The organism is Burkholderia aenigmatica, assembly GCF_902499175.1.
In the GTDB taxonomy this organism is placed as follows: Bacteria; Pseudomonadota; Gammaproteobacteria; order Burkholderiales; family Burkholderiaceae; genus Burkholderia; species Burkholderia aenigmatica.
In genome coordinates, this window is sequence record NZ_CABVQC010000003.1 from 1 (window position 1) to 56880 (window position 56880).

At 66.3% G+C, this 56880-nt stretch carries 51 protein-coding genes and 2 pseudogenes (1 of these 53 only partly in view); 29 read left to right on the forward strand and 24 right to left on the reverse strand.

The genetic code is table 11. The features are described 5' to 3' along the window. Positions 1 to 331 precede the first annotated feature (331 nt). The 4 genes from BDO18943_RS02955 to BDO18943_RS02970 form a co-directional block, all read right to left on the reverse strand. Positions 332 to 2239, reverse strand: coding sequence for a sigma-70 family RNA polymerase sigma factor (locus BDO18943_RS02955; RefSeq protein ID WP_175021159.1), 1908 nt, complete (start codon positions 2237 to 2239; stop codon positions 332 to 334). Then, positions 2223 to 2537 (reverse strand): high-potential iron-sulfur protein, encoded by a 315-nt coding sequence (locus BDO18943_RS02960; RefSeq protein WP_175021160.1) that lies wholly within the window; start codon positions 2535 to 2537, stop codon positions 2223 to 2225. The genes BDO18943_RS02955 and BDO18943_RS02960 overlap by 17 nt, the downstream gene beginning before the upstream one ends. Before the next feature lie 98 nt (positions 2538 to 2635). Next, complete coding sequence (locus tag BDO18943_RS02965) at positions 2636 to 3844, reverse strand: c-type cytochrome (protein ID WP_175021161.1); 1209 nt, start codon at positions 3842 to 3844, stop codon at positions 2636 to 2638. 80 nt (positions 3845 to 3924) lie between these two features. After that, the gene (locus BDO18943_RS02970) at positions 3925 to 5646 is read right to left on the reverse strand and encodes a methanol/ethanol family PQQ-dependent dehydrogenase (protein ID WP_175021162.1); all 1722 of its coding nucleotides are present in this window, start codon (positions 5644 to 5646) and stop codon (positions 3925 to 3927) included. A gap of 414 nt (positions 5647 to 6060) precedes the next feature. Here BDO18943_RS02970 and BDO18943_RS02975 point away from each other — a divergent pair, with 414 nt between their 5' ends. Further along, the gene (locus tag BDO18943_RS02975; RefSeq protein ID WP_175021163.1) at positions 6061 to 8406 is read left to right on the forward strand and encodes a TonB-dependent receptor; all 2346 of its coding nucleotides are present in this window, start codon (positions 6061 to 6063) and stop codon (positions 8404 to 8406) included. 71 nt (positions 8407 to 8477) lie between these two features. Here the strand turns inward: BDO18943_RS02975 and BDO18943_RS02980 are convergent, their stop codons facing one another. Further along, positions 8478 to 9494 carry an alpha/beta fold hydrolase gene (locus BDO18943_RS02980; RefSeq protein ID WP_175021164.1) on the reverse strand — a complete coding sequence of 339 codons (1017 nt, stop codon included), beginning with the start codon at positions 9492 to 9494 and terminating at the stop codon, positions 8478 to 8480. 314 nt (positions 9495 to 9808) lie between these two features. Between BDO18943_RS02980 and BDO18943_RS02985 the strand changes: the two genes are divergently transcribed. The 6 genes from BDO18943_RS02985 (at position 9809) to pqqE (ending at position 15354) form a co-directional block, all read left to right on the forward strand. Beyond that, positions 9809 to 11836 (forward strand): sigma-54-dependent Fis family transcriptional regulator, encoded by a 2028-nt coding sequence (locus BDO18943_RS02985; protein WP_175021165.1) that lies wholly within the window; start codon positions 9809 to 9811, stop codon positions 11834 to 11836. A 321-nt stretch (positions 11837 to 12157) separates the two neighbouring features. After that, a complete protein-coding gene (gene pqqA / locus BDO18943_RS02990) occupies positions 12158 to 12232 on the forward strand; it encodes a pyrroloquinoline quinone precursor peptide PqqA (protein WP_175021319.1) in 75 nt (24 codons plus the stop codon). 60 nt (positions 12233 to 12292) lie between these two features. Continuing rightward, positions 12293 to 13216 carry a pyrroloquinoline quinone biosynthesis protein PqqB gene (pqqB, locus tag BDO18943_RS02995; protein ID WP_175021166.1) on the forward strand — a complete coding sequence of 308 codons (924 nt, stop codon included), beginning with the start codon at positions 12293 to 12295 and terminating at the stop codon, positions 13214 to 13216. Positions 13217 to 13218: 2 nt separating this feature from the next. Beyond that, the gene (pqqC, locus tag BDO18943_RS03000) at positions 13219 to 13938 is read left to right on the forward strand and encodes a pyrroloquinoline-quinone synthase PqqC (RefSeq protein ID WP_175021167.1); all 720 of its coding nucleotides are present in this window, start codon (positions 13219 to 13221) and stop codon (positions 13936 to 13938) included. After that, a complete protein-coding gene (gene pqqD / locus BDO18943_RS03005; protein WP_039369440.1) occupies positions 13935 to 14216 on the forward strand; it encodes a pyrroloquinoline quinone biosynthesis peptide chaperone PqqD in 282 nt (93 codons plus the stop codon). Before pqqC ends, pqqD begins: the two co-directional genes overlap by 4 nt. Before the next feature lies 1 nt (position 14217). After that, positions 14218 to 15354, forward strand: coding sequence for a pyrroloquinoline quinone biosynthesis protein PqqE (gene pqqE, locus BDO18943_RS03010; protein WP_175021168.1), 1137 nt, complete (start codon positions 14218 to 14220; stop codon positions 15352 to 15354). Between the two features lie 863 nt (positions 15355 to 16217). Here the strand turns inward: pqqE and BDO18943_RS03015 are convergent. Beyond that, positions 16218 to 17432, reverse strand: coding sequence for an MFS transporter (locus BDO18943_RS03015; protein WP_175021169.1), 1215 nt, complete (start codon positions 17430 to 17432; stop codon positions 16218 to 16220). 289 nt (positions 17433 to 17721) lie between these two features. Between BDO18943_RS03015 and BDO18943_RS03020 the strand changes: the two genes are divergently transcribed. Together BDO18943_RS03020 and BDO18943_RS03025 are read left to right on the forward strand one after the other, a co-directional pair. Beyond that, on the forward strand, positions 17722 to 18411 hold the full coding sequence (locus BDO18943_RS03020; protein ID WP_175021170.1) for an alpha/beta fold hydrolase: 690 nt from the start codon (positions 17722 to 17724) through the stop codon (positions 18409 to 18411). Between the two features lie 126 nt (positions 18412 to 18537). Continuing rightward, the gene (locus tag BDO18943_RS03025; RefSeq protein WP_175021171.1) at positions 18538 to 19347 is read left to right on the forward strand and encodes a hypothetical protein; all 810 of its coding nucleotides are present in this window, start codon (positions 18538 to 18540) and stop codon (positions 19345 to 19347) included. Between the two features lie 239 nt (positions 19348 to 19586). On the opposite strand, the gene BDO18943_RS03030 is transcribed toward BDO18943_RS03025, so the two are convergent. Continuing rightward, a complete protein-coding gene (locus BDO18943_RS03030; RefSeq protein WP_043180557.1) occupies positions 19587 to 19925 on the reverse strand; it encodes a helix-turn-helix domain-containing protein in 339 nt (112 codons plus the stop codon). Between the two features lie 78 nt (positions 19926 to 20003). Between BDO18943_RS03030 and BDO18943_RS03035 the strand changes: the two genes are divergently transcribed. Then, entirely contained in the window at positions 20004 to 20903 is a 900-nt protein-coding gene (locus tag BDO18943_RS03035; protein WP_043180554.1) for a hypothetical protein, read from the forward strand. Between the two features lie 207 nt (positions 20904 to 21110). After that, positions 21111 to 21344 carry a hypothetical protein gene (locus BDO18943_RS03040; RefSeq protein WP_175021172.1) on the forward strand — a complete coding sequence of 78 codons (234 nt, stop codon included), beginning with the start codon at positions 21111 to 21113 and terminating at the stop codon, positions 21342 to 21344. A gap of 97 nt (positions 21345 to 21441) precedes the next feature. Here BDO18943_RS03040 and BDO18943_RS03045 read toward each other — a convergent pair. The 7 genes and pseudogenes from BDO18943_RS03045 to BDO18943_RS03075 all read right to left on the reverse strand — a co-directional run bounded on the left by BDO18943_RS03045 (position 21442) and on the right by BDO18943_RS03075 (position 27131). Then, positions 21442 to 22449, reverse strand: a pseudogene (locus BDO18943_RS03045) (aldo/keto reductase). A 55-nt stretch (positions 22450 to 22504) separates the two neighbouring features. Then, positions 22505 to 22831 (reverse strand): carboxymuconolactone decarboxylase family protein, encoded by a 327-nt coding sequence (locus BDO18943_RS03050; RefSeq protein WP_175021173.1) that lies wholly within the window; start codon positions 22829 to 22831, stop codon positions 22505 to 22507. Between the two features lie 132 nt (positions 22832 to 22963). After that, positions 22964 to 23857, reverse strand: coding sequence for a LysR family transcriptional regulator (locus BDO18943_RS03055; RefSeq protein ID WP_175021174.1), 894 nt, complete (start codon positions 23855 to 23857; stop codon positions 22964 to 22966). Positions 23858 to 23931: 74 nt separating this feature from the next. Then, positions 23932 to 24810, reverse strand: coding sequence for an alpha/beta hydrolase (locus BDO18943_RS03060; RefSeq protein ID WP_175021175.1), 879 nt, complete (start codon positions 24808 to 24810; stop codon positions 23932 to 23934). A 109-nt stretch (positions 24811 to 24919) separates the two neighbouring features. Next, complete coding sequence (locus BDO18943_RS03065; protein ID WP_175021176.1) at positions 24920 to 25660, reverse strand: alpha/beta fold hydrolase; 741 nt, start codon at positions 25658 to 25660, stop codon at positions 24920 to 24922. Continuing rightward, entirely contained in the window at positions 25657 to 26463 is an 807-nt protein-coding gene (locus BDO18943_RS03070) for a DinB family protein (RefSeq protein WP_175021177.1), read from the reverse strand. Before BDO18943_RS03070 ends, BDO18943_RS03065 begins: the two co-directional genes overlap by 4 nt. A gap of 236 nt (positions 26464 to 26699) precedes the next feature. Next, positions 26700 to 27131 (reverse strand): YciI family protein, encoded by a 432-nt coding sequence (locus BDO18943_RS03075; RefSeq protein ID WP_175021178.1) that lies wholly within the window; start codon positions 27129 to 27131, stop codon positions 26700 to 26702. A gap of 283 nt (positions 27132 to 27414) precedes the next feature. Here BDO18943_RS03075 and BDO18943_RS03080 point away from each other — a divergent pair, with 283 nt between their 5' ends. The 5 genes from BDO18943_RS03080 to BDO18943_RS03100 all read left to right on the forward strand — a co-directional run bounded on the left by BDO18943_RS03080 (position 27415) and on the right by BDO18943_RS03100 (position 33216). Beyond that, complete coding sequence (locus BDO18943_RS03080) at positions 27415 to 28578, forward strand: aromatic ring-hydroxylating oxygenase subunit alpha (RefSeq protein WP_175021179.1); 1164 nt, start codon at positions 27415 to 27417, stop codon at positions 28576 to 28578. A 107-nt stretch (positions 28579 to 28685) separates the two neighbouring features. Then, positions 28686 to 30371 (forward strand): choline dehydrogenase, encoded by a 1686-nt coding sequence (locus BDO18943_RS03085; RefSeq protein ID WP_175021180.1) that lies wholly within the window; start codon positions 28686 to 28688, stop codon positions 30369 to 30371. Positions 30372 to 30376: 5 nt separating this feature from the next. Beyond that, on the forward strand, positions 30377 to 31360 hold the full coding sequence (locus tag BDO18943_RS03090; protein ID WP_175021181.1) for a PDR/VanB family oxidoreductase: 984 nt from the start codon (positions 30377 to 30379) through the stop codon (positions 31358 to 31360). A gap of 30 nt (positions 31361 to 31390) precedes the next feature. Then, positions 31391 to 32335, forward strand: coding sequence for a choline ABC transporter substrate-binding protein (locus tag BDO18943_RS03095; protein WP_175021182.1), 945 nt, complete (start codon positions 31391 to 31393; stop codon positions 32333 to 32335). A gap of 107 nt (positions 32336 to 32442) precedes the next feature. Next, positions 32443 to 33216 (forward strand): SDR family oxidoreductase, encoded by a 774-nt coding sequence (locus BDO18943_RS03100; RefSeq protein WP_175021183.1) that lies wholly within the window; start codon positions 32443 to 32445, stop codon positions 33214 to 33216. A gap of 122 nt (positions 33217 to 33338) precedes the next feature. Here BDO18943_RS03100 and BDO18943_RS03105 read toward each other — a convergent pair whose 3' ends face one another. Both BDO18943_RS03105 and BDO18943_RS03110 read right to left on the reverse strand, forming a co-directional pair. Further along, positions 33339 to 34088 (reverse strand): class II aldolase and adducin N-terminal domain-containing protein, encoded by a 750-nt coding sequence (locus BDO18943_RS03105; RefSeq protein ID WP_175021184.1) that lies wholly within the window; start codon positions 34086 to 34088, stop codon positions 33339 to 33341. A 24-nt stretch (positions 34089 to 34112) separates the two neighbouring features. Further along, a complete protein-coding gene (locus BDO18943_RS03110) occupies positions 34113 to 35576 on the reverse strand; it encodes an aldehyde dehydrogenase family protein (protein WP_175021185.1) in 1464 nt (487 codons plus the stop codon). Between the two features lie 306 nt (positions 35577 to 35882). Between BDO18943_RS03110 and BDO18943_RS03115 the strand changes: the two genes are divergently transcribed. Together BDO18943_RS03115 and BDO18943_RS03120 are read left to right on the forward strand one after the other, a co-directional pair. After that, complete coding sequence (locus BDO18943_RS03115; protein ID WP_235995779.1) at positions 35883 to 36902, forward strand: GlxA family transcriptional regulator; 1020 nt, start codon at positions 35883 to 35885, stop codon at positions 36900 to 36902. Positions 36903 to 37021: 119 nt separating this feature from the next. Continuing rightward, positions 37022 to 37252 (forward strand): hypothetical protein, encoded by a 231-nt coding sequence (locus tag BDO18943_RS03120; protein WP_041493471.1) that lies wholly within the window; start codon positions 37022 to 37024, stop codon positions 37250 to 37252. Positions 37253 to 37651: 399 nt separating this feature from the next. Here the strand turns inward: BDO18943_RS03120 and BDO18943_RS43120 are convergent. The 4 genes and pseudogenes from BDO18943_RS43120 to BDO18943_RS03140 form a co-directional block, all read right to left on the reverse strand. Continuing rightward, positions 37652 to 38098, reverse strand: a pseudogene (locus BDO18943_RS43120) (MBL fold metallo-hydrolase); the annotation flags it as partial. Positions 38099 to 38304: 206 nt separating this feature from the next. Beyond that, a complete protein-coding gene (locus BDO18943_RS03130) occupies positions 38305 to 39723 on the reverse strand; it encodes an MFS transporter (protein ID WP_175021186.1) in 1419 nt (472 codons plus the stop codon). A 150-nt stretch (positions 39724 to 39873) separates the two neighbouring features. Beyond that, a complete protein-coding gene (locus BDO18943_RS03135) occupies positions 39874 to 40635 on the reverse strand; it encodes an ABC transporter permease (RefSeq protein ID WP_011354149.1) in 762 nt (253 codons plus the stop codon). A gap of 3 nt (positions 40636 to 40638) precedes the next feature. Beyond that, complete coding sequence (locus BDO18943_RS03140; protein ID WP_175021187.1) at positions 40639 to 41586, reverse strand: ABC transporter ATP-binding protein; 948 nt, start codon at positions 41584 to 41586, stop codon at positions 40639 to 40641. Positions 41587 to 42009: 423 nt separating this feature from the next. Here BDO18943_RS03140 and BDO18943_RS03145 point away from each other — a divergent pair, with 423 nt between their 5' ends. The 7 genes from BDO18943_RS03145 to BDO18943_RS03175 all read left to right on the forward strand — a co-directional run bounded on the left by BDO18943_RS03145 (position 42010) and on the right by BDO18943_RS03175 (position 49395). Then, the gene (locus BDO18943_RS03145) at positions 42010 to 42306 is read left to right on the forward strand and encodes a cupin domain-containing protein (protein WP_011354152.1); all 297 of its coding nucleotides are present in this window, start codon (positions 42010 to 42012) and stop codon (positions 42304 to 42306) included. Between the two features lie 617 nt (positions 42307 to 42923). Further along, positions 42924 to 44537 (forward strand): DUF2957 domain-containing protein, encoded by a 1614-nt coding sequence (locus BDO18943_RS03150; RefSeq protein ID WP_175021188.1) that lies wholly within the window; start codon positions 42924 to 42926, stop codon positions 44535 to 44537. 71 nt (positions 44538 to 44608) lie between these two features. After that, the gene (locus BDO18943_RS03155; RefSeq protein WP_175021189.1) at positions 44609 to 45862 is read left to right on the forward strand and encodes a DUF2957 domain-containing protein; all 1254 of its coding nucleotides are present in this window, start codon (positions 44609 to 44611) and stop codon (positions 45860 to 45862) included. A gap of 73 nt (positions 45863 to 45935) precedes the next feature. Next, on the forward strand, positions 45936 to 46760 hold the full coding sequence (locus tag BDO18943_RS03160; RefSeq protein ID WP_043180517.1) for an OmpW/AlkL family protein: 825 nt from the start codon (positions 45936 to 45938) through the stop codon (positions 46758 to 46760). A gap of 121 nt (positions 46761 to 46881) precedes the next feature. Next, entirely contained in the window at positions 46882 to 47385 is a 504-nt protein-coding gene (locus BDO18943_RS03165; RefSeq protein ID WP_043180516.1) for a hypothetical protein, read from the forward strand. 181 nt (positions 47386 to 47566) lie between these two features. Next, positions 47567 to 48070: an activator protein gene (locus BDO18943_RS03170; RefSeq protein WP_175021190.1), complete on the forward strand. Its 504-nt coding sequence runs from the start codon at positions 47567 to 47569 to the stop codon at positions 48068 to 48070. A 233-nt stretch (positions 48071 to 48303) separates the two neighbouring features. Then, on the forward strand, positions 48304 to 49395 hold the full coding sequence (locus BDO18943_RS03175) for a hypothetical protein (RefSeq protein ID WP_175021191.1): 1092 nt from the start codon (positions 48304 to 48306) through the stop codon (positions 49393 to 49395). Between the two features lie 159 nt (positions 49396 to 49554). On the opposite strand, the gene BDO18943_RS03180 is transcribed toward BDO18943_RS03175, so the two are convergent. Then, the gene (locus tag BDO18943_RS03180; RefSeq protein ID WP_175021192.1) at positions 49555 to 49791 is read right to left on the reverse strand and encodes a hypothetical protein; all 237 of its coding nucleotides are present in this window, start codon (positions 49789 to 49791) and stop codon (positions 49555 to 49557) included. Between the two features lie 16 nt (positions 49792 to 49807). Between BDO18943_RS03180 and BDO18943_RS03185 the strand changes: the two genes are divergently transcribed. From BDO18943_RS03185 to BDO18943_RS03195, 3 genes are read left to right on the forward strand one after another with little or no spacing between them, the layout of a single operon-like run. Next, positions 49808 to 50950, forward strand: coding sequence for an MGDG synthase family glycosyltransferase (locus BDO18943_RS03185; RefSeq protein WP_043180510.1), 1143 nt, complete (start codon positions 49808 to 49810; stop codon positions 50948 to 50950). Further along, positions 50947 to 51441 (forward strand): hypothetical protein, encoded by a 495-nt coding sequence (locus BDO18943_RS03190; RefSeq protein ID WP_175021193.1) that lies wholly within the window; start codon positions 50947 to 50949, stop codon positions 51439 to 51441. Before BDO18943_RS03185 ends, BDO18943_RS03190 begins: the two co-directional genes overlap by 4 nt. A 6-nt stretch (positions 51442 to 51447) precedes the next feature. Then, positions 51448 to 52032: a dual specificity protein phosphatase family protein gene (locus tag BDO18943_RS03195; RefSeq protein ID WP_175021194.1), complete on the forward strand. Its 585-nt coding sequence runs from the start codon at positions 51448 to 51450 to the stop codon at positions 52030 to 52032. An 84-nt stretch (positions 52033 to 52116) separates the two neighbouring features. On the opposite strand, the gene betA is transcribed toward BDO18943_RS03195, so the two are convergent. From betA to betI, 3 genes are read right to left on the reverse strand one after another with little or no spacing between them, the layout of a single operon-like run. Further along, on the reverse strand, positions 52117 to 53817 hold the full coding sequence (gene betA, locus BDO18943_RS03200) for a choline dehydrogenase (protein ID WP_043180503.1): 1701 nt from the start codon (positions 53815 to 53817) through the stop codon (positions 52117 to 52119). Positions 53818 to 53842: 25 nt separating this feature from the next. Next, entirely contained in the window at positions 53843 to 55312 is a 1470-nt protein-coding gene (gene betB, locus BDO18943_RS03205; protein ID WP_175021195.1) for a betaine-aldehyde dehydrogenase, read from the reverse strand. 32 nt (positions 55313 to 55344) lie between these two features. Further along, positions 55345 to 55929, reverse strand: coding sequence for a transcriptional regulator BetI (betI, locus tag BDO18943_RS03210; protein WP_043180498.1), 585 nt, complete (start codon positions 55927 to 55929; stop codon positions 55345 to 55347). Between the two features lie 720 nt (positions 55930 to 56649). Between betI and BDO18943_RS03215 the strand changes: the two genes are divergently transcribed. Continuing rightward, positions 56650 to 56880, forward strand: the 5' portion of a protein-coding gene (locus BDO18943_RS03215; protein ID WP_175021196.1) for an alpha/beta fold hydrolase. 672 nt of this gene lie beyond the right edge of the window; the window shows 231 of its 903 coding nt (coding positions 1–231); its start codon is at positions 56650 to 56652; the stop codon falls past the right edge of the window.

Consider the following 56880-nt stretch of genomic DNA (forward strand, 5'->3'; position numbering starts at 1 on the left):
GCCGGAAATGGTCGCCGCCTGCTCGAGCGCCGCGGGCGGCGCAAACTGGCGGGTTTCGTGAAGAACCGATTCAATCGTGGACAAACGTGTCTCCTTGCGTTCTTGTGGTGCCTGACGGCGTTCGGGAAAATGCAACATGCATGCCAGTATTGATGTTCGATGCACGCATGTGGCGACAGCCTCGGCAGCCGGGCGCGTGCCGATCGATCCGTTCGAACGGGCGACGTCCCGGACGGTAGCGCGAGGCGGCGGGGCGTTCAGAAATGCAGCACGGTGTGTTGCAGTCCTGAGCAGATGGCGTTCGGCTCGACAGGCGGCTGAGGCGGTCGCGTCAGGTGAGCAGCGATCGCAGTGCCGGTGCGTGCCTGAATTGCCGGATTCGTTCGAGCGCCGACACCTCTATCTGACGAACGCGTTCGGCCGACAGGTTCAGTTGCCGGCCGATCTCACGCAGCGAATACTCGCTTTCGACATCGATGCCGTACCTCAGACGAAGAATCCACGCTTCGCGTGCGGGCAGGCTGTCGATCAGCGTCGCCACCGCGGTACGAAGCTGGCCGGCGCTCGCGGATTCTTCCGGGGTTGGCGCATCGGGGTCGATCGTGACGTCGCATAACGTGAGGTCGTGATCGGGCGAAATGGGTGAGTCCGCGGAGACGGGCTCGCGCACGATGCTCATCAGTTCGCGTATCTTGTCGACGGGCAGCTGCATCTGTGTGGAGAGTGCGGGCGCATCGGCGACATCGCCGGTTCGTTGCCGGTGCGTTCGCGCGAGCCGCGAGAGCTTGTTGAGCGAGTCGACCGTATGCGCGGGCACGCGTATCGTGCGGCCCTGATCGGCGAGCGCATGCGTGATGGCCTGTCGGACCCACCAGGTCGCATAGGTCGAGAACTTGAAGCCGCGCCGGTGATCGTAGCGATCGACGGCCTTCAACAAGCCGATATTGCCCTCCTGGATCAGATCGAGGAATGGCAGGCCGCGATCGGGATACCGTTTGGCGACCGATACGACGAGCCGAAGATTGCTCCGGAACAGCTTCGTTCTCGCGGGTTGCATCGCGCGGTCGATCCGCGACAGCCGTGCATCGAGCGCGACCGCGATGTCGAGCGGCAGGGGCGACTGGCCGGCGAGACGGGCGAGTGCGAGACGGGCGTCGATCAGTGCCGGCGCGTGGCGGGCGAGGGCAGCGGCGCATTCCGGATGCGCGGCGATGCATTCGTGCAGCCATGCGCGCGCGTCGTCGCACGGTGCGAAGAGGTCGCGGCACGTGGATCCGGTAAGCATGCCCGACTCGACCAGGGTATCGACTAGCCGTGTTTCGATCTGGCGTGCCTGGGTGGCGCGTTCGCCGATCGCATGACCGATACGCTCGATTGCGCGGGAGGTAAAGCGGATCCTGCCGGTCAACGCGGCAGCCTCGCGAATCAGCGCGCGATAACCGGCCGAGGCGAACCCGTCGACGTTCAATGCGAGTCGCATCGCCGGTGCGAGCGAACCGGCGCGCGCGAGCGATTCGGCGACCGCATCGCGCCACGCCGGACTGTCCGGGGCGAGGCCCGTGCTGCCTTCCGGCGCCGGCGACGCCATGGTCGGATCGGGCGCCGCGTCGTTCCCGGGCGAATCGTGGGGCAGCATCGCCGGCGCTTGGGCGAGCGATTCCGCATCGTCGGCGAACCCCGTCACGTAGACCGATGCCGCGACCTTGCCGGCGCGGACGTCGTCCGCCATCGCCGCGATGCCGGCGAGCGCAGTCGGATCCCGGCTCAACGCGTCGATGCACGCCGCCCGCCCGCGCTCCAGATGGAGCGCGAGCGCGATCTCGTCGTCGCGTTCGAGCAGCGGCGTCGCGCTCATGTCCCGCAGATAGAGCCGGACCGGATCGTTGGTTCGGCCCAGGAGCAGATCGTCGGCCGCGAGCGGCGTCGATGCGTCGGCGAGCGGTAACGTGACATCCGGCGCCTGCGCAAAATGACGGTCGAGTGTCCACGCGGTACGCGAGCCGGCATGCTCGCGTACCTCGATACCGAGCTCGCGGAGCATCGACGCGGCCGCATTCACATCCGCGTCTTCGGCGGCATCGTCGGGCAACGCGTCGGCGATTTCGCCGTGCGTCACGTATCCGCGATCGATGCTCAGCGCGATCAGCGCATGCAGATGCGCCGCGCGTTCGGTGTCCGTGCCGCGGCGCGGTGCGCTGTCGCGTCCGCGCGCGGGGCCGGGATCAAGCAAGCTTTGCATAGACGTTGCACCAGCCTTCGGCGGCAACCGCCTTGCCCGCGAACATCGGACACGTGCCGGAGGATTCGCCTGCGGCGGCCTTGTAGAACCGGCAGTTCGAACAGGTCTGGCCAGCCTGGTACTTCGGGAACTTGCCCGCGTCGACGGTTGTGGCCTTTGCGCGGTAGCCGAGCGTCTTCGCGGCCGCGTCGTTTTCGTCGACGGGCGGTGCGGCCGCGAATGCGCGGGTGCCGGCCGCGAGTGTGGCGCACAGGCTGGCCGCGTGGACGAGGAAGGTTCTGCGATTGGGGGAGGTCATGGCGTTATCCGGCGTGAAATGAAAAGATGAAGTCCGGCCCCCGCGCCGGGCATGCTTCCCGGTGCGGGGGGCGGTCGAAACGAAAGCGGGCGGGAAAGTTACTTGCGCGGTCCGGCGATGAGCGGCGCCTTCGACGCAGTGGCGATATCGGCGGTCAGCTTGTGCTTGGACGCATCGTAGCCATTCGAGTAAAGCAGGAATGCCATCACATCCTCGTATTCCTGTGCCGTCATCTTGCCGGGGCGATCGGCCGGCATGTTGTTCGACAGGTACTGGAAGATGCCACCGACCGTGATGTGCGACTTGCCCTCCGGGGCGAAGGCTTCTCCGCTCAAGGCGGGGGCGGTATTGCCTTCGAGCTGGTCGCCGTGACATTTCGCGCAGGCGTCGGCATAGAGCTTCTTGCCATGCTGTACCTGTGCCTCGTCGAACGACGGTATCTCTTCGCCTTCGCTGGCTGAAACCTTGACGAAGCCGCTCTTTGCCGGGCGCTGTTGCGCGGATGCGACCGCGCCGTCGAGAAACCGGCCGGTTGCACGCGCAGCGGTGGCCTGCGTGACGGTGTCCGGAAGCGCCCACGCGCGCGTGAGCGAGGCGAGGCGGCCATCGCCGTTCATTCGAGACAACGTTGCGTCGATGCGCTTTTGCAATGCGTCCTTGCCCGGGCCGAATGCGAACGACAGTTGCCAATTGGAGTACGGCGACGAAGTCGCCGCAACCTGGAACCGTTGGTGCGGGTGCGCATGCTCGTATGCGACGACGCTCGGATACCAGACGATTGCGCGCTGGGCACGGCCTGCGGCGACCGCACCGATCGTTTTCTCGCTCGTATTTTCGAGGTCGAAGCGGGCGTTCGGCTGCTGTGCGGCGATCAGCTGCGACGGGCTGCCGTACGTGGCCGCGATCGTTTCCTTTGCACCTGACGAGGCCTGCGCGTCGCGCAACGACACGCTGACGTATCCGGAGCGCAGATAACCCTGCGAGAACGTCATTCTGGATCCCGACGCATCGGCGATTTCCGAGCGCGGAAAACCCGCGATCACATCGCAGTCGCGTTCGAGCGATTTCTTCAGCTCGCTGGCGGAGATGCCGTCGTCGCCGCCATCGTCGTCGACGCCACGCCTGTTGAACGTTGCGGCGATGCCTGCGGTGCGGAAGACTTCGCGCGCAACGGATCGGTCGAGCGCCGTGGTCGGGCTGCCGGGCAGCGTGCAAATGCGCACGCCGGCCGACGCGGCTGCCGGTGTCAGCGCCACGCCCACGGCGAGCAGACTGGCAACGGTAACGGAAGTGAGGCGAGTATTCATGGTCGTGTGTCCGGTTGAAGCGGGTAGGGCGTCGCGCCCACATCGGGCGCATGCGGGCGCGACTCGGGCCTGATGCCTGTTCAGTCGAGCGCGAACACGTAGAGCGTGCCGCCGCGCGGAACGTCCTTGGCGATGTCGGCCATCGGGCCACCCCAGATCGGGTTCGCGCCGCCATAGCCGGCGAGCACGGCGACATATTCCTTGCCGTCGACCTCATACACCGACGGCTGGGAAATGATGCCGCTCGCGAGTTGCGGGCTCTCCCAGAGCACCTTGCCGGTTGCGGTGTCGAACGCATACAGGTGGCCGTCGAGCGAGCCGCTGAACGCGAGACCGCTCGCGGTGGTCGCGACGCCGCCGTTCCAGGGCTTCTTCGACCAGTGGCTCCACAGCTTCTTGCCGGTGTTGACGTCGATTGCCGTCAGTTCGCCGTAGCCCTCGCTGCCCGGTTCGGGCTTGATCTCGAAGCCTTCGCCGAGATACGGCAGGCCTTCCATGTAGCTGACCGACTTGCCGGTAAGGCTCATGCACGCATGCAGCGCTGGCACGACCGCGATGTTGCGTTCCTGGTCGTACGAGATCGACCACCAGTTCTTGCCGCCGAGGAAGCTCGGGCACGTTTCAATCGTCGTGCCGGCCTTCGGGAACTTCGATTCGTCCTGGATCGGCTTGCCGTCGGCCGTGTAACCGGTGACTGACAGCGCCTTCACGAACGGCGTCGCATAAATCAATTTGCCGGTCGTGCGGTCGATCGCGTGGAAGAAGCCGTTTCGATCCGCGTGGATGATCGCGTCGTAGTCTTTGCCTTTGTACTTGATGTCCGCGAGGACAGCCGCGTTCACGCCGTCGTAGTCCCACGTATCGTTGTTCGTGTACTGGTAGTGCCACTTCAGATTGCCGTTCTTCGCATCGAGCGCGAGCAGCGAGTCGGAATACAGGTTGTCGCCGGGGCGCAGGGCCGCGAGCCACGGGCCCGGGTTGCCGACACCCCAGTAAAGCGTGCGGGACGCGGCGTCGTACGTGCCGGTGAGCCAGGCCGCGCCACCGCCGTGGCTCTGCATGCCGTCGGGCCAGGTTTCCGCGCCCTTTTCTCCGGAAGCGGGGATCGTGTAGCGTTTCCAGACTTCGGAGCCGTTCTCCGGATTCAGCGCGGCGATGTAGCCGCGAATACCGTATTCGCCGCCGGACGTGCCGACGACGATCGCACCATCGATCGCGAGCGGTGCAAGCGAGAACGCGTAGCCGAGGCCCGGCTCGAACATCTGCTTCTTCCACACGAGATTGCCGGTCTGCGCGTCGAGCGCGGCGACTTCGCCACTCAGCATTGCGACATAGACGTTCTTGCCGTACAGCGCGACGCCGCGATTCACGACGTCGCAGCACGCGGTCTTGAACGACGCGGCGCCGAGCTTCGGCTCGTATTTCCACAGCTGCTTGCCCGTCTTGGCATCGAATGCGTAGACGTTGTCCTTCGGCGTCGTCACGAACAGATAGTCGCCGTTGACGATCGGCGTGGCCTCGAAGCCCTGCTTCAGGTCGGCGGGGAACTTGTAGGCCCACACCTGCTTGAGATCCTTCGCGTTCGACGTGTCGATCTGCTTGAGCGGCGAATGCGAGCGGCCGTCATAGGTGCGGTAGTAGGTCAGCCAGCCCGGATCGGTGTGCGCATCGGTCAGCCGCTGGTAGGTCACGGCCGGGTAGTCCGCGGCCGCTTCCACGAGGCCGGGGTTCAGCGCGACGGCGGCCGCCACCGCGATTCCGATCGTCGCCAGCCGGCTCGCTGAAGCCGAGAGTTTCTTCATGGTTGTCTCCTGAGTCATTGTGATCGCACCGCCGCGAACGGTTCGTCGCGCCGGCACGGTTGGGATTCCGGGCCGAGTGCACTGCCGGTTACGCAAGTCGCATGCCATCGCGGCGCGAAGCCGGCGCGGCGCGGCACACCGGCGTACTGCGCGTGATGCGCTGTCGGACGCGTCGCGCCATGGCATCCACGAAGGTGTTGCATTCAGGTACACCGCCGCACATGAAGTGTTGCCAAACATGACAGGTGGTGCAGTACGCGGGACAGGCGGGCCGTCGCGCGCTTCCGCGCCGCCGGGAATCGGGGCGCGGCGCAGGCAGCGCTGGCACAGTTCTCGCGCGTGCGCTTCTCGACACCACATCGCCGTGCGGTGCATTGCATGAGCCGGCGGAATACAAGCGCGGAGACAAAGGAAATGATCAGGAGGCCATATGCATCCGGGTGGCGCTGTGCGATGCGAGGCGGCCGGCGTGTACGACGCGTCGGCACGGCTCTCGGCACGCTCGCGCTGGTCGGCTTGCCGCCCGGTGGCGCGCATGCGCAGCAGCAGGCGGACGGCGCCGTGCCACCGGCCGCGGTCATCGTGCCGCAAACGTCGGCTGTCATGTTGCCGGCCATCGTCGTCGTCGGTACGACGCCGCTGCTCGGAATCGGCACGCCGCTGTCGGAGGTGCCGGGGAACGTGCAGACGGTGCGTGGCGCGGAACTCGACCGACAGCATCGTGCGACGCTGACCGACTACTTTGCCGCGAACCTGCAGAGCGTGACGATCTCGGAGGCGCAGGGCAACCCGTACCAGACGGACGTCAACTATCGTGGTTTCACGGCGTCGCCGCTGCTGGGCACGCCGCAGGGGATGTCGGTGTTCGTCGACGGCGTGCGCGTGAACGAGCCGTTCGGCGACGTCGTGAACTGGGACATCCTGCCCGAGCAGGCGATCGATCGGGTGCAACTGATTCCGGGATCCAATCCTGTCTACGGGCGCAATACGCTCGGCGGCGCACTCGCGATCACGACGAAGAATGGCAGGTCGAGCCCGGGCGGAGAGGCGGAGGTGTCGGGCGGCTCGTGGGGGCGCAAGACCGTCGGCATCGAGCAGGGCGGGACGGTCGGCTCGAACCTCGACTACTATGCAACCGCTAACGTCGCAAACGACGGCGGCTGGGCAGACCATAACGCGAGCCGCGTGCGGCAGGCGTTCGGCAAGCTGCGTTACGTCGATGCGGACACGACGCTGTCGATCGCCGGCGGCGGCGCGGACAACACGCTATACGGCACCCAGACGATTCCGCGCTCATTCCTCGGTAATCCGAAGCAGGCATACACGTATCCGGATCTGAACCGCAACAGCGCCGGGTACCTGACGCTGTCGGGCGACCGGTTTTTCGGTGAAAACGTCGAGTTGAGCGGCAACGCGTACTACCGGCACCTGAGAAACGCCAATACGAGCAGCAACAACAATACGGACTATGGATCTGCCGGCGAGGATGGTGTAGTCGACACGGTACAAGGCAGCAATGCGCAATCGACGATCGTCACCGACAGCTATGGCGGCAGCGTGCAGCTCACGCTGCTCGGCAAGCTCGGCGGGATGGCCAACCGTCTGATCGCGGGCGGCGCGGTCGATATCGCGAACTCGAGCTACGTCGCGTCGTCGCAGGACGCGTACTTCACCGACACCCGCGCGGCGGTCGGCGTCGGCGATTTCGTCCAGCAGACCCGCGCGAAGACGCGCAACGCGAACCTCGGCGTATACCTGAGCGACGCGTTGTCGCTGACGCCGCACTGGACGCTGACGCTGTCGGGCCGCTATGACTGGTCGAAAGCGCAGATCGGCGACGAGAGCGGCGTGCAGCCGCTGCTCGACGGCAGCCATACGTTCTCGCGCTTCAACCCTGCGGTCGGGCTCAACTGGAACCCGGTCGCGGGCTTCACCGCGTATGCGGCGTACAACGAAGGGATGCGCTCTCCGACCGCGATCGAGCTGGCCTGCGCGGACCCATCCGCCCCGTGTTCGCTGCCGAACGACTTCATCGCTGATCCGGCACTCAGGCCGGTGATCTCGAAGACGTTCGAAGCCGGCTTGCGCGGCCGCGTCGGCGCGGCGACGACCTGGAGCGCCGCGGCCTACCGCACGACACTGGCCGACGACATCCAGTTCATCAGCAGTCCGGCAAGCGCGCAGGGCTATTTCCGCAATGTCGGCGATACGCGGCGGCAGGGTCTCGAACTTGCGGGTCGCACGCGGCTTGGCCCGCTCGCTGTCGGCTTGTCGTACAGCTATGTCGATGCGACCTACCGTTCGTCGTGGACCGAACACAGCCCGGCGAATTCGGCGGCCGACGCGGACGGCAACGTGAAGGTCAAGCCGGGCGACCGCATTCCCGGCATTCCCGCGCACACGGTGAAGCTGAGGCTCGACTACGCGGCGACGCACGCATGGGATATCGGCGCGAACGTCACGTGGCGCAGCGGCGTGTACGCGCGCGGCGACGAGAACAACCAGGACGTGAACGGCAGGATCGCGGGCTACGTGCTCGTCGATCTCGACATGCGCTACCGGATCACGAAACGGTTCGAGGTGTTCGCGAGCGTGACGAACCTGTTCGATAAACGCTACGCGAGCTTCGGCGCGCTCGGCCAGAACTTCTTCAACGGACCGAACCACACGTTCGACGGCACCAGTCCGGTGAACGAACAGTTCGTCGGGCCGGGTGCGCCGCGCGGTGCGTGGGCCGGTGTGCGCTATGCATGGGATTGAGCGTGACGCGGTCGCGCCTGTTGTCGCGTCATGACGTGAGCAGGCGCCGGATTGCGCCCGGCATGAGCAGGTCACGTACACGGGACAGTAGCGAACATCGCGGCCGCGGCGCGTGCGACGCTGCGTGCCAACGCCGGGTCGCCTGCCAGATGTCCGGCCTGCACGCGTTCGATCTTCACCTCGGGCACCGCACGCGCGAGGCGGGCGGCGTTGCCGGCCGGGCAAACGGGATCGTGTATCCCGTGCACGGCGAACAGCGGCACACCGGCCTGTGCCGCCCGGCGCGCGAGCGCTAATACGCTGCGCTCGCCGAGCCAGCAACCGTGCTGCAGGTAATGCGCCTGGATCCGGTATTTGTCGATCAGTCTGCCGACCGTTTTCTCCGAGCGGATCGCCCGCGCGGGCGAGCGGCGCGTCTGCACCGATGCGAGGACGGCGTCTTCGTACGCGTGCCACGCGAGCGCCACTGCGCGCTGCCGGGCTGCGCTCGCGCCGCGGCGCAGCCGCCGCGCGCAGCACGACAGCAGTCGCTCCGGCTGGCCGCCGCCGGCTGCTGAATGCATGCGCCGCCATTCGCGCGGCGCGCGCGTGCGCGACGTGATGAACAGCCGGCGGACTTCGCGCGGCGACGTCAGGAACAGGCCGCGCAGTACGACGCCGGTCACCCGCTCGGGATGCGTGCCCGCATAGGCGAGAGCGAGCGCGGCGCCCCACGATCCACCGACGACGCCCCAGCGCGCAATGCCGAGTTGATGGCGCACTGCCTCCAGATCGCCGATCAGCCGCGCGGTGCTGTTGTGACGCGTACCGCCGCGCGGTGCAGATGCCCCCGCGCCGCGCTGATCGATCAGCACGACGCGCACGCGCGTCAGGTCGAACAGTCGCAGGATGCCGGCCTGGCTGCCGCTGCCGGGCCCGCCGTGCAGCACGACGACCGGGTGGCCGTGCGCGGCGCCGGCCACGGCGAACGCGATCGATTGCCCATCGCGCCGCAGGCGGTGGGCAGCGGGCGCGGCCGGCGACGCCGGCGGGTCGGGCAAGATCCGCGTCGCGGGCGGCGGCGTGGATCGAATCGGGCGGTGTGTCATGTCGATTTGGCTCGCTGGAATCGGGGCAACCGTCACGCGGCCGTGCGGGTGCCCGGGCGGTCGCAGGGGATGATCTGCGACAAAGCCAGAAACGGGCCAGCCGCGATGATCGGGATTCGCACGGGTAGTCACGCGTCCGGAAATCGCGGTATCACGAAGCCGGCCTGTCGCGTGACCCGACACACGCGGTCGCACCCGTGGCGTGTATTACGCATTGCTTTCAACTCGGGCGTGGCGCCGGCGTGGCCCGATGCTTGCTTGCAATGACGGCAAAGAGTCCGGCAAATGACCGGAAGGATCCCCCGGAGGAGACAATGCGCGATGACATGGAGCAGGCGGCCGGATCACGGGCCGCGCATCCCGCCGGCTGGCCTGCGCCGTCGATCCAGAAGGCCCACGAGCGGTCGGAGACCTTTGGCCTGCAGGTATCGGCACAGCCCGACTACGACGTGCTGCCGAGCTCGGCGCTGGTGCTCAAGCGCGAGCAGAGCCGGGTACTGTGCGTGCATGCGATGCCGGTGATGGAAACGCTGCACGAGCAGATCGTCAACACGCAGAGCATGATCGTGTTGACCGACGCGGAAGGGCTGATCCTGCATTCGATCGGCGACGATGATTTTCTGCGCCGTGCGGAGAAGGTGGCGCTGCGCCCGGGCGCAAACTGGGCCGAGAACCGGCAGGGCACCAATGCGATCGGTACGGCACTCGCCGAATTGTGCCCGATGGTCGTCCATGGCGACCAGCACTTCCTGGCCGCGAACCGTTTCCTGACCTGTTCGAGCGTGCCGATCCTCGATCCGTACGGCGACGCGATCGGCGTGCTCGACGTGACCGGCGATCACCGCAGCTATCACCAGCACACGATGGCGCTCGCGAAGATGTCGGTGCAGATGATCGAGAATCATCTGTTTACGACGACCTTTCAGGAGACGCTGCAGGTGTCGTTCCATGGTCGCCCGGAGTTCCTCGGCACGTTGATGGAGGGGATCGTCGCGTTTACCGCCGACGGTCGCTTCCTGTCGGCCAATCGCAGCGCGCAGTTCCAGCTCGGGATGCCGCTCGCCGCGCTGCGTGCACACACGCTGTCGTCACTGTTCGACATTACGAGCGCGCAGCTGATCGACCGCATGCGGGCGAGCACCGACCGGCACCTGACGCTGAATCTCGGCAACGGCGCGGTGGTTTGCGCGCGCGTGCACTTCCGGCGAGCGACGCTCGCCGAAGGCAGTCGGCCAACGGACGTCCACGATGCGCTTGGGCCAACCGCGCGCGCGAATGCGGTGCCTGCGCCGGCGGCGGGCACGTCGGCCGGCCTGTCGCGGCTCAACTATCTCGACACCGGCGATTCGCAGGTCGCATGCGTGATCGCGAAGGTGCGCAAGGTGATCGGCAAGGACATTCCGATCCTGATCACCGGCGAGACGGGCACTGGCAAGGAACTGCTCGCACAGGCGATCCACAACGACTCGCCGCGGCGAGACGCGCCGTTTGTCGCGGTCAACTGCGCGTCGATCCCGGAGGCGCTGATCGAGTCCGAGCTGTTCGGCTACGAGGAAGGCGCATTCACCGGCGCACGTCGCAAGGGGGCGATCGGCAAGCTGCTGCAGGCGAACGGCGGCACGTTGTTCCTCGACGAGATCGGCGACATGCCGTATCCGCTGCAGGTGCGGCTGTTGCGCGTGCTGCAGGAGCGCCTCGTCAACCCGCTCGGTTCGACGAAGACGATCGCCGTGGACATCGCGATCATCTGCGCGACGCATCGCGATTTGCGCGACATGATTGCGCAGAACCGCTTTCGCGAGGATCTCTACTACCGGCTGAATGGCCTCGTGGTGCGCCTGCCGCCGTTGCGCGACCGCACGGATATCGCGGTGGTCGTACAAAAGATGCTGCACCGGGAGGCGTTCGCGGGGCCGGGCCGGCCGCCGCTGTCCGTCGCGCCCGACGTGATGGCGCTGTTCGTGCGCTGCATGTGGCCCGGCAACTTTCGCCAGCTCGGCAACTTGTTGCGCACGGCGGCGGCAATGGTCGACGACGATGGTGAAATCCGGCGCGAGCACCTGCCGGACGACTTCTTCGACGACCTGCGCCGCGGCGACGCGCAGGCCGCCCAGGTTGCGCAGGCTGAGCACGATCCGTCTGCCGGATCGTACGTCGCGGACGCGTTCCCGCCGGCCGACGCGCGCCTGCAGGACGTTGCCGCGTCTGCGATCGCCGCCGCGCTCGCCCGTCATGGCGGAAACGTGTCCGCTGCGGCGCGCGCGCTCGGCGTCTCGCGCAACACGATCTACCGGAAGATGCCGGCAGCCGACGTGGAACGCCGCCCGTCGGACGAAAGCTGACGCGCAGGACGCGGGATCGCGGCCTGCGCACAGCGCGCGCTGTCACAGCCGGTGTGTCAAGTTGCAACACCGGTGTTCAACGATTCAACACCTGTTGCTCCCCCCGCGCATCCCGCAGCCGGGGCGGCCGCCCCTATCCGTATGAATCGTGTCGGCTATTCGTAAGGATTTCATCCCGATGCCCGAATGACGGCCGGTTGCCGCCGCCGGGCGGCCAACGTACGGTTTCGGCACGCTCCTTGCTGAAGAGGAACCGACCGCCCGATTTCCGCGGTTGTTCGACTCACCAGGCAACTCATCAACTCAATCAGGAGACACATCATGCAGTGGACGACACCGACCTACACCGACCTGCGCTTCGGCTTCGAAATCACGATGTACATCGCCAACCGCTGATCGCCGCGCGTGCCGCCCGTTTCGCCGTGTCGGCGCGGGCGGCCTCGGGAGCTGACGCCCATGAAGATCAAGATACTCGGCTCGGGAGCCGGCGGCGGCCTGCCGCAATGGAACTGCAATTGCGCGAACTGTCGCCGTGCGCGCAGCGGAAGCGGCCACGTGCTGCCGCGCACGCAGTCGTCGATCGCGGTCAGCGACGACGGCATCGACTGGATCCTCGTCAATGCGTCACCCGACATTCTTTCCCAGTTGCGCGCGGATCCGGACCTGCAACCGGCGCGCGCGATCCGCGACAGCGGCATCGCTGCCGTCGTGCTGTGCGACGCGCAGATCGATCACGTGACGGGCCTGCTGATGCTGCGCGAGCGATCGACGCCGCTGCCGCTTTACGCGAGCGCACCCGTGCTCGACGACTTGTCGACCGGCTTGCCGCTCGTGCCGCTGCTGGGTCATTACTGCGGCGTCGCCGCTCACACGATCACGCTCGGCGAGCCGTTCGAGGTGCCGGCGGCGCGCGGGATCCGTTTCACCGCGATTCCCGTCGACAGCAAGGCGCCGCCTTATTCGCCGCGGCGCGCGTCGGCCGCGCCCGGGGACAACGTCGCGCTGTCGATCGAAGATGTCGCGAGCGGCCGCCGCGCGTTCTATGCGCCAGGGCTCGCGGCAGTCAACGACGACGTACGTGCGGCCATGGACGGCGCCGATCTCGTGCTGGTGGACGGCACGTTCTGGACCGGGACCGAAATGATCGATCTCGGCCTGTCGGGCAAGCACGCGGCCGACATGGGGCATCTCGCGCAGTGTGCGGAACACGGGCGGCCCGGCATGATCGATTGGCTCGACACGCTGCCCGCACGTACGCGCAAGGTGCTCACGCACATCAACAACACGAACCCGATTCTCGATCCGCATTCCGTCGAGCACGCGCTCCTGCGCGCGCACGGCATTGACGTCGCACACGACGGAATGCAATTCCAGGTCTGACGATGAACGCACCGATTCCCGCTACGGCGTTGCACGCAACGCCCTGGATCGCGACCGAATTCGAGGCGCGCCTGCGTGCGCTCGAATCGCGCTATCACATCCATCATCCGTTCAACCGACGGCTCAACAGTGGCGCCTGTTCGCCCGCGCAGATCCGCGGCTGGGTGGCAAACCGCTTCTACTACCAGATCAACATTCCGCTCAAGGATGCGGCGATCCTGTCGAACTGCCCCGACCGTGACACGCGTCGCCGCTGGATTCAGCGGCTGGTCGATCACGACGGGCAGGGCGACAACGAAGGCGGCATCGAGGCATGGGTACGGCTCGGCGAGGCATGCGGTCTCGCGCGCGCCGAACTGTGGTCGCTCGAACACGTGTTGCCCGGCGTGCGTTTCGCGGTGGACGCATACGTGAACTTCGCACGGCGCGCGCCATGGCAGGAAGCCGTGTGCTCGTCGCTGACCGAGATGTTCGCGCCGCAAATCCATCTCGACCGCCTCGCGGGCTGGCCGTCGCATTACCCGTGGATAGAGCCGGCCGGGCTGCATTACTTCCGCAGCCGCGTCCCGCTCGCGCAGCGCGACGTCGAGCATGGTCTCGCCGTGACGCTGCAGCATTTCACGACACCGGATGCGCAGCAGCGCGCGCTCGGCATTCTGCAATTCAAGCTCGACATTCTGTGGTCGATGCTCGACGCCGTCGAAAAGGCCTACCCCCTATGAACGCGATCGAAGCCGCTAGCGGCGTACCGCTGCGCCCCTGTCTCAGTGGCATGTACCGCCTGCAATGGGAGGCGGCCCAGGATGCGTACGTGCTCCTCTATCCGGAGGGAATGGTCAAGCTCAACCCGAGTGCGGGCGAGATTCTCGCGCGCTGCGACGGCACGCGCGAACTGGACGACATCATTGGCGAACTCGAGCGCCTGTTCCGCCAATCGGACCTCGCGACCGACGTCTACCGGTTCCTCGATCATGCGCGACTGCGCGGCTGGCTCGACTGATATGGTTCCCGACACTTCCCGTCCGTCCGCGCCGCTGTGGCTGCTCGCGGAACTCACGTACCGTTGCCCGCTGCACTGCGCGTTCTGCTACAACCCCGTCGACTTCGCGGCGCACGGCGCGGAACTCGATACCGATGCGTGGCGCGCGGTCATCAACGATGCGCGCGCGCTCGGCGCCGCGCAGATCGGCTTCTCGGGCGGCGAACCGCTGCAACGCGGCGACCTCGAGACGCTCGTCGCGCATGCGCGCGGGCTGGGCTTCTATACGAACCTGATCACGTCGGGCATCGGGCTGAACATTGCACGCATCGAGCGGCTCAAGGCGGCCGGGCTCGATCACATCCAGCTGTCGCTGCAGGATTCGACGCGCGAACTGAACGATTTCCTGAGCAGTACCCGCACGTTCGAGCTGAAGCGCAGCGTTGCGCGGCTGATCAAGGCGCACGGCTACCCGATGGTGCTCAACTGCGTGCTGCATCGCTACAACCTGCCGCACGTGGGACAGATCATCGAGATGGCGCTCGACCTGGGCGCCGATTACCTGGAGCTCGCGAACACGCAGTACTACGGCTGGGCGATGCTGAACCGAGACCAGTTGATGCCGACCGTCGAGCAGGTGCGCGAGGCCGAGGAAACGGTCAATCGCTATCGCAAGCTGGTGGGCGAGCGCTGCAAGATCCTGTTCGTCGTGCCCGACTATTTCGAGCGGCGCCCGAAGGCATGCATGAATGGCTGGGGCTCGGTGTTCCTGGGCGTTGCGCCGGACGGCACCGCGCTGCCGTGTCATGCCGCGCGGTCGCTGCCCGGACTCGCACTGCCGAACGTGCGCGACCGGTCGCTGCGGGAAATCTGGTACGACAGCGACGCATTCAACGCGTTTCGCGGCGACGACTGGATGCGCGAGCCGTGCCGCACATGCGACGAACGGCATGCGGATCACGGCGGTTGCCGGTGCCAGGCCTATCTGCTGGCCGGCGATCCGAAGGAGGCCGATCCGGTGTGCGAGAAGTCCCCGCACCACGGCCAGGTCGAGCAGACCGTGCAATTCGCGCGACGTCGCGAGCCGCGCGACGAACAGCCGATGGTTTTTCGCAGCCGGGAGAATTCGCTTGCGCGATGCGGGACAGCGAGCGACTGAGGACGGAGCACGGTGAAGACGACGACGGGAAGGCGCGGGGCAGGGCAAAGCGATGAAGATCGTGGCAGTCGATACGCAGTCCTCTTCATGGCGGCGGCGTGTTGCGTCCGGGCGAGGTGATGGAACACCGGATGGAGGGCGTGTTGAGCACGGCTGCCTTCGATGCGCGAGGGACGGGCGAGACATGCATTTACGTCCGCGATCGTCCTGGTTGCGGCGGCATGCGCGTGGCATCGGCCGTGGCTGTCATGAGTGTGCTGCATGCGGGCGTATTCGTACCGTTCGCACCTGTTCGAGCCCGGCAGCGCGCACATGATGTACTTGCGTCGCCGCGGCCGGTGCCGTTTGCGACGGCGATCGGGCGGCGCGAGGTGGTGCACCACGATGCGGCGTCCGGCACCACGCAGACACAAGCGGCGTGAGCCGAGGCCCGCATCCGGTGTCCGGTGCCGAACGGCAGGCGCGTCTTGCCGCGGCGGCGCGCGCCGCGTCCCAACCGGAAGTGCGCCTGTCGGCCGATCGCGCGACCTGTTACGACAGCGTCGCGAAGTTGCTGTCGGCGGCGCGGGCAGTCGGCCTTGCGAAGGTCGGTTTCGTTACCGATCCCGCACTCGGCCGATCGCGCGCGGCGCTCCGCTGCTGCGGCCGCACGACGCGACCTGACGGCGCCGCCCGGCCGCGACGTTACCCATCCTCCGCCTCCGCCTCCGCCTTCGCCTGCAGCCCCTTCAAGCCCTGGATGACAACCAGCAGCGCGCGCCCGTGCTCGTCCGACTCATATCGCGGGCGTAGCGATCAGCGGCCGCTGGCGGTCGGGTTGGAGCAATAGGCGCTGTATCTGTATCCGAAGCGCGCATTCGCGGTCAGCGTGTCGCGATCTGCGCGTTTTCGCGGCGAAGACTCGTGTGAGTGAGCATCAGCAAGTTGATGACAACGACGGCGATCGTTGCGACGATCATCCAGTTCACCCCGCCGTGGGTCACCAATACGCCCGCTACGTACGGAAACCCGAACAGGCCCGTGAAGTAGGCGATCGTGAAGACTTGCGAGCTTGCTGATGCGGACAAGCCCTTTTCGCTGGCGAGATTGACCGCCATGCCGTTCAAGGTGGAGTAGCTGAGTCCGTAGCCGATCGCGAAGATGAACGAGCCGATCACGTACAGGATTTCACTGCCCGGATTGGACACAAAAATGACCAGCGCCACGAGCGTCATGGCGAACAGCGTGGAGGCGAGCTTTCGGACCGGCAATCGGCTGATCGTCTGCGCCAGCGTGAATCGGCAGAAGACGGTCGTCAACGTGAATGTCACGAAAAAGAGATCGGGCGACAGATGTCGCGACTCCGCATAGATCGCCTGAAAATTCGATAGCGCGGAAAAGACACATGCGGCGAGTCCGATCATGATGATCGGCAGCCGGGTGGCATGGCGCAGTATCTCGGCAACCCGCGCGGCGGTCAGGCCGGTTGCATCTGCGGGCGGGTGGGGTAGGCGTTCCGCCCGTTTTCGGACAATCGAAAATGCGATGGCGGCAATCACGCAGAGACATGCCAGGCCTGCGTAGACGATGGCGTACGAACCGGAGCGGCTGGCGACGAAGTGGCCGATCGGTGATGCGAGACCCAGCCCGACCATTTGACCGCCGGACAGCAAGGTCAGGTATTTGATCCGCGCGGAGGGCCTGAGGTGATGAATGATTTGAAGCGGCGCGAGTATGTAAAAAGCCGACCATCCCATTCCCAGAAGCAGGCCGCCGATGAATGCGATCCTCAAATCGTGCGCTGCCAGGCTGAACGCGAGCATGGAAAGGGCCATGACGGCAGCGGCGGCCACGATGGTCGACATCAAGCCGATTCGTTGTGCTACCCATCCGGCGACAAGGGAGCTGACGATCATGGTCAGGATGCCGGTCGAAATCACGGCGCCGGCCATCGACGAATCCAGGCCGCTCTGACGCAAATGCTCGGAGAGGAGAAAGCTGGCGCCGTAGGCGGCGGCAAGCGCGACGCTCGCGATGAGGAATGGAACGAACGTGGCAGCGGCGAGCGAAGACGGAAGCGGGGCAGCGGATGGTTTCATCGAGTTGGCATCCAGTTTTTATCGCCGCCGTGATGCGTTGAGCGGGCCGGATTTCTTTGATCGTCTTATACCCACGGTTGGCATGCAGAAGGCCCGTCCGGATTTTCTGATCCTGAGCTTGACGGGCATTGTGTTTTAGGTAGAAGCGGGATGAAATGTACAGTGAAGCCGATTTTCTTCTGCACAGTTCCCGCCGTTGCCGATGAGCTTGGGCTCAGAAACTCGAAGTCGATCGAGATTACGTTGGAGGGTTTCGAAGCGTGATCAACTACCTGTCTGGATCATTCTGATGTTGCTACCGCTGATATTTCTACCCGCGATGCCGTGCGACGGCCGCATGTATGCCGACCAGATCGAAGCGCTGAAGGATCTTGCTTCGCCGACCGTGAAGATACTCGCGCATGCAACCTTTGCGGAGAGTGCGGAGCAGTTCCTGGCGTCGACAAGCGGTGCGTTCATTCTTGCCGGCACGGCATATGGCGGGTGTCTCGCGATGGAAGTGCTCGCGAGAGCGCCTGATCGCGTTCGCGGACTCTGGCTGATGAATTGTCAGCCGGGCGCTCATCCGGATCCGGACGCCGTTCGTGCCACCAGCCGGCGAATTCGCGCCGGAGAGCACGAGCGGGTGATTGCGGAGTTCGCCGAGCAGGCGATTCCGGCGCACGACGGCGGGTCACGGGCTGCGTTCGTGCAGATGGCCCACGATGCCGGGGCGGAGCTGTTTGCGCGACAATCCGATGCCACGCTGACGCGCTCGGATCATTGGTCAACGCTGGCGTCGAGCCAGGTTCCTGCGTTGCTCGTCTGGGGGGCTGCGGATCGCTTCGTCCCCGTCGACGTCGGTCGGCGCATCGCCGGCCTGATGCCGCATGCCCGATTCGAAGCGATCGACGGATGCGGCCATTTCCCGACCCTGGAGCGGCCGTCGCTATGCACGGCGATCGCGCGTGAGTGGTTGAGAGAATCGGTGCTTGGGTGAGTCGTGCGCGGGAACGGGTTACATGTGCAGATTGCGCGGGGCTGCATTCGGCCAGTTGCGGTCATCACGACGAGAACGATCTAGTCAGCCGTTGCTGATCGATGCAGTCCACTTATGAGGCATCTAATGGATAAGAAGGCAAGAAACATCCTGGTCAGCACCTATTGGAGCAGCAATGGATGGGTAGACAGAAAGAACAGGAACATCAGCGAAGCCGATTTTGCCTATGCAAAGGAACACGGCGTGATGTTTTCGCCCGTCACGCTGACGCACGACCAGAGCATTACGGCAATCAAGGACATTCTGCCCAAGGTTGCGCAGGATGCTGTAGCCAGGGCATTTTTAAGCAGCCTCTCGACGCGGCGGCTGGAGTGGCGTTCGGCGCTGGCTTCTTTCGTGTGTGCGCAACGATTGTCGCCGCCGCATGGATACGTGCCGAAGGTGAGCGGACACGGGTACACGGACGGTGTCATCACACACACCTCTTATCGCTGCGGCGTCTGCGATGGATCCCTGGAGTATGAGGATGTGGATTTGAGCGTACTGAATTTCGAGCGCATCAAATGGGGAGGTGTGCGTCTCGGCGACCGGATGTATACCTTGTTCGATTTGCAGCAATTCCTGCGCGAAGAAATTTCGGAGCCCACGCAAGCCGACATCGACATTCTCAAGTCGATGCTGTCAGTGATCGCTCATAGTCAGTCAGATGACTACCCGAGTGCGCTGAGGGACAACCTGGCGCCGGTCATCAAATCGTCGAAACACGAGCGCGACGTGTTGATGGAAATTCTGGCTTGCGTTGATATTCTGAGACCGTCGTCTTACGACAGGCCCTCGCGAGGAAGGCACGATTGGCATTTCGTGGAGCACTGGCGCGGCGAAGACAAATACAACGAAGCTGCCGTGAAGCAGTATTTCGGCAAGTATCTCGATTGACAAGCGGGCGCAACTTGCCTGGTTTGCAGGTCGAGATGGCAGCACCGATTCAGCCTGCCTCTATTGCTGATGCCGCGCATCGAAGCCAACGCAGGGTTCGGCCGAATGGCGGCTTTCAAGAATGCTGCGCGTCTCTTGCGGGGCGTCAGGCAACATCCATTGCAATCTCCGGCGCGCGTTCTCTTCTTCTCTTCCGTTGTTGGCCGTAGCCGCGGGCACATCACGCCCCACCCGCACGATCACCCATCATCCGCCTTCGCCTGCAGCCCCTTCAACCCCTGGATCACGACCAGCAGCGCGCGCCCGTGCTCGTCCGACCCATCCCACGCGTCGACGATCGCTTCGCGCAGCAGGTCGTTGTACTGGCGGCGCGACGGCCCGGTATCGACACCATAGAAACTGCATAGCTTATTGAATGGCGCGCTGCGGCGCAGCCGGTGCCCGTTCGACAGCCTCAGGCGCGATACGGTCGGCTGGCTGACCCCGGAGAGTCGCGCTATTTCGCTGGACGAGCGTGTATCTGCCATCAGGCGGCGCAACAGGTCTTGAACGGGAAAATCTTGGTCCGGGGCTTCCATGCGATGCATTATACCTATACAGTTACGGCTGTTGAATGGGCTTGCTGTCACCAGCGAGGCTGTATCCCGAGAAAGTTGATGACACTGAAACACCTCCCACCCACGTTCTGCTGGACCAAGATCGGTACCGAGTCCGGCGAGGAACTGCCGACCGTCGTGCTCCGCAAGGAATGGGAGCGCCGGCTCGGGGGCGGGCGTTTTCTGTGGGGCATCAACCAGCCGCTCGGCAGCAGCGCACAAGTCGCCGCGCATCGCACGGGCTCGCTGCTCGCGCTGTTTTCGCCGGTCGCGTCGCGCCCGCGCGCAGGTGAGCGGAAAGACATGCTGCTGTGGAATGCATGGGTCGACGCGAGCGGGCAGGTGCGGCCGTTGCCGCCGCACACGTTCATCGCCAGCCGCGCGACCTTGCCGTCGGGGCGGCGTCGCGAACAGCACTACGCGCTCGTGTGCGCGTCATCCACCGCGCTGACGGTCGGCACGCAATTGCGCGTGTTTCCCGATCACCTGCGCAGCGTGAGCACCGGCCAGCCGCTCGGCGCCGCACAGGGTGCGGCCGTGGTCGATTGCGTCGGGCGCGCGAAGGAGCAGACGGGCAAGAGCTATCCGCTCGCGCTGTCGGTCGAGCTCGAAGCACCGTATTTCGTCCGGCTCGCACAGCCGTGCGTGCTGAAGGCGCGCGATCTCGCGGAAGTGAACAAGGCCACGCGCGCGGGCGATTTCGATCGCTTCGTCGAGCTCGTCGCGCGCTTGCGCGGCCGTTCGCCGACGGACGCCGAGCGCGGCGTCACGCGTGATCTGTTCGACGTGCCGCCGATCGAAACGGCGGCTGCGTACGTTGCGCCCACGCACGTGGCGCGCTTGCGCAATCGGCCTGCGGCCGAGCATCCGCGCGATCTCACCGGCGACCTGTTCGACCTGTCGCCCGGCGAAGCGGCCGCGTTCGCGGGTCTGTCGCATCCGCGTATCGGGCGCGCGTGACGCATCGCGCGCCGCAGATCGCGCAAGAATTTGTTGCAATCTCGCCATAGCGGAGCGGCGAGCGCAGAGGGACAATCGGCACGAAGCGCGCTGCGCGGCGGCCGATGCGTCGACACTCGATGGGTCGTGGTTCACGCCGCCGACATGCGCACCACGCACACTGAGCGTCGGCGTGCTTCACACTGCAACCCTGAGGGAGGAGTGTCGATGTCGACCCACATCTGTTCGCAGGAAGCTCGGGCCGCGCAACGCTTCGTCGAAGCCACGCGCAACGTCGATCAGGCCTTTCGCGCCGTGCGCGGCGAAAGCGACGACGACGGTTCGTCAGCCGAATACGCACGCGCGATGTCACGCCTCGATCGCGCACTCGACGAACTGGCGCGTGCACAGGAATGCTTCGATCGCGTCGTCAGCGCCGGCACAACAGCGCACGACAACTGATCCCGGCGCTACCCCGTGTTCGCGCGTCGGGCGACGCGCGTTCATCATCTTGCCGGGCATCGCGCCCGGCATGTCATTCAATCATCCCGTTCCGACTTCAGACCTTGCGGCCTTCGACCGGATACCCGGGATCGGTATAGCCGTGCGTCGATGCATGCCCGGGCGGCACGAGCGCATCGACGAACCGTTCGTCGTCCGGGCCGAGTTCGAGCGTCAGCGCATCGATGTAGCTGTCCCAGTGCGCCTCGGTGCGCGGCCCCGCGATCGTCGAGCTGACGATGCGGTTCTTCATGACCCACGCGAGCGCGAAGGCAACCGATGTCGTGCCGCGCGCGGCCGCATGCGCGGCCACTTGCTGCGCGATGTGCAACGATTCGGGCCGCCATTCCGTTTGCTGGATGCGCCGGTCGCCGCGGCCGGCGCGCGAATCGGCGGGCGGCTGTGCATCCACCGCGTATTTGCCGGTCAGCACGCCGCGCGCGAGCGGGCTGTACGGCACGACGCCGATCCCGTAATGCGCGGCGGCCGGCAGTTGTTCGACCTCGGCCGTGCGATCGACGAGGTTGTACAGCGGTTCGCTCGCGACCGGGCGATCGATGCCGAGCTGGTCCGCGAGCCGCACGATCTCGGCGATGCGTCAGCCCTTGAAGTTCGACAGCCCGAAGTAGCGCACCTTGCCTAGCCGGATCAGGTCGGCGATCGTGCGCATGCCTTCGTCGAGCGGCGCATCGGTCAAGGTGCGATGGAAATAGAGAATGTCGATGTAGTCGGTGCCGAGCCGCTTCAGGCTCGCGTCGACCGATTCGACGATCCATTTGCGCGACTGGCCCTGCCGGTTCGGGCCGGCGTCCGGCCCGGCCGGAAAGCCGAACTTCGTCGCGACGACCCAGCTGTCGCGACGCGGCGCAATCGCGCGGCCGACGACTTCTTCCGAGCGGCCGGCGTGATAGACGTCGGCCGTGTCGATGAAGTTGACGCCCTGGTCGAACGCCTTGTCGATGATGCGCGCCGAGGTCGCTTCGTCGGTCTCGCCGCCGAACATCATCGCGCCGAGACACAGCGGCGACACCTTGAGCGCACTGCGCCCGAGATAGCGGTAATCCATGGAGGCTCCATGCGGGCGCATGCCCGCCGGTTGAATGAGGGGACGCCGCGCTCGCTTACACGCCGGCTTCGTCGAACACGCGCTGCGCGATCGTCAGCGCCGAGCTGGCGGTCGGCCAGCCCGAGTAGAACGCGAGGTGCGTGATCGCTTCGACCAGCTCGTCGCGCGTGAGGCCGTTGTCGAGCGCTTTCTTCAGGTGGAACGGCAGTTCGTTGATGCGATACAGCGACACGAGGCTCGCGACCGTGACGAGGCTGCGATCGCGCGGCGACAGGCCGGGGCGCTGCCAGACGTCGCCGAACAGCACGTTGTCGGTGTAGTCGGCGAGGGCGGGGGCGATGGCGCCGAACGCTTTGCGTGCGGCGGAAATCGGTTCGGACATCGAGGGCTCCGGGGAAGGTAGGGAACACCGACGATGGTAGCCACCGGGGCGTCTATCGATAATCCCCGGCAATGCGCATGCACTTATCGACCGGATTCATGAATCGCGGCGCAAGAGCCGCGCGCCGTCGGCTCAGGCGCGATAGCGCAGCGCGTCGACGATCACCGCGAGCGCGCGCGACGATTGCCGCCGGCTCGCGTAGTACAGGTGATGACCGGGGAACGTCGGGCACCAGTCGTCGAGCACGCTGTCGAGGCGGCCGGCGGCGACATGCGGCGCCGCGAGTTCGGCGGGCACATAGGCGAGCCCGTAGCCCGCGAGCGCCGCGTCGAGCGTTTCGTACGTGCCGTTGAACGTGACCTGCCCGTCGACGCGCACCTGCAGCATGTCGTCGCCGCGTGCGAGTTCCCACGCGTACAGCGCGCCGTGCGTCGGCAGGCGCAGGTTGATGCAGTCGTGCGCAACCAGATCCTGCGGTGACACCGGGCGCGTGCGTTCCGCGAAATATGCGGGTGCGCCGACGATCGCCATTTTCATGTCGGCCGAGATGCGCACGGCGATCATGTCCTTCGCCACCTGGTCGCCGAGCCGCACGCCGACGTCGAAGCGTTCCGCGACGATGTCGGACAGCCCGTAGTCGTTCACGAACTCGACTTTCAGGTCGGGATAGTCGCGCAGGATCGGCGCGAGCTTCGGCCACAGCAGCGTGCGGATCACGAAGTCGGTCGCGTTGATACGCACGGTGCCCGCGGGCTGGTCGCGCAGTTCCGCGAGCGCCGTCAGTTCGGCCTCGATTTCGTCGAAGCGTGGCGCGAGGTTGCGCAGCAGGCGCTCGCCGGCTTCGGTCGGCGCGACGCTGCGTGTCGTGCGCGTCAGCAGCCGCACGCCGAGGCGCGTTTCGAGCGAGCGGATCGTATGGCTGAGCGCGGATTGCGAGACGCCGAGCTGTGCGGCCGCACGCGTGAAACTGCGCTCGCGCGCGACGGCGATGAAGGCGAGGAGGTCCGCAAAGTTGTCGCGCGGCATGGAAGGTGTCGGGTGGTCGATGCCAGCGCATCGTACCACCGGGTTTATTGGGCCGCGTTGCGACGCGGCGCGTGTCAGCCTGCGCCCGTCATGCCCGGCGCATGGGGCGCCGGATGGGACGCATAGCCGCCATGCTGGAACGACGTCGCGAAGAACCGCATCTGGTAGCGGATCGCATTCGCCCAGTAATCCCACGTATGGCCGCCTGGCCGCTCCGCGTAATCGTGCGGCACGCCGAGCGCGACGAGCCGTTCGTGCAGCGTGCGGTTCGAGCCGACGAACGCGTCGTCGCGGCCGCAATCGATCGTCAGGTCGAGATGCGCGCGCACGAACGCGCTGGCGCTGGCGACGATCACGTTGCGGTTCCAGAACGACGGATGGCGGCCGGGGTCGCCGAACACGTGGTCGATGCCCGGCTCGTCCTCGCAACAGCGCGGATCGACCGCGCCGCTGATGCTGCCGACCGCGCCGAACGTGTCGGGCCGGTCGAGTGCGATGCGCAGCGCGCCGAAGCCGCCCATGCTGAGCCCGGTGATCGCGCGGGCGCGTTGGGTTGCGATCGTGCGGAAGTGCGAATCGACGTACGACACGACTTCGTCGCCGATGAAGGTTTCGTAGCGGCTGCCCGAGTCGAACGGGCTGTCGATGTACCAGCTCTCGTGCCCGCCGTCGGGCATCACGAGAATCACGTGGTAACGGTCGGCCAGCGCGGCGATGTGCGTGTTCGACGTCCAGTCGGTATGGTCGCCGCCGGAACCGTGCAGCAGATAGACGACCGGATAGCGGTCGCCGTCGCGGCTGCCGCGCGCGTAAGCGTCGGGCAGCACGACGGTGGCCTTGAGCGTCTCGTTCATCGCGGCGCTGGGAATCGCGACGACCCGCGCGTGGAAGGCGAGAGCAGGGCCTGAAATGGCGAGCAGCAGAAGCAGCCAGAAGGCGCGTGCCAGGTACATCGATCCTCGCATGTGTCGACCCCGTCCGGCGCCGGGCGCCGGGAAACCCTGTTCGGGCGACTCTAGCAACCGCGCCTTTCAACCATATTTCGGCGAATCCTACGGGTTGTCAGGCGGGCGCTGCATACGCGATGCGCTCGACCGCCGCGCGAAACGCATCGGGCTGCTCGGCCGGGATCAGATGCCCGCAGTGCTCGATCGTATCGAAGCCGGCGCAGCGCGCGAGCGCCCAGTCGGGCACGTGCCAGCCTGCGCGCGACCGTTCGCCGGCGACCAGCCAGACCGGGTGACGCTCGAACACCTGCGCGAGCGCCGGCAAATAGCCGGGCTCACCCGTCGTCGCGACGACCGAGCGCCCCATCGCGCGCAGCGTCGAGGCCGGCTGATGCGCGAGCCAGCGGCGGGCGTCGTCGAGCAGGCCTGGCGACGGCATGTCGATCGCGCCACGCAGCCAGCCGGGCGGATCGGCGCGCAGCCTGTCGAGCATCGCATCGGCTTCGGCGGGCGTCATGCGGCCGACCGATGCCGACCAGAACGCATCGTCGAGCGTGAAGTTGCCTTCGACGTTGACGATCCGTCGCACGCGTTCGGGATGCGCATGCGCGAACAGCATCGCGATTGCGCCGCCGACCGAGTGGCCGACGACATCGACGGGCTGCGCGCCGAAGTGCGTATCGACGGTATGGCGGACATGCTCGACCTGCGCGGCGAGCGTGATCGCATCGAACGGTACCGCGCGATGCGCGCCGTAGCCGAGCAGGTCGGGGGCGAGGTGCGGGCCGTTCCACCCGCGCACGTCGAGCGTGCCGATGAAACCGTGAATGAAGACGGCGGGCGTGGGCGAGTTCATGCGGCGGGCGCGGAAGGAAGGGGCGGCAATTCGAGTTCGGCGAGCAGTTCGTCGAGTTCGAGCACGTGCGTGCGGTCATGGTCGAGCAGCTCGCGCACGAGTTCCTCGAGCGACATGCGGCGGATGCCGTCGCGCAATCCGCAGCGTGCGAGTTGCGTGGGATCGAGCGCGGCCGCGGTTGCGCGCAGCGTGGCGCGCCCCGTGCGGAATGCCGAGACGGCAGCGTCAAGCGGCTGGGCGAGATAGTCGCGTTGCGCGGCGAGCACGGTGCCGTCGACGGACGCGATCACCGGCAATTCGAGCGTGCGCACGGCGTCGATGCGTTCGGCGAACACCGCGTCGAGATCGCGCAGGTGGCACGCATGCTCGACCAGCGAGAAGCCCGTGCCGTCGGGGCGGCGTGTCCACAGCGCGGCTGGCACGTGCGCCGCATACGCGGCGAGCCGATCGGGCAGGCGGGCCAGCGCGGCCACGACGTCGGCGAACGGCAGCAACTGCGGATACGCGCTGAACACCGCGCCATAGCTGAACAACGTGCCGCCGAGCCGCCCGCGTGCCTGCACGACGTCGTGGCCGTGACGACGCATGACTTCCGCGACCATCGCGCCGCAGAACTGACGGGCCGTCGTGTCGGTTTCGATTTCGGGGAATTTCAGAGCGATCTCGTGCTGGATCGCGCCGATCGCGGCGACGCCCACGCGCGACAGCGCGGCGAATTCGACGTAGTGCCCGGGTTGCACGATCAGTGCTTCGAGCTGGGCGCCGAGCGGTGTGATGCGAAAGCGGTCGAAGCGGGAATGCATGACGGAAGGGTCTTGGTGAGTAACGTGTCAAAACGATACGTTACTCACCGGGCAGTGTCAACGGGCGGAATCGGGCAATGCGTTGTGTCACGCCTTGCCGGCGCCCTTGGCTGCCTGTTCGATCAGCTTCGCGACTTCGGCGGGGCGGTCGAGCGGCTCGCGGTGCCGCGCAAACGCGCGTCAGCGGGTAGGGGCCGCGCCCGGCGGGTATGCGAAACCGTCGGACGCCGCCGGATTTACGCGTGCTTCCCGGCCTCGGCTTGCGCGCTCTGCCGTGCCTTTTGCTCCTGCAACGCAGCCGTGAAGGCCGGGCTGAAGTCTTCAGCCTCGAACAGCGGGCGGATCTCGATGTCGGAGTCGCCGGGCATCGGGTTCGGGCAGCGCTTCACCCATTCGACTGCTTCTTCCATCGATTTCACCTGCCACAGCCAGAAGCCGGCGACGAGCTCCTTCGTTTCGGCGAACGGGCCGTCGATGACGGTGCGGTTCTTGCCGGCGAAGTGCACGCGCTTGCCGCGCATGCTCGGGTGCAGCCCGTCGGCGGCGAGCAGGATGCCGGCTTGCGCCAGTTCTTCGTTGAACCGGCTCATTGCGCCGACCATTTCAGGGTCGGGCATCCGGCCGGATTCGGAATCGGCGGTGGCCTTGACGATTACCAGGACGCGCATGGTCGTTTCTCCTTCGGTGAATGGATGAGGGGCATGCAGGCCGCGCAACGCGGCCTTCTCGGGTTTGCAACGATACGACGGGCGGGCGGCGCCGAAATCGACATCACGAAAAAAAATATCCGTGCCGTTGAATCGCAACGGTTCGCCCGGCGGCGGCGACATCGCGACGTCGCGAACCATCAAGTGCGGGCCGGCGGGGCCTCATAAAGTTCGCTTCAAGGCGGACGGCCAGCAGACCGGGCCGCCGCTCCTTCGACGAACGACAGAAACAGGAACCCCGCCCATGCAACCGATCTCCGTTGTGAAGAAGCAAGACATCGTCACCGCCGACCGCTGGAAGCAGCAACGGCCGGAACGCGCGCTTACGCTGCCGTCGCGCTATTTCTATGACGACGCGGTATTCGCGGCCGAGCGCGATCGCATTTTCATGTCGGCCTGGCATGTGATCGGACACACTTCGGAGCTGAGCACCCCGGGGCAATTCGTGATGACCGACGTGTTCGACCAGAGCGTGATCGCCGCGTGCGGCCGCGACGGCCAGGTCCATGCCTTCCACAACGTGTGCCAGCATCGCGGCAATCGTCTCGTGGAAGCGCGGCGCGGCGAGCAGAAGGGCCTGTTCCGCTGCGCGTACCACTCGTGGTGCTACGGCGCGGACGGCAGCCTGCGCGGCGCGCCGCGTACCGATCGCGTCGAAGACTTCGACCTCGCGGCTCACAACATCCCGAAGGTGCGCATCGAGGAACTCGGCGGCTTCTACTACTTCAATCTCGATCCCGATGCGCCGTCGATGCGCGACCTGTTCCCCGGCGCCGACGCGGAGATGAAACGCGTGTTCCCGAAGCTGGACGCATACCGGCTGATCGAGGAGAAGGACGTGATCGTGCCGGCGAACTGGAAGGTCATCATGGACAACTCGATCGAGGGCTATCACTTCTCGCTGTCGGGCCCGCATCACGTCGAACTGGCCGGCCTGATCGATTTCGCCGGCTACCGGCTCACGCAGCACGACAAGTGGTGGACCTACATCGCGCCGGCCAACCGCGACGCGACCTCGGCCTACGGCGTACCGCTCGGCGACAGGAATCCCGACGAGTGCTTCTTCAACATCGGCATCTGGCCGCACAACACGTTCTATACGTTCCCGTACTCGGATTTCCTCGCCACGTTCCTGATCATCCCGCTGGAACCGGAGAAGACGCTGCTGCGCTTCGGCTACTACTCGACGCACGACGCGGTGCCTGCGGTGACGAAGGCGTGCATGGACTGGATGAACACCGATCTCGGCCCGGAAGACATCCGCCTGAACATCTCGGTGCAGAAGGGGCTGCATTCGATGGGCTACAACCAGGGCCGCTACGTGATCGATGCGCAGCGCAGCAACGAAAGCGAGCATCTGGTGCACCACTTCCATACGCTCGTGCACGACGGCATCCACGGCGCATAGCCGGCGGGGAGCGCCGCTCCCCACACCCCATTCCGCTTCCGGCGCCGGGACGGCGACGCCGTTTCGCGCACTCGTGTTCCATGATCTCGATCAACTGCATGCAAGCGATGAAGAAACCACAGGGAATCGACGCCGTGCGTCGCGACTACGACTACGTGATCGTCGGTGCGGGATCGGCCGGCTGCGTGCTGGCCAACCGGCTCGGGCAGGATCCGGGCGTAAGGGTGCTGCTGCTCGAGGCCGGCCCGACGAATCGGCACTGGTCGATCGACATGCCGTCCGCGATGGGTATCGTGGTGGGCGGCAACCGTTTCAACTGGCAATATCAATCGGAGCCCGAACCGTTCCTGAACCGGCGGCGCATCGCGACGCCGCGCGGGCGCGTGCTGGGCGGATCGTCGTCGATCAACGGGATGGTCTATATCCGCGGTCACGCCCGCGACTATGACGGCTGGTCCGCGCAGGGCTGCACCGGCTGGAGCTATCGCGAGGTGTTGCCGTATTTCATCCGCGCGGAGCGGCACGAGCTCGGTGCGGATCCCTATCACGGCGACAGCGGCCATCTGCACGTCACGGCGGGCCGGACCGACACGCCGCTCGCCAGTGCGTTCATCGCGTCCGGTGTCGATGCGGGCTATGCGCACACCGACGACGTGAACGGCTTTCGCCAGGAAGGCTTCGGCCGCGTCGATCGCACGACGTGGGGCGGGTCGCGCTGGAGTACCGCGCGCGGCTATCTCGCGGAGGCGCTCGGGCGCGGCAACGTCACGGTCGTGACCGGCGCGCTCGTGCTGCGCGTGCTGTTCGACGGCAAGCGCGCGTCCGGCATCGAGTACGCGTGCGACGGCGAGACGCGGCAGGTTCGCGCGAGCGCCGAAGTGCTGCTCTGCGGTGGCGCGATCAATACGCCGCAGTTGCTGCTGCTGTCCGGCATCGGGCCGGCGAACGAGCTGGAAGGCCTCGGCGTGCGAGCGCGACACGACTTGCCGGGCGTCGGGCGCCGGCTGTCCGATCATCCGGATACGGTGGTGCAGTATCTGTGCCGCAAACCCGTCTCGATCTACCCGTGGACGGTCGCCCCGCGCAAATGGTGGACCGGCGCGAAATGGTTCGCGAACCGCGCCGGGATTGCCGCGAGCAACCATTTCGAGGCGGGGGCGTTCATTCGTTCACGCGCGGGCGTCGAGCATCCGGACCTGCAACTGACCTTCATGCCGCTCGCCGTGCAGCCGGGCAGCGTCGAGAGCGTGCGCGCGCACGCGTTCCAGGTGCACATCGACCTGATGCGCCCGACGAGCCTCGGCGCGGTGACGCTGGCGTCCGGCGACGCGCGCATCCCGCCGCGGATCCTGTTCAACTACCTGAAGACGGAGCGCGATCGGGCCGACATGCGCGCGGGCGTGCGGCTCGTCAGGGAGATCCTCGCGCAGCCGTCGTTCCGCGCGCTGTGCGGCGACGAACTGTCGCCGGGCGCGGGCAAGACCGACGATGCCGCGCTCGATGCGTGGGCGCGCGACATCACCGAAACGGGCTATCACGCGGCGGGCACCTGCAAGATGGGCCCGGCCGACGATCCGGAGGCGGTGGTCGGCCCCGACCTGCGCGTGCATGGCATCGAACGGTTGCGCGTGATCGACGCGTCGGTGATGCCGACGATCGTCAGCGGCAATACCAATGCGCCGACCGTGATGATCGGCGAGAAGGGCAGCGATCTCGTGCTGGGGCGCACGCCGCTGGCGCCGTCGGCGGCGCCGGTCTGGGCGCAGCCCGACTGGCGCACCTGCCAGCGGTGAACGCGATGGCACCGATCATCCCGTTCCCGCCCGGCGATCGCATCGCCGCAGTCGTGGTCGAGGCGGCCATGCTGACGCCGGAGATCCGCGGCATCGTGCTGGCGGCAGCCGACGGTGCGGCGCTGCCCGCCGCCGAACCCGGCGCACATGTCGAAGTCCGCCTGCCGGACGGCATCGTGCGTCATTACTCGATCGTCGAACGCGTGGCCGACGGTTCGACCTACCGGATCGCGGTGCTGCGCGAGCCGCGCTCGCGCGGCGGGTCTGCGTATCTCGTCGAACGGCTTGCACCGGGCGATGCGCTCGACGTGAGCACGCCCCGGAATCACTTCGCGCTCGACGAGCACGCGAGCGAGTACATGCTGATCGCGGGCGGAATCGGCATCACGCCGATTCTGCCGATGGCGCGGCGGCTCGATGCGCTCGGCAAGTCGTTCACGCTGCTGTACCTGGCGCGGTCGCGCGAGCGCATGGCGCTGCGCGACGCGATCGAATGCGGCCCGCTGCGGGAGAACACCCGCCTGCATTGCAGCGAACAGCACGGCGAAGCGGACCTGCGCACGCTGCTGGGTGTGCCGCGCGCCGGTGCACAGGTGTATGTGTGCGGGCCGGGCCGCCTGATCGACGGTGTGCTCGACGCGGCGCGTGACTGGCCGGCCGGCGCGGTGCGCTTCGAGCGGTTCGGCGCCGCCGCGGTGCCGCGCGAGCCGGAGGCGGGCGCGCAGGCATTCGAAGTGGAACTGGCCCGCACCGGCCGCCGCTTCGCGGTGCCGGCGGGCCGGTCGATCCTCGATGTGCTGCGCGACGAGCGGATCGCCGTCGATTCGGTGTGCGGCGAAGGCGTGTGCGGCACCTGCGCGGTCACGTTGCTCGACGGCGAGGCGGAGCACCGCGACTGCCTGCAGACGGACGCCGAGCGGCGTGCGAACAACCTGATCTACATCTGTGTGTCACGCGCGAAATCCTCGCGTCTCGTTCTCGATCTTTAGTCATCCTTTCATTTCTCAGGAGAAGTCACGATGAACGTCAGAAACACGCTCGGGTGCATCGCACTGGCTGCCGTGTGTACGGGCCAGGCCGCCGCGCAGGAAGCGGCGACCTGCCGCGCGGTGCGGTTTGCCGACATCGGCTGGACCGACATTGCCGCGACGACCGCGCTCGCGTCGACCGTGCTGTCGAGCCTCGGCTACCAGCCGACCAAGACGATGGCCTCGATTCCGATCGCGCTGGCCGGGCTCAAGGCACGTCAGATCGACGTCTACCTCGGGGACTGGCGGCCGTCGATGGACGCCACGAGCGCGCCGTTCGTGAAGAGCGGTGCCGTGAAGGTGCTGGACCGGCCGAATCTCGTCGGCGCGAAGTACTCGCTCGCGGTGCCGGCCTACGCGTACGACGCCGGACTGCGTTCGTTCGACGACATCGCGAAGTTCGCCGACCGGCTGCAATACCGGATCTACGGGATCGAACCGGGGAACGACGGCAACGAACTGATCCACAAGGCGATCGCGGGCAACCAGTTCGGCCTCGGCAAGTTCAAGCTGGTCGAATCGAGCGAGGCCGGCATGCTGGTCGAGGTGCGGCGCGCGATCCGCGATCATGCGTGGGTCGTCTTTCTCGGCTGGGAGCCGCATCCGATGAACCTCGACTTCAACATGCGCTACCTCGCCGGTGGCGACAACCTGTTCGGCCCGAACTACGGGGAGGCGAAGGTCTATACGATGACGTCGCCCGATTATGCGGCGCGCTGCCCGAACGTCGCGCGGCTGGTTGCCAACCTGCAGTTCACGACCGAGATGGAGAATCAGGTGATGAAGGCGATCGCCGGCGGCAAGCAACCGGAAGTCGCGGCGAAGGCGTGGCTGCAGCAGCATCCCGACGTGCTGAAGGGATGGCTGGCCGGGGTCAGGACGGTCGATGGCCGCGATCCGCAGGCGGCCGTCCAGGCCGCGCTGAATCTTCACTGAGCCGGCCGAGCGCAACAGCCGCCGCCATACCGGCGGCGGCGTGAGCGCTGTGCATCCGGGGGCCGGGCGCGATATGCTCGGCTCGATCCTTTTCGGGAGAAACGACGATGAGCCACAACCGCACCGGCCGGCTGGCCGGGAAAGTTGCCGTGGTGACGGGCGCCGCGAGCGGCATCGGCAGGAGCATTGCGCTGCGATTCGCGAACGAAGGCGCCAGCGTGGTCGCGACGACGAGCCGCAACACCGCGCAACTCGACGAGACCTGTCGCCTGGCACGCGACGGGGTCATCGTCGCCAGGCAGGCCGATGCCGGATCGGCGGAGCAGGTCGAGGCGCTGATCGACTTCGTGGAGCGCCGGTTCGGCCGGCTCGACGTCATGTGCAACAACGCGGGCGTCATTCGCGAGGCCCCGCTCGTCGACACCACCGAAGCGGACTGGGATGCCGTCATGGACGTCAACCTCAAGGGCGTGTTCCTCGGCTGCAAGTACGCGATTCCGGCGCTGATCCGCGCCGGCGGCGGGTCGATCGTCAATATCGGCTCGACGAGCAGCTTCGTCGGCGAACCGCTTCATGCGGCCTATTGCGCATCGAAGGGCGGGGTGCTGATGCTGACCCGCTGCGCGGCGATCGAGCACGCGAAGGATCGCATCCGCGCCAATGCCGTCTGTCCGGGCTGGATCGATACCCCGATGAATACGCCGTTCATCGACGCGCTCGGCGGGCGCGGCGCGATGGACGCGCTGCTCGACGAGGTTCAGCCGCTCGGGATGGGGACCCCGGAGCAGGTCGCCGACGTCGCGCTGTTCCTGGCCTCGGACGAAAGCAGTTTTGTCACCGGGACGTCGATCCTCGTGGATGGCGGCTTGACCGCGCGGTAGCGCGCGTGGCGGCGGGTGCGGTGTCGCGTTGACGCGAGTCGCGCTGCGCGGCCCCCCGGCACGCCGGCGATGCACGCGTTCGCGCGGACGGCGCAGCCCTGCCGGGCCGCGCCGTTCGGCGGCTACCACGCGTACGACGGCGCTTCCTCGTCGAGAATGGCCCGGAGCTCCCTCAGATGCTGCTCCGCGAACCCCGCATAGTCGTCGCGCCACTGCAGCATGGTTTTACGCGCGACGGCGTCGGTCGCGAACCGCAGCGGCTGGCCGGTTTGCAGCGCGGTCACATACGTCTCGCATGCCCGCTCGAAGTAGTACAGGTCGTCGAACGCCTGCGCGACCGACGAAGCGACGACGATCACGCCGTGCTGGCCCATCAGCAGCACGGGCTTGTCGCCGAGCGCGTCGGCGACGCGGCACGCCTCGTCGCCGAGCCCCATGCCGTCGAAGCCGGTGTCGATCGCAACCCGCTCGAAGAAGCGCATGCAGTTCTGGTCGAGCGGCGGGAGCGAGGGCTGCGCGAGACACGACAGCACGGTCGCGTACGTCGAATGCACGTGCAGCACGCAGCGCGCGTGCCGGTGGCGCTTGTGGATTTCCGAGTGAAGCGCCCACGCGGTGATGTCGGGCGCGTTTTCGCGCCGGACCGTCTCCGGGTCGTCGGCATTCACGAGCAGCAGTTCGCTCGCGCGGATCCGCGAGAAATGGCGCCCACGCGGATTGATCAGAAATTGCCGGTTGTCGTCGGAGACGGCGGCGCTGAAATGGTTGGCGATCGATTCGTGCATGCCGAGGCGCGCGGTCCAGCGGAACGCGCAGGCGAGGTCCGCGCGGGTCGCGCGATGCGCCTGATCGGGTTGCGTGGCTGTGAGCATGTCGGGCTCCCGTTGCGAGAGGGATCAGAACCAGCGTTGCGGGCTGGCTTCGAAGTTGAGGTACGCGTGCTTGAGTTCCGTGTATTCGTCGAGGCCGCTGCGCGACAGTTCGCGGCCGATGCCGCTGGCCTTGTAGCCGCCCCACGGCGCGCCCGGCAGCGTGACGTTGTAGTCGTTGATCCAGACCGTCGCCGCCCGCAGCCGGCGCATGACCCGGTTCGCCCGCGCGAAGTCGCGGGTCCAGACCGCGCCCGCAAGCCCGAACGGCGTGTCGTTGGCCAGGGCCACGGCCTCGTCTTCGCCGTCGAACGCCTCGACGGTCAGCACCGGGCCGAAGACTTCCTCGCGCGCGATCGTCATCGTCGTCCGGACGTTCGCGATCAGCGTCGGTTCGACCCAGAAGCCGGTTGCGAACGCGTCGCCCACTGGTACTCGGCCGCCGCACACGATGCGCGCGCCGTCGCGGGCGGCCTCGCCGATCAGCGCGAGCACGCGGTCGCGTTGCTGCGCGGAAATCACCGGGCCCATCCGGGTGGCATCGTCGTCACCGCGACCGACGCGGATGGCCGCGATGCGCGCGGCAAGCGCATCGACGAACGCATCGTGCAGCGTGCGTTCGACCAGCAGCCGCGAGCCAGCCGAGCACATCTGGCCGGCGTTGAAGAAGGCCGCGTTCAGCGCGTAATCGAGCGCCGTGTCGAAATCGGCGTCGGCGAACACGAGGTTCGGATTCTTGCCGCCGAGCTCCAGCGACACGCGCTTGAAATTGCCCGCGGCCGCGCGCATCACGCTGGCGCCGGCGGCGTTGCTGCCGGTCAGGGAAATCAGGTCGACCTGCGGGCTCGCCGCGAGCGCGTCGCCCACGTCGGCGCCGCCCGTCACGAGATTGAGGACGCCACGGGGCAGGCCCGCGTCATGCGCGAGTTCCACGAGCCGATGCGTCGACAGCGGCGTCAGCGACGCGGGCTTGACGACGACCGTATTGCCGGCCACCAGCGCCGGGGCGAGCTTCCATGCCGCCTGCAGCAGCGGGTAGTTCCACGGCGTGATGAGACCGCAGACGCCGACCGGCTCGCGCAGCGTGACGCTGAGCACGTGCGGCCTCGCCGCATTCATGCTGCCCGTCTCGGTAACGGCGAGGCTCGCGAAGTAGTCGAATGCCGCCGCGGCGTCGTGCACGTCGGACGACGATTCGGCGAGCGTCTTGCCGGTGTTCGCGGTTTCGATGCGGGCGAGTGCGGGCGCTTCGTCACGCAGCGCGCTCGCGAGGCGGCGCAGACAGGCCGCCCGTGCTTCGGCGGGCAGGTGCGGCCACGCGCCCGCGTCGAAGGCCGCGCGCGCCGCGTGAATCGCGTGCCCGGCGTCGGCGGCCGAGCCGTAGGCGACCCGTGCGATCGTTTCGCCGGCGGCAGGATCGACGATGGCGCGCTGCCCGCCTGCGGCGGCGGGTTGCCAGGCGCCGTCGATGTAGAGCTGTTTGATGTGCATGTGCTGGTTCCACGGAGTCGGAAGATCGGCGTGCCCCGCCCGTGCGGAGCGGAACGCGAGCTGAATATAAGGTCGGCCGGCGCCGCTCGCTTGATCGAATGCGACGGCGTGCGACGCGCGTGCACGGCCATGACGGGCCGATCCGGCCGGGACGCAATTGGGTGGCGGAAAGCCGGCACAAAGCGACATGGCGATGTCGCTTTTCATCAAGTTCCGGCCCGTCGCGCGCGGCAGAGTAATGGTTCGCGAGGGCCGTGCCCGCGCGCCCTCGCTCAATCGGCCGGCCCGGCCTTGATCGGTATCGCGATGACTTCACGGAACATGCAAGCGGCGGCGGTACCCGCGCCGCATCGGGTGGGGCTGCTGGTGATGCCCCAGTTCTCCCACCTCGGGCTCGCGCTCGTGATCGAGGCCATGTCGCTCGCGAACTGGCTGGCCCAGCGCGTGCGTTACGAGTGGACCGTCCTGTCGATCGACGGCGAACCCGTGGATGCCACGAACGGCATGTGGACGCCGACGCGGCCGATCGGCGATGCGCGCGGCGGGTTCACGACGATCTTCGTGATCGCGAGTTTCGACGCGCAACGTCACGCGAAGCATCGCGGCGTGAAGACCTGGCTGCAGAACCAGATGGCCTTCGGCACGCAGATCGGCGGTATCGAGACGGGCACCGAACTGCTTGCGGCGGCCGGCTTGCTGCAGGGCCGTCCGTCGGCCGTGCACTGGGACAACGTCGAAGGCTTCCAGGAGGCTTATCCGAAGGTCGGCGCCACCACGCGGCTCTACACGATCGAGCCGCGCGTCATCACCTGCGCGGGCGGCACGGCGATCATCGACATGATGCTCGAATGGATCGGCCGGTCGGAGGGCGCCGAGCTCGCGCGGGAGATCGCCCGTCACCTGCTGCATGCGAAGCTGCGCGGCGCGGACGCGCTGCAGCTCGCGGAGGGCGAGGCCGCGCCGGCCTCGACGAGCATGACGGTGGCGAAGGCAGTCAGGCTGATGCGCGAGTCGATGGCGGAGCCGATGTCGTGCGAGTCGCTTGCGCAGGCGGTCGGGCTGTCGAAGCGGCAGCTCGAGCGTCACTTCAAGCGGCATATGGCGACCGCGCCCTTGCAGTACTACCTGAGCCTGAGGGTGGCGACCGCGCATCAATTACTGCAGCAGACGGAGCTGAGCGTATCGCAGGTGGCCGCGGCGACGGGCTTCGAATCGATCGAGCATTTTTCGCGCGTGTACAAGTCGCGGTTCGGATGCCCGCCGAGCCGCGACCGGTCGCAATCGTGGGCGGCGCCGGTGATGCGTCACCGGGCGCCGGCGGCCTGACGCGTGTGCTGCCGGGCGGGCCCGTTCCGGCGGCGCGCGGGATTGGGGCGCAAACGCCGTTCCGGGTCCACGGCCAAAGCTGGTATCCTGACCGCACCACGTTCACGCGGGAGGGTGCCATGGCAGCCAAGGAAGTCTCGAAGAAAAAGTACTTGAAGATCCTGAACAAACGCCTGCGCGCCGAGCCGGATGCCCCGGCCGGCGCGTCGTTCGCTTTCTACCCGCTGGGTGCGAAGGCGAAGCAGGCGACGGGCGTCGCGTCCAGCGAGCCGCGCAGCAAGCGCGAACTCGCGAAGATGGCCGCGATCCAGCGCAAGGCGGCGGAAGAGTTCGTCGTCACCGGCGCCTAGGCCGCGCCATCGTCGTTTGCGCGACCGCGTGGCGGGCGCGCAAACGGCTTTTCCTGTCGATATCGATTGGATGCCGCGCGGGCGAACCGGCCCGCGCGCGGTGGTTTTTGCCGGCTTTTTTCCCGTTACGCGGCCGCCGCCTCGCAATGCGCGATCGCGCCGGCGAGCACGCGCGGGATGTCGTGCGTGATGGCAGGGCCGTGCATCGGCAGGATCACGTCGAGATCGAGCGCCTGGATCCGGCGCAGCGCACTCGCCAGATGAGCGAGCGACGGCAGGTAGTCCGAGCGCCGGCAGGTAGTCCGAGCGCCGGATCGAATCGAGAATCGCCGGCAGCGGGTCGTCCGTCGCTTCGTCGCCGAAGCGCATCAGGATGTCCGACGACAGCAGCGCCTGGTACGCCGGCAGATACACGACCAGCGCATCCCACTGATGGACATGCTTCGTGAAGATCGGCACGACGTCGACACCGGAAATCGTCGTCGGCTTGCCGTCCTTCAGCGGCTGCGCGCGCACACCGAAGATATCGGCCAGCCCATGCGTGCAGATCGGATGCGCATACGCGACGAGCGCCGGATTGGCCGCGAGGAAGTCGGGCAGGGCGCCCATCTCGTCGACTTCGAAATGCGGAACGATCACGCTGCTCACCATCGACGGCGTGATGCCGACGGTCGCGAGGCTCGCGGTCAGTTGCGGAAAGTTGGAACGCGTGCCCGTTTCGATGCAGACGACGTCGCCGTTCGGCGAGCGGACGAAGAACTGGCTGAAGCCGAGCTTCAGCGTGTCGATATAGGTCGTTGCGCGAAACAGGCCGCTGCGGATTTCTTCGATACGGGCGTTGTCCATCGATGCAATCCTTGCGCGGGCAGTGGGGGCCGGACACCACCGTCGCGCGATCGCTGCGATGCGCCGGGCAGGCGCGCGATCCGGTGCCTCGACTCAGTCTAGCAGTGTCGGTCCGGCCACGAATCCTGTCAGTTCACGCAGCAGCCGGCCGGGCGTAGCGCTGAACGCCGTCCCGGCCGTCATGAACACCCAGGCTGATCCGGCGCTCAGGAGATCTTGTCCGCCGCCGCGTATTGGCCGCTGCCGCCCGTTTCGTCGCCCGCCGCGAGCTGTTCCAGCGCGAGCCCCTTCGTCTCGATCCCGAGCGTCCACACGGCGAACGCGGCCGCGACGAACGACAGCGCGCCGAGCGTGAATACGCCGCCCTGGCCGAACACGGGCAGCACGACACCGACCACGTAAGGCCCGATCAACGAGCCGACGCGCCCGATCGCCGACGCAAAGCCCGAGCCCGTCGCGCGCGCGCCGGTGCCGTACAGCTCGGGCGTATACGTGTACAGCGCGGCCCACATCCCGAACAGGAAGAACTGCATCGCGAGGCCCGTGACGATCAGCAGCGTCGTGCTGCCGCCGTACAGCGCACTTTGGCCGTATGCGTAGGCCATCACGCCGCCGCCGAGCAGCGACGCGATGCAGGTCGGCTTGCGCCCCCAGCTTTCGACGAGCCACGCGGCGCACAGGAAGCCCGGCACGCCGCCGAGCGAGATCAGCACCGTGTAGAACACCGATTTCGTGACTTCGAAGCCGGCCTGCTGCAGCAGCGCGCCGAGCCACGACGTGAGGCCGTAGAAGCCGAGCAGCGCGAAGAACCACAGCAGCCACACCATCACCGTGCGGCGGCGGTACGCGCCGCTCCAGATCTCGCGCAGCGCACCGCGCCCGCGTGCGACGGCCGGCTCCGCGAGCCGCGACGGCGGCGGCAGCGTCGAGACGCCGGCCGAGCGCATCACCTTCGCCTCGATCGTGTGCATCACCGTGTCGGCTTCCGTGTGCCGGCCCGCATGCTCGAGCCAGCGTGGCGATTCCGGCACGATGCGGCGCACGACGAGCACGAACACGGCGGGAATCGCGAGCAGCGCGAACACCGTGCGCCAGCCGAACTGCGGCAGCACGAAATACGCGACGATGCCGGCCGTGATGAAGCCGAGCGGCCAGAAGCCGTCCATCAGCGCGATCAGGCGGCCGCGCTTCTCGGTCGGCACGAATTCGGACAGCAAGGTTTGCGCGACCGGGAATTCCATGCCCATCCCGATCCCGAGCAGCACGCGGTAGACGATCAGCGCGTCGACGCTCTGCGCGGTCGAGCACAGGTAGGACGCGGCGCCCCACAGCACCATGCTCCACTGGAACACGGGCCGGCGGCCGAAGCGGTCGGCGAGCAGGCCGGCGACGGCCGCGCCGAGCACCATCCCGAAGAAGCTCGCGCTCGCGACGAGGCCGGCGGCCGCGGTCGACAGCCCGAACTCCTTGCGGATCGAGCCGAGCACGAAGGTCATCGTGCCGAGGTCGACCGAGTCGAAGAAGAACGCGATCGCGATGATGAAGAAGATCCGCTTGTGATAGCCGGAGAACGGCAGGCGTTCGAGCCGGGCGGCGGCGGAGGCGGGAGCGGTGGCGGCGGGCATGGCGTCCTCTGAAATGAAAAGGGGCCTCGCAGCGCATGCTCCAAGGCCCCGATGCTTCGGTATTCAGTAGACGCGACCACAAACTGCCGCATCAGAGGAAAAGCGCCGCCTGCTTGCCCAAATGCGTCATCGGCGGCGGCGCGTGCGGCTTCAATTCTTCAGCTTGTAGCCGGTGCGGAACATCCACGCGACGATCGCCAGCAGGATCACGAGGAACAGCGACGTCGCGCCGAGGCTGACGCCCACGTGCACGTCGGCGATCCCGTAGAACGACCAGCGGAAGCCGCTGACCAGGTAGACGATCGGGTTGAACAGCGTGACGACGCGCCACGCGGGCGGCAGCATGTCGACCGAATAGAAGCTGCCGCCGAGGAACGTGAGCGGTGTGATGATCAGCAGCGGCACGAGCTGCAGCTTCTCGAAGCTGTCGGCCCAGATGCCGATCACGAAGCCGAACAGGCTGAACGTGATCGCCGTCAGCACGAGGAACAGCACCATCCAGAACGGGTGCAGGATGTGCAGCGGCACGAACAGGCCGGCGGTCGCGAGGATGATCACGCCGAGCAGGATCGACTTCGACGCGGCCGCGCCCACATACGCGATCACGATCTCCCAGTACGACACGGGCGCGGACAGGATCTCGTAGATCGTGCCCGTGAAGCGCGGGAAGTAGATGCCGAACGACGCGTTCGAGATGCTCTGCGACAGCAGCGACAGCATCACGAGCCCCGGCACGATGAACGAGCCGTAGCCGATGCCGTTTACGTCGCTGATGCGCGAGCCGATCGCGGAGCCGAACACCACGAAGTACAGCGACGTCGAGATCACCGGCGCGATGATGCTCTGCATCAGCGTGCGGCGCGTGCGGGCCATTTCTGCGCGGTAGATCGCGCGGATTCCATGCAGGTTCATGCGTCAGGCTCCTTGCTGCACGCCGTTGCGGCGGTTGTCGATCAGGCTGACGAAAATGTCCTCGAGCGAGCTCTGCGTCGTATGCAGGTCGCGGAAGCCGATGCCGGCCGAGCCGAGCGCGTTGATCAGCGTCGCGATGCTCGCGTCGTCGCGCTGCGAGTCGTACGTGTAGACGAGCGCGGCGCCGTCGTCCGCGCGTTCGAGCCCGAACGGCGCGAGCGCGGGCGGCACGTCCGCGAGCGGATGCTCGAGCTGCACGGTGAGCTGCTTCTTGCCGAGCTTGCGCATCAGCTCGCGCTTCTCCTCGACGAGCACGAGCTCGCCGCCGAGGATGATGCCGATCCGGTCGGCCATTTCCTCGGCTTCCTCGATGTAGTGCGTGGTCAGCAGGATCGTCACGCCGCTCTCGCGCAGCGAATCGACGAGCTTCCACATGTCGCGGCGCAGCTCGACGTCGACGCCGGCCGTCGGTTCGTCGAGGAACAGGATGCGCGGCTCGTGCGACAGCGCCTTCGCGATCATCACGCGGCGCTTCATGCCGCCCGACAGCGTCATCAGCTTGTTGTCGCGCTTGTCCCACAGCGACAGCGCCTTCAGCGTCTTCTCGATATGGGCGGGATCGGGCGCCTTGCCGAACAGGCCGCGGCTGAACGACACGGTCGCCCAGACGGTCTCGAACGCGTCGGTCGTCAGTTCCTGCGGCACGAGGCCGATCATTTCGCGGGCCGCACGGTATTGATCGCGGATGTCGTGGCCGCCGACCGTCACGCGGCCTTCGGTCGGCGTGACGATGCCGCAGATCGAGCCGATCAGCGTCGTCTTGCCGGCGCCGTTCGGCCCGAGCAACGCGAAGATCTCGCCGGGGCGGATGTCGAGGGTCACATGCTTCAGCGCCTGGAAGCCGGACGCGTAAGTCTTGGAGAGGTCGGAGACGGAAAGGATCGGTTGCATGCTCACGGATGGCACGGCCGGCCGGCGTGACGGCATGCGCCGCGCGTGCCCGGTGCCGCCGCCGCTGTGCTGCGGCCGGGACCGGGGACGGCATGGCGAACGGGCGTCATGTCGAACGGCGTTGTGGTGCGGGATCGCGGGATCGCCATATTAGCAATCGATAGATGGAAATGCATGCTGGTGGAAAGGACGCGCGTTGCCGGCGTCTGATTTGCGCGAATTGCCGCGGCATTGTTTAGTAAAACGCTGCTTTATTTGCGCCAGGTGAACAATTTGTGCCGTTTTCGACGAAGCGGGCGGCGATTGCATTCCGGCGCGGCTGGCAGGCCGACTGTGCCGCCCGAACGCCGTCGCGCCGTACCGGGACGGCATGCGCGGCGCTCGCGATAATGCGTTCCTTTCATCGTTCATGGAGCGGGGCGCATGTCTTTGATCGATTTCAAATCTGTGGCGGCTGCGCAGGCCGTTGCGTGGAAATCCACGATCGTTGGCGAGGTCGGGCCGGCCAGGATCAAGGTGCTGCGCATGGATGCGCAGGCTTACGAGGCGGAAGTGCACGACTACAACGAGGGGCTGCTGGTGCTGGACGGCCGGATGATGCTCGAGGTCGCGGGCGAGACGGTCGTCGTCGAGGCCGGGCAGATGTACCTCGCGCTCGCCGGCACGCTTCACGCGGTGCTGCCGGGCAGCCACGGCACGCTCGCGATCATCGACGTGTAAGGTTGCGCCGCAGCATCGATACGGCCCGTCGCGGGCCGGCCAGCAAGGCCGGGCGCGGGTTGGGCGTCGTTGTTCAAACGCGCGTTGGATGGGGTGGGTATTTGTCTGAGCAAATAAATCGAAGGCTGTTTGAAAAACTGTCAAATCCCCTGCACGCGCTAGGATTGCGCGGTTTCGGTCGTTTGGAACTCTGCATCCATTTACTTGTGGGTATCGTCCGATCATAGTTTCCACAAACGACGCATCACGATAACGAATCAAGCGTACGTACGGAGACCAATTCATGAGACGCCTATCCGCGGGGCCAGTCGGACTGCCGTTTCCCGTTTTTTCGCTGAATGCAGGCGCGATGCAGATCGCGTCCCTGCGTTGTCATTTCGCCGTGTAGCGGCGAACCACTTCCCGTTTCGATCGTTCCGACGGCGCCGTGCCGCATGACGGCGCTGCGGGAGCGCGCTTGTCTGCCGCCGCGGCGTATGCCGCATTTGCCTGACCGGCATCGCGGCCGCCTTGCGCACACCGTCATGCGCCGCGCGTTCGTGCGGCGGCGCGATACCAACCGGCGGGCCATGCAGCCTGTCCGGACGAGACTTGTCGTACCTGAAAAGGAGGGGTTGATGATTTGCATTCCTGAATGGCGGAAAGCGATCCTGTCATGCGCGGTCGTCGTTTTGCCGTTCGTCGCCGGTTGCGGCGGCGGCGACGATCCGGGGCCGATCACCGTGCCGCAGTGCTCGGGGAGCGCATGCGGGCCGAGCGGTGCCGAAACGACGCCGCCTGTCGTGACGAAGCTGTGTCCGGACGCGCTCGATTACACGACGACCTACACGGGCGGCGCGGGCAGCGGCGAGTACGTGAAGGTGAAATTCGACACGACGAAGCTCACCTATCAGATGCAGTTCCTCGAATCGTCGGTGCCGACGTCGGCAGGGCAAGTCAACAATACCCGCGCGGGCCTGACGATCAGCGGATCGTTCCATCATCCGACCACCCTCCCGACCGCCGAGCAGAACCGCTGCGCGTTCGTGCTCGACAACGGCGCGACGAGCAACGGCGCGTATGCGGTGACGATCAACCGCGCGGATCCGCCGATGCTGTTCGTCGGCAATGGCGTGGTGGGTGGCGGGATTCCGGGGGCGACGATTGCGTACAAGGGTATCGACCTCGGGACCCCCACGCCCATCGGCTACGTGCCGTCGCGGACATTCGATTTCTATCCGTTCATCGGCTTCATCGAAACGGAAACCGATTTTTCGAAGGTCGCCGGCAATTACAACGAGGTCGGCATTCATCTGTCACCGCTCGGCGGGGGCGGGCAGAGCACGGCCGGTCTGGTCGGCTGGGAGCCGGACGTCGTCAACTGGAACCAGACGCTCAATGCGGACGGCTCATGCACGATCACGCCCGGTAGCGACTACTCGTGCCAGACGACCGGGACGCCGTGGACACTGCGCAAGAACGCGGACGGGTCGGCCGACAATGTGTTCGTGAGCAACGGGCTGCCGAACGCGTTTGGCGTGGTCTCGTATCCGATGGCGGGGCAGGGGGCGTCGGTCATCCTTCTTGCATCGAGCCAGGCCAAAGGCATCATGATCGTCGGCAAGCTGAACGGCGTGCGGATACCGGTCGTGATTCGTGTCGGCTATACGTATGTCGATACGTCCAATCCGCTCGTGTCGGTCGCCGATGCCGAAGTCGGGATCTCGATGCTGTCGTCGGCCACCGCGATTGCCGCCAATTCGCTGAAAGGCGGTTACATCGGCGCGACCAGCGCATCCGCCTGCGGCGTCGTGACGTCGCTCGGCGTTACGAGCTTCTACCCGGCGGCGGGCCCGAGCTTCGATCCCAAAGTGCCGCACCCGGAGTTGCCCGGCAAGTTCATCGACGGCAACTTCATGTCTGAAGCAGGAACCTGCAACGACGGCACCGCCGTGTCGACGATGGCCGCGAACTATACGTCCACGCTGTTCCAGGGCAATACCGCGGCGTTCATCGATCCGCAGACGTCGTCGGTGACCTCGCAGTTCGCGCTCGACTATACGCAGGCCACGCCCGGCAAGATCAAGGTCACGGCCACGCAGGACTTCAACGCGAAGGGTGCGAACGGCAACGTGGCGATCTTCAGCAAGGGCGACACGGGCTGGCTCGTGACGGCCGGCAACGTCTACGCGATGGTCGTCAACAACAACAAGGTCAACCCGTTCTTCACGGTCGGCGCGTTCGTCCAGTGACCCCGCATTGAACACGCAGCACCGGCGGCGCATGCGTCGCCGCCGGCGAATCGAATTTCAAGAGGATTCCTATGAATTTGAAACAATGGATGGCCGCGGCGTCGCTCGCGCCCGTGCTGGCCGCGTGCGGCGGCGACGGCGACCCGCCGCCCGCGCCGGTGGTCCGGCTGTGCCCGCAGACGATCGACTACAACACGGTGTTCATCGGTGGCTCGGGGTCGGGTGAGCTCGTGAAGGTGCAGCTCGACACGACGAAGATGACGTACCGGATGACCTACCTCGCATCGCCGGTGCCGACCACCGCGGGCACCGTGCAGCCGACCCGCGATATGGCCCCCGCCAACGTGGTCGACGGCACGCTGGCCGACGAAACGGGGCTGCCGACGGTGAAGCTGAACCAGTGCACGTTCCGGATGCAGAACGCGAGCCTCGACCCGAGCCGCCCGGCGCGGCTGTTCCTCGGCGAAGGCGTGCTGGGCGGCGCGATCCCCGGCGCGACGATCCAGTTCGACGGCGTGATCGGCGTCGGCAAGATCCCGAAGACGACATTCCCGTACTACCCGTTCATCAGCTTCTCGTCGCTGGAAACCGACCTGACGAAGATCGCCGGCACGTACAACCAGCTCGGCTATCACCAGGTGCCGTCGCAGAACTTCCAGCCGGTGGCGCTCGACCAGAAGGTGACGATCAACGCGGACGGCAGCTATACGGAAACCGACAACTTCGGCAAGAAGAACGGCGGGCAGCCGCTTGCGTCGAGCGCAACCGTGAACCAGCCGTTCACGCTGCGCCCGGATGCGCCGGCGTTCCAGTCGCTCAACTATCAGCCGCAGATTCCGCCGACGCTCGCCGCGCTCGATCCGGCGAAGGCCGGCAAGGGGATCCTGATCGTCGGCAAGCTGCGCAACCAGCTCGTGCCGATCTTCATCCGCACCGGCGCCGCCAACGCGGACCTCACGCAAGGCCCGCCGAGCGCGGACGACGAATCGGGCATCTCGTTCCTGAGCCCGCAGACGGCGATTACGCAGGGCTCGCAGGACGGCGAGTACACGGGCGTCGACAGCGCGTTCAACTACCGTGCGACCGCGCTCATCGGCGCGCAGGCCACGCTGCTCGATCCGTTCAACGCGTCGCAGGCCGCGCTGACGCGCGCGCTGAACCTCGACTACACGCAGAAAGTGCCGGGCGTCGTGACGACCGTGCATGCGGACGCGGCGTCGGGGCCGGCAACCGGCAAGTTCGTGTTCACCGGTGGCGTGTTCGGGTTCCTCGACATGGTCGATACGAGCAACCCGTACTTCACGGTCGGCGCGTTCGTGCAGTGACCGCATGTGGATGGAGACACGGCGGCGCCGCGCGCGGATGCGCGGCGCCCCGACAGAATGAGGGGGAGACTTCATGAAGAAGCTGATTGTCGCGGGTGTCGTCGCAGGCGTGTCGACGCTCGCATCGGCCCAGCAGGCGGGCGACAACGTCGCGACGCTGGGCTGGCTGCACATCATGCCGCAGGATTCGACCAACGGGCTGACGACGAATCTCGCGAGCATGCCGATCAACGGGCCGCTGCGCCTGCCCGGTTCGTTCACGTCGCCGGGCACGAGCCTGACGGTCAACAACGCCGATACGGTCGGCCTCACGCTCACGCACTTCTTCACCGATCACATCGCGGTGACGTCGGTGCTCGGCGTGCCGCCCGAGTTCACGCTGACCGGCCACGGCGTGATCAAGCCGCCGGGCCCGGCGGGCGCGCTCGGCAACGTCGACATGGACAAGTCGGCGAACCAGCCGGCCGTGAAGAACGCGCGGCAGTGGAGCCCGACGGTCATCCTGCAGTACTACTTCAACTCGCCGACGGCGCGGTTCCGCCCGTTCGTCGGGATCGGCGTGGCCTACAGCTGGTTCAGCAACATCGAACTGAACGGCAACTTCGCGAAGGACATCAACGAGAACCTCGGCAGCGTACTCGCGGCCGGCGCTGGCAAGCCGGGTGCGACGTCGGTGGAGGGCAAGGCGTCGTCGTCGTTCACGCCGGTCTACAACGTCGGCGCGAGCTATGCGATCGACAAGCACTGGGGCGTAACGGCGACGCTGACCTACATGCCGCTGAAGACGTACTCGTCGCTCGTGATCAAGGCGGCCGACGGCTCGACGCTCGCCACCACGCGCACGCGGCTGAAGGCCGATCCGCTGATCACGTTCGTGGGGATTTCCTACAAGTTCTGAGCCGTCCGGCGCGCATGACGCGCGCTGGCGGTTTCCTGCGACCGGCTGGCCGGACCCTTCCGGCCGGGAGATCGCGTTCCTGGCGGCGTGCCGCCATTTGTGAAGAGAGGGGGCAGTTCAAATGAGCATTCGCAAAATCGTATCGCTTGTTGCTGCAGTGGCTTTCACCGCGGTTTCGGCCGCGCCTGCTTTCGCAGTTACCGTTACGCGGGCCGATGGCCAGGCGATGAACCCGAACGGCGAGCCGTTCTCGGCGACCGGGCTCACGAACCTCAGCAAGGGATCGATCAGTGCGGCCTGTAACGCGACCTTCAACGGCACGATCACGTCAACCGGCATCGTCAACATCACGTCGACGACGTTCTCGGGCGGCGCGACGTGCGGGCTGATCAGCGGCAGCGCGAGCAGCACGTCGCCGTGGACGGGGCAGGCCGACAGCACGACGCAGCTGACGATCAACAACGTGAAGGTGAACGTCACGCTGCTCGGCGCCTGCGGGCCGAGCAAGGTCGTGACGGCGTGGAGCGATACGAACTCGTCGCTGACGTTCAACAGCGCCGTGCTGACGCCGGATTGCACGGTGGGCGGCACGGTCCTGACGTCGCCGAAGTTCCACGTGCAATAAGCGCCGCGGATCGAAGCGGGTACCCGCCGCGCGCGAGGGCCGTGCGGTATGCGCGGCGGGTTTCCGCGGTTTCGATGGGTTCGTGCTGTCGCGTGTATCGGCGCGGCGGCCGGATTCGTTCGGCAGAGCGGTCGTGTTTCTCGTGTAAGGCCGCCACATATCAAGAGAGAGGGCCGTATAGATGAACATTCGTCAAATTGCATCGCTTGTTGCTGCAGTGGTGTTCACCACGATTTCGGCTGCGCCTGCTTTTGCGGTGACCGTGTCGCGCGCGGATGGGCAGCCGATGAATCCGAACGCCGAAGCATTTTCTGCGTCGGGGGTGATGTCGCTGACCAAAGGTGCGATCAACACGGTTTGTACCTTGACGTTTAACGGGACGATTACGCCGGCAGGTATCGTCAATGTCACGTCGGCGCAGTTCAACGGGGGCAACTGGTGCCCGTTTGTCAGCACTACCGCGAGTAGTGCGTCGCCGTGGACGGGGCAGGTGGAAAGCGCGACGCAGATTTCGATCGACAACGCACAGGTGAGTATCAAGTTGCTCGGAACCTGCGGGCCCGGCAAGGTTGTTGAGGCATGGAACGATTCGAAATCGTCGCTGACGTTCAACAATGTCGACTTGACACCGGATTGCAGGTTGGCCGGCGAGCTCGTGACGTCGCCGAAGCTCCACGTGCAGTAAGCATCGCGGAGCGAAGCGAGGTGCACGCCGTGCGCGAGGGCCGCGCGGCACGCACGTGTGTTCCCGCTTTCTCGACGCATTCGTGTCGTCGCGCGTATCGGCGCGACGGCCGGCTGACCGCCCGTGTCGCAATCCGATCCGGGTGGACATGCAGGGCTGGCGCGGCGTGCCGCGCTGCCCGATTCGATTGAAACAACACCATTCCAATTGGCCGGAACTATCCCGGAAGACCCATGCTTACCGATCCAGCAAAGTATGGCGATGCCCGCGGCGCGACGCCTGACCGGCTGCGCACGGCCGCGTGGCTGCAGTACCTGATCGAGCGACTCGACGCTGCCGCTTGCGCAGCGGAGGCGGGTGACGCCGACGACACGACTGTCCTCGCGTCATACGCGCTGCGCGTGCGAGCCGGCACGACCCTGTCCCGAGAAGCAACGGCGATGCTTCACCGGCTCGCGCCGTGGATTGCATCGGACGGCGGCGCCTGCGCATGCGACCTGACCGACCCGTTCGGTGCGTGCTCGCACGTGCCTTCGATGCAGCAACTAGACGAAGCCGAACGCAGCTGCCCCGGCTCGCGCGCCGCGTTCGACACCGCGTACGGTGTGATCGATGCGTGCGCATTCGACGATCCCGATGTCGGCTGGGCCGCGCTCGAGCGGATTGCCGGCGGTGTCGAATGCTGCGGGGGCGATGACGGTGAATGTACTGAACATGAAAAGGGCGCGCAGGGCGACACGCCGCCTGCGAAGAACCTGAGAGAGAGGTTGGCCGTCGCCGCGGCGGCGAATGGGGAAACGTCGGCCATGCCTGGCGCCGTCATCGACGCGATCGTGCTGCGCGCGTGCGGGCCGCGTGACGATGCATCGCGCATCGACGAGATGGCGGCGCTCGTGGCGTTCTCGGCCGCGCTTGCTGCCGGCGACGGGACCTCCGTTGCCGCGTATGGCGGTCAGCACAACCTCGTTGCGCGGGCGATCCGCATGCATCGCGCGGATCTCGCGTCGGTGGACGGGCTGCTCGCGGCGCTCTCCGTGTGCAGGCTCGATCAACTCGTCGGTGGTGGCAGTTTCTGGGCTTGCTACCTGCTGGCGGGCATCGTGATCGCGGCGCCGGAGGCCGTGCGGGAAATCGGTGGCCGCTTTCATGGCGACGAGTGGCAGGCATGGCTCGATCATGTGCTCGCCTGGCCGGCAGTGAGCCGCTTCGGGCCGAAGGAGGACGCCGCGTTCGAGCGCCTGCGTGGCGCAATGAGCCTGACCTCGCGATCGAATCCGATCGTCCGCGGGAAACGGATGGGGAGGCGGGCCGTTGTGACGTCCTGATTCGGCGAACAGGGGGCCAAGGCGGGCGGATGCACCGCCTGTGCCGAACCAATACGCAAGGATTCCGAACGATCTGTGCGCGAGCCGCCTGGTTCGCGCCGAAATGCCGGGCCCCGTTCGCACGTGCGAGCGGGCGTCAGGCGGCGGCACGCCAAGACGTCATGGCGTCGGTGTGTACACTGGCCACGCGCCTTGCCACGCCATCTTGACCGCCTGCGTGTCACGCCCGATCCGGGCGCCATCGACCGAACGCAGTATGATTCCGCAGACGATGCCGGCGATCGCGTTGCTGTAACCGCCCGCACCGCCGAAGATCTGCCAAGCTTGTTGTAAGCCGAACGCGAACCGCCGCCGCGTGAGAGCGTCGCCGCGAACCCACGTCCGGACCACCTTCATCGAAACGGTCAGTCAGATGTCAAAGCAAAACAAGAAGATTCTCCTCCTGAGCGTGAGCGCCGGCGCCGGCCATACCCGAGCGGCCGAAGCGATCCGCGCGTTCGCCGACCACCATCCCGCCGGCGTCGACGCCACCCACCTGGACGTGATGGATTTCGTGTCCACCGGCTTCCGCAAGCTGTACACCGATCTCTACATCAAGCTCGTCAGCAGCCAGCCGGCGCTGTGGGGCTACCTGTACCAGAAGACCGACGAAGTCGATCCCGCCGCGCCGTCGCAGAAGATCCGGCGCGCGATCGAGCGGCTCAATTGCCGTCCGCTGCTCGCGGAGATCGAACGGCAGCGCCCGGACGCGATCATCTGCACGCACTTCCTGCCCGCCGAACTGCTGTCTCGCGAGATTCGCAAGGGGCGCGTCGACACGCCGGTGTGGGTGCAGGTCACCGATTTCGACCTGCACAGCATGTGGGTCGTGCCGAACATGCGCGGCTATTTCGCGGCCAACGACGAGATCGCGTGGCGCATGCATGCGCGCGGCATGTCACCCGACACGGTGCACGTCAGCGGCATCCCGATCATGCCGGCGTTCGGCCAGCCGCTCGATCGCGCGGCCTGCGCGGCCGAATTCGGCCTCGATCCCGCGCGCCCGACCTTCCTGATGATGTCCGGCGGCGCGGGCCTCGGCGGGCTCGACGTGCTGGCTGCGCGCCTGCTGGAGATGGATGCCGACTTCCAGCTGATCGCGCTGGCCGGCAAGAACCAGGCGATGCTGGCGTCGTTGCAGGCACTGGCCGCGCAGCATCCCGGCCGGCTGTTTCCGCAGGGCTTCACGCAGCAGGTGGAACGCCTGATGGCCTGCGCCGACCTCGTGATCACGAAGCCGGGCGGCCTGACGACATCCGAATGCCTCGCGATGCAGCTGCCGATGATCGTCAATTCGCCGATTCCGGGCCAGGAAGAGCGCAATGCGGATTTCCTGCTCGAACAGGGTGTCGCGCTGAAGGCGATCGACGACGATGCGCTCGTCTACCGGATCCGCGCGTTGCTGCAGACGCCCGAGCGTCTCGCCGACATGCGCCGCCGTCTCGCGCCGCTCGGGCGGCCGCTCGCCGGCCGCTTCGTGCTCGATCGCGTGCTGGGCCTGGAGCCGGCTGCATGAGCGTCGCGCGTTTTGTGCCGACGCGCCATACGGTGTTCGTCGTCGCGTGGGTCGTGTTGCTCGCGTACTTCTTCGCGAACGTCGAGATCCAGATCGAAGGCAGCGCGGGCTGGGCCGCCAACCTGCCGACCTGGCGCATCGAACATCACTGGCTGCTCGACATCTTCTGGGGCGGGCGGCCGATGACCGGCTACCACGCGTGGGTGTTCCCGTTCGTCGCGCTGTTCTTTCACCTGCCGGCCGTGTTCAACGGGCGCTGGTCGTGGCGCATCGAGGCGCGCATCGTCGCGTGCATCATGGTGTTCTGGCTGACCGAGGATTTCCTGTGGTTCGTGCTGAACCCGGCTTACGGCCTGGCCCGCTTCAATCCGGCCAACGTGCCTTGGCATATCCACTGGCTCGGCGTGGCGCCGACCGACTACTGGACGATGAGCGCCGCCGCGATCGTGCTGTTCATTCTTTCCCGCGAGCGCAAGCGCGCATTTTATTGAACCGACATGAAACTCGCCATCATTGCCGCGATCGCCGCCACGCTTGCCGGGCTCGCTCAGCCGGCCTGCGCGGACCCGGCCTCCGAGGTGTCCGCCCGGCCGATCAAATGGGCGCAGAGCGTGACCGATGCGCATGTGAACAACCTGCATCGCATCACGCCGTCGCTGTACCGCAGCGCGCAGCTGTCGCGCAGCGACGTGCCGGAGTTGCAGAAACTCGGGATCCGCAAGGTCATCAGCTTCCGTTCGTTTCACGCGGACGACAGCATCCTGGCCGGCACGCAGATCAAGATGCAACGCATCCGGATCAACACGTGGGACATCCGCGACGAAGACATGGTCACCGCGCTGAGGGCGCTGCGGACGGCCGACCAGGACGGCCCGGTGCTGATCCACTGCCAGCACGGCGCCGATCGTACCGGTCTCGTGTCGGCGTTGTACCGGGTGGTGTATCAGGGCTGGACACGCGAGCAGGCACTCGATGAGCTGCAGCACGGTGGTTACGGGTTCCATCCGATCTGGCAGAACATCACGAACTACTTGAAAAACGTCGACATCGAGCGTTTGAAGCGAGAAGTGAACAGCGGCTGACGATCGCATGCAAAACGCCGCCGACAATGACTGTCGGCGGCGTTTCGTCGGCACATTGATGAGCGGGCAGCAGGCCCGCCGTTATCAGACCGTCTCCGGCTGCCGCACGGCCTTCGCGATATTGCGTGCCATCGCCCCATTCGCAACGAAATAGGGCACCTCCACCCGCGCAAGCGCCTTGCGCCCGCGAATCTTGTCCGCGATCTTCTCGGCGATCATGATCGTCGGCGCATTGAGGTTGCCGGTCGTGATGATCGGCATGATCGACGCATCGACGACCCGCAGGCCTTCGAGCCCATGCACGCGGCCTTCTTCATCGACCACGGCCATGTCGTCATACCCCATCTTGCACGAGCACGACGGATGGAACGCGGTCTCCGCGCGGGCCCGCACGAACGCGTCGAGTTCCTTGTCGGACTTGCAGTCCGCACCCGGGTTCAGCTCGCGGCCGCGATAGCGGTCGAGCGCGGGCTGCCGCATGATCTCGCGCGTCGCGCGGATCGCATCGCGGAACTCGCGCCAGTCGAGCGCTTCGGCCATGTAGTTGAACAGGATGCTCGGATGCTGGTTCGGATCGCGCGAGCGCAGCTTCACGCGGCCGCGGCTCGGCGAGCGCATCGAGCCGACGTGCGCCTGGAAGCCGTGCATCTCGATCGCGTTCGAGCCGTTGTAGTTGATCGCAACGGGCAGAAAGTGATACTGGATGTTCGGCCACAGATCGTCGTCGCGCGTGCGGATGAAGCCGCCCGCCTCGAAGTGGTTGCTTGCGCCGAGGCCCGTGCCGTTCAGCATCCATTCGAGGCCGATCTTCGGCTGGTTCCACCACTTGAGCGCCGGATACAGCGATACCGGCTCCTTGCACTCGTACTGGATGTACATCTCCAGGTGATCCTGCAGGTTCTGGCCGACACCGGGCAGATCGAGCACGACCGGGATGTCGAGTTCCTTCAGCCATGCGCCGGGGCCGACGCCCGAGCGCTGCAGCAGTTGCGGCGACGCAATCGCGCCGCTGCACACGAGCACTTCGCGGCGCGCATGCGCGGTCGCGCGCTCGCTGCCGCGCAGGTACGTGACGCCCGACGCGCGCTTGCCGTCGAACAGGATGCGGTCGGCGAGCGCGTGCGTGACGATCTCGAGGTTCGACCGGACCTTCGCCTGGTCGAGGTAGCCGCGCGCGGTGCTCGCGCGGCGGCCTTTCGGCGTGACCGTGCGGTCCATCGGGCCGAAGCCTTCCTGCTGATAGCCGTTCAGGTCGTCGGTGCGCGGATAGCCGGCCTGCACGCCCGCGTCGACCATTGCCTCGAACAGCGGGTTCACGCCCGGCTTGCTGGTCGTGACCGACACGGGACCGTTGCCGCCGTGATAATCGTTCGGGCCGACGTCGCGCGTCTCGGCTTTCTTGAAGTACGGCAGGCAGTCGAGATACGTCCAGTTCTCGAGGCCCTTGTGCGTCGACCAGTTGTCGTAGTCGAGCGCGTTGCCGCGGATGTAGCACATGCCGTTGATCAGCGATGAGCCGCCGAGCCCCTTGCCGCGCCCGCATTCCATCCGGCGGTTGTCCATGTGCGGCTCGGGGTCGGTTTCGTATGCCCAGTTGTAGCGGCGCCCTTGCAGCGGATAGGCGAGGGCGGCCGGCATCTGCGTGCGGAAGTCGAAGCGGTAGTCCGGGCCACCCGCTTCGAGCAGCAGCACCGTCACGTCCGGATCTTCCGTCAGGCGCGTTGCGAGCACGTTGCCCGCGGAACCTGCGCCGCAGATGATGTAGTCGTATTCGCGTGTCGTCATGACGGTCAGTCTCCTTTCGTGATTCTCAAAACACCGGGTTGTAGCGGCCGAGCTCGACCTGCACCGACTTGATTCGAGTGTAGTGTTCGAGCGTCGTGATGCCGTTCTCGCGTCCGACACCGGATTGCTTGTATCCGCCAACCGGCATCTCGGCCGGCGATTCGCCCCACGTGTTGATCCAGCAGATGCCGGCTTCGAGGCGATGGATCGTGCGGTGCGCGCGCGACAGGTTCTCGGTCACGACGCCGGCCGCGAGGCCATAGTGCGTGTCGTTCGCGCGGGTAATCACTTCGTCCTCCGATTCGAAATCGAGGATGCTCATCACCGGCCCGAAGATTTCTTCGCGGACGATCTTCATGTCGTCGCGGCAGTCGCCGAACACGGTCGGCGCGACGTACTGGCCGTTGCCGAAGTGGCCGTCGGTCAGGCGCGTGCCGCCCGCGAGCAGCTTCGCGCCTTCCGCCTTGCCGCTTTCGATGAAGCCGAGCACCTTGTCGAGCTGTGCGGCCGACACGAGCGGGCCGAAGTTGGTATCGGCATCGGTCGGTTTGCCGACGCGGATGCGCTTCACGCGTTCGAGCACGCGCTGCGTGAACGCATCCTTGATCGAACGGTGTACGAATACGCGCGTGCCGTTCGTGCAGACCTGGCCCGAGCTGAAGAAGTTGGCGGTGACCGCGATGTCGGCCGCACGGTCGAGGTCCGCATCGTCGAACACGATCAGCGGCGACTTGCCGCCGAGCTCCATCGTCACTTCCTTCAGCGACGACGCGCCGGCCAGCGACATCACCTTCTTGCCGGTCTCGACGCCGCCCGTGAACGACACCTTCGCGATGTCCGGGTGGCCCGTCAGCAGCGCGCCGACCGAGCCGTCGCCCTGCACGACGTTGAACACGCCGGCCGGCACGCCGGCTTCCGTATAGATTTCCGCGAGCTTGAGCGCGGTGAGCGGCGTGACCTCGCTCGGCTTGAACACCATTGCGTTGCCTGCGGCGAGCGCGGGTGCCGTCTTCCAGCATGCGATCTGGATCGGGTAGTTCCATGCGCCGATGCCCGCGCACACGCCGAGCGGTTCGCGGCGCGTATAGACGAACGACTCGGCGCGCAGCGGCACCTGCAGCCCTTCGATCGCGGTCGCGAGGCCCGCGTAGTACTCGATCACGTCCGCGCCGGTGACGATGTCGACCGCGAGCGTCTCGCCGATCGGCTTGCCCGTGTCGCGCGTTTCCAGTGCGGCGAGTTCGTCGTTGCGCTCGCGCAGCAGGTCGACGGCGCGGCGCAGGATGCGCGAGCGCTGCATCGCGGTCATCGCGGCCCATTCACGCTGGCCTTCCTGCGCGGACGCGACTGCGCGATCAACGTCGGCGGCGCTCGCCTGCTGCACTTGCGCCAGCAGTTCGCCGGTGGCGGGATCGAAGGTGTCGAAAGTCTTGCCGCTCGTGGCGTCGACGTAATCGCCGCCGATGTAGAGGCGCTGCAAACCGTATACGGACATGAGGATCTCCTTGAGGGCGACTGCGTGGCGCGTCAGGCGGACGCGAGCAGCAGGTCGATGTAATCGTGGGTGAGCTTCAATGCAGCCCGGGTGTCGATCGGGCCGCCGGCGAGCGCGCCGCGCAGCCACAGGCCGTCGATCAGCGCGGCGAGGCCGCTGGCGGCTTCGCGCGCCTTCGCACGCGGCAGCGCCTTCGCGAATTCCGCGCACAGGTTCGAATGGAGGCGCCGCGTGTTGACGTGCTGCAGGCGCTTGAGCATCGGGTCGTGCATGCTCTGCGACCAGAACGCGAGCCACGTCTTCATCACGGGCGCACTGACCTGCGTGTCGTCGAAGTTCGCGGCGGCGATTGCACGCAGCCGTGAACGCGGGTCCTTGCGTGTACCGCCGCGGCGGCGCGTGGTGGCCGACCACAGATCGCGCAGCACATGCCGCATCGTCGCTTCGAGCAGGCCGTCCTTGTCGCCGAAGTAGTGGCTGACGATGCCCGTCGAGATGTTCGCGCGTTGCGCGACCGAGGCGAGCGTCGTGCCGGGCAGGCCCGCCTCGTCAATCGAGCGCAGCGTGGCGTCGATCAACTGTGCGCGGCGAATCTCCCGCATTCCGACTTTCGGCATCGCGACTCCCTTCGCCCGGACGGGCCGTCCATGGAAGTCGAGAGCTTAGCGGTTTTTTATTGATCGTTCAATCAACAAAAAATCGGGGTCTGACGGCGAAGGCGGGTGTGCGGCGGTGAGCGCGGCCCCCGCTCGCGCGTTGTGCAGGTGCGGAAAAATAATTGAAAGATGATTAAAAAAGCTGGAGTTTGTTTAAAACGCATTCTGAAGCGAGCGATCAATCGGGTTAATCGTTGCGGGTGCTGAAGCGATTACGGAATGAAAGAGTATTGAGCTATGTGATATTCGATGAAACAGGGAAGTCGGCCTGCGAATCGGCGTCACGATTCATTCATGAAAATCCGTTTTAAATAAGCGAATTAAACGAAGTAATGCATTGATTTTAAAGGGATGATTGTCTGTTTGTCGGGTGTCGGAAACCGTTCCGCAAACGATTGCACTCACCCTCGAAAGCATTCCGTTTACCATAAAAAATGCGGGAATAATTTGAATCTACCGAATTTCCTAACAGAGTAGAGGGTATCGTTGGAATGACTTGAGTCAGTAATATTGTCCGTATTAGTATGGCGCCGCACTACGAGGAATGAATCGATGCCGCCGGTATTGCCGCGGTGCATTGGCCAATCGCGCGATTCGGATTGCGCGCAAACAACCGGCGCAGTCATTGCGCACCTGCAGCATGCCGCGACGTCGAGACGCCGCATCCACCGGAGAACGACGATGCTGACCGAAAAACACGTGGTCCCGCTGCCGAATGGTCTGAAGGTCTACGTCGAACGGAACGTGTTCGACCCGGCGTTCGACACGGCGATGCTCGTCAACGGCGCGCTCGCGACGACCGCGTCGTTCGGGCAGACCGTCCAGTATCTCGGCGAGCGGATCAACACGATCTGCTTCGACCTGCCGTATGCGGGGCAGTCGCGTCAGCACAACCCGGGCTGCTTCATCCTG

Coding starts and splice junctions, on each gene's coding strand:
- BDO18943_RS02955 (WP_175021159.1), bottom strand. CDS start 2,239: ATGCAAAGCTTGCTTGATCCCGGCCCCGCGCGCGGACGCGACAGCGCA.
- BDO18943_RS02960 (WP_175021160.1), bottom strand. CDS start 2,537: ATGACCTCCCCCAATCGCAGAACCTTCCTCGTCCACGCGGCCAGCCTG.
- BDO18943_RS02965 (WP_175021161.1), bottom strand. CDS start 3,844: ATGAATACTCGCCTCACTTCCGTTACCGTTGCCAGTCTGCTCGCCGTG.
- BDO18943_RS02970 (WP_175021162.1), bottom strand. CDS start 5,646: ATGAAGAAACTCTCGGCTTCAGCGAGCCGGCTGGCGACGATCGGAATC.
- BDO18943_RS02975 (WP_175021163.1), top strand. CDS start 6,061: ATGATCAGGAGGCCATATGCATCCGGGTGGCGCTGTGCGATGCGAGGC.
- BDO18943_RS02980 (WP_175021164.1), bottom strand. CDS start 9,494: ATGACACACCGCCCGATTCGATCCACGCCGCCGCCCGCGACGCGGATC.
- BDO18943_RS02985 (WP_175021165.1), top strand. CDS start 9,809: ATGCGCGATGACATGGAGCAGGCGGCCGGATCACGGGCCGCGCATCCC.
- pqqB (WP_175021166.1), top strand. CDS start 12,293: ATGAAGATCAAGATACTCGGCTCGGGAGCCGGCGGCGGCCTGCCGCAA.
- pqqC (WP_175021167.1), top strand. CDS start 13,219: ATGAACGCACCGATTCCCGCTACGGCGTTGCACGCAACGCCCTGGATC.
- pqqD (WP_039369440.1), top strand. CDS start 13,935: ATGAACGCGATCGAAGCCGCTAGCGGCGTACCGCTGCGCCCCTGTCTC.
- pqqE (WP_175021168.1), top strand. CDS start 14,218: ATGGTTCCCGACACTTCCCGTCCGTCCGCGCCGCTGTGGCTGCTCGCG.
- BDO18943_RS03015 (WP_175021169.1), bottom strand. CDS start 17,432: ATGAAACCATCCGCTGCCCCGCTTCCGTCTTCGCTCGCCGCTGCCACG.
- BDO18943_RS03020 (WP_175021170.1), top strand. CDS start 17,722: ATGTTGCTACCGCTGATATTTCTACCCGCGATGCCGTGCGACGGCCGC.
- BDO18943_RS03025 (WP_175021171.1), top strand. CDS start 18,538: ATGGATAAGAAGGCAAGAAACATCCTGGTCAGCACCTATTGGAGCAGC.
- BDO18943_RS03030 (WP_043180557.1), bottom strand. CDS start 19,925: ATGGAAGCCCCGGACCAAGATTTTCCCGTTCAAGACCTGTTGCGCCGC.
- BDO18943_RS03035 (WP_043180554.1), top strand. CDS start 20,004: ATGACACTGAAACACCTCCCACCCACGTTCTGCTGGACCAAGATCGGT.
- BDO18943_RS03040 (WP_175021172.1), top strand. CDS start 21,111: ATGTCGACCCACATCTGTTCGCAGGAAGCTCGGGCCGCGCAACGCTTC.
- BDO18943_RS03050 (WP_175021173.1), bottom strand. CDS start 22,831: ATGTCCGAACCGATTTCCGCCGCACGCAAAGCGTTCGGCGCCATCGCC.
- BDO18943_RS03055 (WP_175021174.1), bottom strand. CDS start 23,857: ATGCCGCGCGACAACTTTGCGGACCTCCTCGCCTTCATCGCCGTCGCG.
- BDO18943_RS03060 (WP_175021175.1), bottom strand. CDS start 24,810: ATGTACCTGGCACGCGCCTTCTGGCTGCTTCTGCTGCTCGCCATTTCA.
- BDO18943_RS03065 (WP_175021176.1), bottom strand. CDS start 25,660: ATGAACTCGCCCACGCCCGCCGTCTTCATTCACGGTTTCATCGGCACG.
- BDO18943_RS03070 (WP_175021177.1), bottom strand. CDS start 26,463: ATGCATTCCCGCTTCGACCGCTTTCGCATCACACCGCTCGGCGCCCAG.
- BDO18943_RS03075 (WP_175021178.1), bottom strand. CDS start 27,131: ATGCGCGTCCTGGTAATCGTCAAGGCCACCGCCGATTCCGAATCCGGC.
- BDO18943_RS03080 (WP_175021179.1), top strand. CDS start 27,415: ATGCAACCGATCTCCGTTGTGAAGAAGCAAGACATCGTCACCGCCGAC.
- BDO18943_RS03085 (WP_175021180.1), top strand. CDS start 28,686: ATGAAGAAACCACAGGGAATCGACGCCGTGCGTCGCGACTACGACTAC.
- BDO18943_RS03090 (WP_175021181.1), top strand. CDS start 30,377: ATGGCACCGATCATCCCGTTCCCGCCCGGCGATCGCATCGCCGCAGTC.
- BDO18943_RS03095 (WP_175021182.1), top strand. CDS start 31,391: ATGAACGTCAGAAACACGCTCGGGTGCATCGCACTGGCTGCCGTGTGT.
- BDO18943_RS03100 (WP_175021183.1), top strand. CDS start 32,443: ATGAGCCACAACCGCACCGGCCGGCTGGCCGGGAAAGTTGCCGTGGTG.
- BDO18943_RS03105 (WP_175021184.1), bottom strand. CDS start 34,088: ATGCTCACAGCCACGCAACCCGATCAGGCGCATCGCGCGACCCGCGCG.
- BDO18943_RS03110 (WP_175021185.1), bottom strand. CDS start 35,576: ATGCACATCAAACAGCTCTACATCGACGGCGCCTGGCAACCCGCCGCC.
- BDO18943_RS03115 (WP_235995779.1), top strand. CDS start 35,883: ATGACTTCACGGAACATGCAAGCGGCGGCGGTACCCGCGCCGCATCGG.
- BDO18943_RS03120 (WP_041493471.1), top strand. CDS start 37,022: ATGGCAGCCAAGGAAGTCTCGAAGAAAAAGTACTTGAAGATCCTGAAC.
- BDO18943_RS03130 (WP_175021186.1), bottom strand. CDS start 39,723: ATGCCCGCCGCCACCGCTCCCGCCTCCGCCGCCGCCCGGCTCGAACGC.
- BDO18943_RS03135 (WP_011354149.1), bottom strand. CDS start 40,635: ATGAACCTGCATGGAATCCGCGCGATCTACCGCGCAGAAATGGCCCGC.
- BDO18943_RS03140 (WP_175021187.1), bottom strand. CDS start 41,586: ATGCAACCGATCCTTTCCGTCTCCGACCTCTCCAAGACTTACGCGTCC.
- BDO18943_RS03145 (WP_011354152.1), top strand. CDS start 42,010: ATGTCTTTGATCGATTTCAAATCTGTGGCGGCTGCGCAGGCCGTTGCG.
- BDO18943_RS03150 (WP_175021188.1), top strand. CDS start 42,924: ATGATTTGCATTCCTGAATGGCGGAAAGCGATCCTGTCATGCGCGGTC.
- BDO18943_RS03155 (WP_175021189.1), top strand. CDS start 44,609: ATGAATTTGAAACAATGGATGGCCGCGGCGTCGCTCGCGCCCGTGCTG.
- BDO18943_RS03160 (WP_043180517.1), top strand. CDS start 45,936: ATGAAGAAGCTGATTGTCGCGGGTGTCGTCGCAGGCGTGTCGACGCTC.
- BDO18943_RS03165 (WP_043180516.1), top strand. CDS start 46,882: ATGAGCATTCGCAAAATCGTATCGCTTGTTGCTGCAGTGGCTTTCACC.
- BDO18943_RS03170 (WP_175021190.1), top strand. CDS start 47,567: ATGAACATTCGTCAAATTGCATCGCTTGTTGCTGCAGTGGTGTTCACC.
- BDO18943_RS03175 (WP_175021191.1), top strand. CDS start 48,304: ATGCTTACCGATCCAGCAAAGTATGGCGATGCCCGCGGCGCGACGCCT.
- BDO18943_RS03180 (WP_175021192.1), bottom strand. CDS start 49,791: ATGAAGGTGGTCCGGACGTGGGTTCGCGGCGACGCTCTCACGCGGCGG.
- BDO18943_RS03185 (WP_043180510.1), top strand. CDS start 49,808: ATGTCAAAGCAAAACAAGAAGATTCTCCTCCTGAGCGTGAGCGCCGGC.
- BDO18943_RS03190 (WP_175021193.1), top strand. CDS start 50,947: ATGAGCGTCGCGCGTTTTGTGCCGACGCGCCATACGGTGTTCGTCGTC.
- BDO18943_RS03195 (WP_175021194.1), top strand. CDS start 51,448: ATGAAACTCGCCATCATTGCCGCGATCGCCGCCACGCTTGCCGGGCTC.
- betA (WP_043180503.1), bottom strand. CDS start 53,817: ATGACGACACGCGAATACGACTACATCATCTGCGGCGCAGGTTCCGCG.
- betB (WP_175021195.1), bottom strand. CDS start 55,312: ATGTCCGTATACGGTTTGCAGCGCCTCTACATCGGCGGCGATTACGTC.
- betI (WP_043180498.1), bottom strand. CDS start 55,929: ATGCCGAAAGTCGGAATGCGGGAGATTCGCCGCGCACAGTTGATCGAC.